The sequence below is a fragment of the Kineosporiaceae bacterium genome (assembly GCA_016713225.1).
Classification (GTDB): Bacteria; Actinomycetota; Actinomycetes; order Actinomycetales; family Kineosporiaceae; genus JADJPO01.
The window spans coordinates 173,015-228,883 of record JADJPO010000001.1 but is presented as its reverse complement, the minus strand read 5'-3'; the positions used below and the strand labels follow the sequence as shown (position 1 = coordinate 228,883).

Genomic DNA, 55,869 nt, shown 5'->3' with positions numbered 1-55,869 from the left:
CTCGGCGCGCAGCCGGGCGCGTTCGGCCGGGTCGGGGCGCCGCATGAAGTCCGAGGTCGGCGGACGGGCGACCAGGACGCCGGCCAGCTCGGCCAGCAACCCCCGCTCCCCCAGCGACCGCAGGATCCAGCCGACCTCCCGAGCCGGGATCAGGTCCTCGGAGGTCTCGACCAGCAGGACGGCGCCGGCCAGGTCGCTCGGCGGCCCGGTGAAGCGGCCGGCCGTGAGGATCCACTGCAGCACCTCGATGCAGCCGCCCCAGGTGGCTCCCGTGACCACGCGCGCCGGACCGTGCCAGGTCCACGGCTCGGTCGGTTCCCGCTCGCCGAACGTGGTCAGCGCCAACGGGTCGTCCCAGTCCAGACCGATGTCCTCCGACTCCCCCGGGTCGGTGAGCTCGAGCCGCTCGCCGGTCAGCAGCGCCGCCCGCAGCGAGGCGACATGGACGTCGTCCACGTGCGGCCCGGGCCCGAGGTGCACCTGGGTCGAGCCGCCGTAGAAGCTCGCGATGCCGTGGTGCCACAACCAGTGGGTCAGGTTGGTGTTGTCGCTGTAGCCGACGAACGGCTTGGGGTCGGCACGGGCCGCCTCGGCGTTCAGGTGTGGAACGACGGTGATCTGGTCCTCACCGCCGATGGTGGCCACGATCGCGCGCACCGACGGGTCGGCGAAGGCGGCGTCGAGGTCGGCCGCGCGGTCACGGGCGCTGGCGTCGAGCCGTCGGGTGGTGGGGTACTCGACCGGCACCAGACCGGTGACCTCGGCCAGGCGTCGCATCGCCTGCTCGTGCACCGTGGGTGCCACGGCCGGCGCGGCGAAGGACGGCGACAGCACCGCGACCCGCTCGCCCGGGCGGGCCTTGGGCGGGGCGGTGAGCTGCCGGGTCATGGGCCGACCTCACCCCACCCGCGCCAGGAAGGCCAGGGTCCGCCGGGTGAGCAACGCGGTGGCGTCCGGGTCGAAGTCGGCGAAGCCCTGCTCGGCGAACAGGTGCTCGCGGCCCGGGTAGAGGAACAACTCGGCGTCGTCCGGGGCCGCGGCGACCAGGGCGCGGGCGGCGTCCAGGTCACCTTCGTCGGCGAAGAACGGGTCGGCGTCCTTGCCATGGATCTGCACCGGGACGCCGTGCGGCCAGGAGGGCGAGAACTCCTGCACGGGCGCGCAGGAGTACAGGAACAGGGCGCCGCGAGCGCCCAGGCGGGTCTGGGCGAGCAACTGTGCCGGCAGCACTCCGAGCGAGAACCCGGCGTAGACCAGGTCGGTGGGCAGGGAATCGGCGGCATGCGCTCCGGCCCCGATCACGGCGCCGAAGCCGATCGACTGCACGTGCTCGATGCCGTCGCCGATCGAGGCAAAGGTTCGCCCGTCGAACAGATCCGGCGTGTGCACGGTGTGCCCGGCCTCGCGCAAGGTCTCGGCGAAGGCCTGGACGCCGGGTGTCAAGCCCAGCACGTGATGGAACAGCAGCACCTCGGTCATCCCGGCACCCTAGTGCGGGCTGACGCAGCACGCGGGTTACGGTCAGGTCGTGACTAGCCCGCACCGGCAGGTCGTGGCGACCGTCTCGGCGTGGATGCCGCGCGACGACCTCGGCGTCCGGCACCGCGAGCAGGCGCTGACGTGGCTGGCGGCGACCGAGGACATCTACCGTCGGATCAAACCCGACACCCCGCCGCAGCACCTGGTGGCCTACTTCCTGCTGGTCGACCGGGCCGCCGGCCGGGTGCTGCTGTGTGATCATCGGCTGGCCGGGCTGTGGTTGCCCACCGGCGGCCACGTCGAGCCGGGTGAGGACCCGACCGACACCGTGCGGCGTGAGGTGGTCGAGGAGCTCGGCGTCGAGGCCGAGTTCGACCCGGCGCTCGGTGAGGCGCCGTTCCTGCTCACCGTGACCCGGACGACCGCGCATTCCGGCCCGCGGCACGTCGACGTGAGCTTGTGGTTCGCGCTACGCGGCCGGGTCGGCGATGACCTCACCCCCGATGCCGGCGAGTTCGCAGGCGTGCGCTGGTGGTCTCGCTCCGAGATCGAGGCCGACGACCCCGGGCATCACGAGCCCCACATCCTGCGCGCCCTGGACGCGCTCGGCCTATCGCTGACCCGGCCGAGCCGACCCACGTCAGAGCTCATCGCCAGCCGACGCCACGTGCCACCAGTCGACCCCGCCGCGCTGCAGGCCGACCTGGACGAGTTCCTGGATGCGCAGCTGTGACCACCGGGCCGTCCCGAGGGGTCTTGGACACCTCGACCGTTCTCGTCCTCCGCCCCACGAAAGAGCCCTGGACCGTGACAGCTTCGTGGAGTTGACCACCGACTTCGGTGGTCAACTCCACGAAGTCCCACCCGGGTGAACCCGAGCGCCTCAGCGGGTGACGGGCTGCTGCAGCTCGGTGACCCAGCCGGACTGGTCGTCCAACGGGAATGCCTTCAGGTAGATCTCGCGGCACGGACCGGTGGGCTTCCAGCCCTGGGCCTCCACCCAGCTGAACAGCGCCTGCCAGGACGCCCCGATGGTGTCCATGGCACCCAGATGCACCGCACACACCGCCTCGATCGCGGGCAACGTGTGCACCTCGAACCCCGGTGCCTCGGCGCCCGCGTAGTCGAAGCCCACCAGCATGTTCACGCCACCCTCGTCGTCCGAGGAATAGGTGGCCAACGCGCTCTCGGGTCGGCCGCCGGCGGCCCCGATCGCCTGCGCCACCTCGCCGAACAACCGCCCCATCACACCGGCGATCTCTTCCGGCGAGCCGACACTCGCCGGTCGGACGGCGACCGTGCGGGCGGGCAGGGACTTCACGACGTACTCGACCTGCGACATCTGCTTCTCCTTCTCGATCAGCCGGAGGCGGTGCTCGACCCCGGCCAGACGCGCCTGCGCCTGAGCGTGCTCGGTGACCAACTCGATCTGCCGCAGTCGCAACATGCCGCGCAACTCCTCGGCCGCCAGGTCGTCGTCCAGCATCCGGTGCACCGCATCGAGGGTGAACCCGAGGTCCTTCAGGGCGACGATCCGGTGCAGCCGGGCGAGTTGGTCGGCGGCGTAGCTGCGGTACCCCGACGCCGGGTCGACCCGGTCAGGGGTCAGCAGGCCGATCTGGTCGTAGTGACGCAGCATGCGCACCGTGACCTGACCGAGGCGAGCGAACTCTCCGATGGACACCATGCGTCGGTTATCCCCCCTGACACGGTGTCAGAGTCAAGTCAGCCCGGGCGCGTCCCGACAGCCGCGCGAGCGGTGGCCTGCAACGTGAACGCTCCGGACGGCGAGCCCACCCGCTCGAAGAGCTCGGCCCGCAGGTCGGCCTGCCGGGTCTCGGGCAGCGCCACGCAGTAGCTTCCGGCCGGGCCGATCCCCGCGAGGAAGCCCCGCCACAGCTCGTCGAAGCCGGCATAGGTCGAGTCGACGGTCAGTTCCTGTTCGACCACGTCGGTGAATCCCGCCCCGGTCAGGAACTCCGCCAGCTCGGCCGCCCGACCGAAACGCATCACCCGCAGCTCGTCGGGCGCGTTGGCATCGAGGGCGAGCGCGGCATCCCAGAACGCCCGCAGCATCTGCATACCTCGCTCGAAATCCCACACGCAGACCGCGACCCGCCCGCCCGGACGCAGCACCCGGATCAGTTCCGCGCCGGCCGCGGAGGGATCGCTCACGAAGTGGAGCACGAGCTGGGCCAGCGCCACCTCGAACGACCCGTCGTCATAGGGCAGCTCCTCGGCGCGCCCCTGGCGCACCGGCACTCCTGGATTGCGTGTCGCGCACACCTGCACGAACGGCGGCGACGGATCACAGCTCGCCACACTCTCGGCACCCAGCCGCCGGACCAGCTCGGCGGTCAACGCCCCCGGGCCACAGCCCACGTCGAGCGCGCGCTCGCCCGCGGTGACCCCGCTGCTCTCGGCGAAATCCGTTGCCAGCGCCACGGAGTAGCGGCCCATGAAGGCGTCGTAGGCATCCCCTGTGGTGAGAAAGGTGCGGGCGCCGTCCGGTGGTTGCATGCTCGCTCCGTACCTCGGCGCCTGGGCGTGCTGGTCCGGCGAGACCATCGCATCAAATCCGGCAACACGCCAGTCGAGATCGCAGCCGCTGCGGGGTCACGCCGCATGGCGAGGCCAGGCCCAGGCGATGCGCGCGATGGCGAGCAGCAACACCACCTCGACAGCGCTGCCCAGCAGGTAGTAGATCCAGCTGTCGCCGATCATGTTGACGATCACCGATGCGGCGTACAGCGCACTCACGGCGAGGTTGGCCACCCGGTTGGCGCGTGCCGGGGCGATCAGGCACACCGCCACCATCAGGCTCGGGATCAGCGTGTACAGCGTGGTGAACACCAGGAACCTCTGATCGACCGTGAACCCCGTGATCGGGACCTCGCGGGCCAACGCGCCCTGGATCACATCGGCCCGCCAGAAGCCGAAGATGTCGACGTAGGCGAACACGAACAGCATGGTGATCCACAGGCCGCTGAGCACGATCTTGGTGTCGATCCGACTGTCGTGCAGGGTCGGGGTGCGGTGGGGTGTCGATGTCTGCTGAGTGGTCATCGAAATCTCCTCGGGTCGGGGCGAACTGTGCCTCGGTGCGCTCCCTCCAGCCTGCGGTCGCCGGCCCACGGGCCACATCCGTCCCGGGGCCACACTCGATCTGGCCGATCGGCCAGGTCGGGCACGGTCACACCCGGTCGATCGGCTGGCCCGCTCGGAGCCTGCTGCTGCCTACGCTGAGAACGTGAGGCGTGCAGCGGTGGCGTGGTGGCGCGAGCCCGCCGTGGCCAACCCGCCCCCACGCACCCGGTGTGATGTCCTGCTGGCTGCCGCGGTGCTGATCGTGACCGCGATCGAGGTCCTGGTGCGTCACGACCTGGCCTGGCCCCCGGCGGCCGCGACGCTCGGCGTCCTGCTGGCCACCGCGGTCGTGATCCGGCGCTCTCACCGCCTGGCCGCAATCGCCCTGGCCTTCGGCGGGTTCGCCATCGTGGACGCCGCGGCGCTGCTCGCCGCCGCCCCACCGGTGGTGCTCTACAGCGGCGCCGTGGTGCTCGTGCCGCTGTACGCACTGTGGCGGTGGGGTTCGGGCCGCGAGATCATGCTCGGCCTCGGCGTCATCGGGCTGGGGGTCGGGGCGAGCATCGCCAGTGACGGCACCGGAGTCACCGACGCCCTCGGCGGGGTGGCCGTGGTGGCGTGCACGGCGGCGGCCGGGGTCACGGCGCGGTTCCGCAGCGCCGCCCGGGAGCACCTGGTCGAGCAGGCCCGGCTGCACGAACGGGAGGAGTTGGCGCGCGAGCTGCACGACACGGTGGCCCATCACGTCTCCGCGATCGCGATCCAGGCGCAGGCCGGGCTCTTCCTGGCGCGCTCCGGCGCCCTGGCCGACGCCACGCAGGCGTTGGAGGTGATCGACCGCGAGGCGGCCCGTACCCTCACCGAGATGCGTGATCTGGTCGGTGCCCTGCGCGATCACCACACCCAGCCGAGCCTGGCCCCACCACGCGGCGTGGCCGACCTCGCGCGGCTGGCCACCGACGGGTCCACCGACGGGGTGACGTCACAGCCGCCGCGGCTCGTCGTCCGGCTCGACGGTGACCTCACCGACCTCACGCCGAGAGTGGATGCTGCGCTGTACCGGATCGCCCAGGAGTCCATCACCAACGCCCGGCGCCACGCCCGCCAGGCCACCCGCATCGAGGTGACGGTGACCGGCGGGCCGACCCGGATCGAGCTGACGATCGAGGACGACGGCACCCGGGTGGCCGCCCCGGGCTCGGGGTTGACCGCGACGGGTTTCGGTCTGGTCGGCATGGCCGAGCGAGCCCGGCTGCTCGGCGGCACCCTGAGCGCAGGGCCGAAACCGGACGGCGGCTGGCGCGTACAGGCGGTCATCGCCCGCAGCGGGAGCCCGGCATGACGATCCGGATACTCATCGCCGACGACCAGAGCATCGTGCGGGCCGGGCTCGCCACGATCCTGGGCAGCCAGGACGACATCGAGGTGGTCGGACAGGCCGCCGACGGCCGCGAGGCCGTCGCGCTCGCGCGGCGACTGCGCCCCGACGTGTGTCTGCTGGACATCCGGATGCCGCTGCTCGACGGCATCGAAGCCACCCGACGGATCGCCGGCCCGGAGGCCGACGACCCCATCCCCGTGGTGGTGATCACCACGTTCGACACCGACGAGTACATCCACGCGGCCCTGCGAGCGGGGGCACACGGCTTTCTGCTCAAGGGCGCCCCACCCGAGCAACTGATCCAGGCCGTCCACGCGGCGGCGCGGGGTGATGCGCTGATCGACCCCGCGGTCACGGCTCGCCTACTCGCCGACTTCGTCGCCCAGCATCCGACCACCGTTGTGGCGCAACCCCTCGAGCCGCTCACCGGTCGGGAGGAGGACGTGTTGCTCGCCGTGGCACGTGGACAGACGAACGCCGAGATCGCCCAGGTGCTGCACATCAGCCTGGGCACGGTGAAGTTCCACATCGCCGCCCTGATGACCAAGCTCGCGGCCCGCAACCGGGTCGAACTCGCCCGTTGGGCGTATGAGACCCGCCGCGTGAGGTGATCCGGCCGACGCCGTCGCACCAGATTCGTCACCACCGGTTTCTCGAGCCGGTTCTCGGTCGCTGCACAGCAGTTCTGACGAATCTGGTGCGATGATCGCGCGGATGGCAGGCGTGGACTGGGTCGATGAGGTGCGCGAGCGGGTGGTGCCCGTCGCGGCCGGCGGGCATGCCGCGGGTTCGGACGGGGTCGCGCTGGACGGCGTGGCGCTGGCCGTGGTGGTCACGGTCGCGGCGGCGCTGGTGTTCGTGCCGGGGCTGTGGCGCCTGGCGCGGGTGGCGGTGACGTTGGTACACGAGCTCGGGCACGCCATGGTGGGCCTCGCCGTGGGCCGCCGGTTCACCGGGTTCGTGGTCCGCGGCGACATGTCCGGCCATGCGGTGACCTCCGGGCGGCCGCGCGGCCCCGGACTGGTGGCGACCACCTGGGCGGGTTACCCCGCCCCGGCGCTGGTCGGGGCCGGCGTGGTGTGGACGGCCGTGCGAGGGTGGTCGGCGCCGGTGATCACCGTGGGGCTGGTGATCGTGCTCGTCGCCGTGATCCGGATCCGCTCGGCCTTCACGGGGATCGTGATGCTCGCCGCGGTGGCCGGGCTTGCCTCGCTGTGGTGGTGGCGCACGGACCAGGTGCAGCAGCAGGTGCTCATCGGGGCCGGGCTGGTGCTGATCGTCGGCGCCTGGCGGCACGTGCTCGCGGTGATGCGAACCGGCTCGCGCGGGGACGACCCGGCCGTGCTCGCCCAGCTCACCGCGGTGCCGCGCGTGATCTGGAACCTGAGCTTCCTGGTGGTGGCCGCCGGCTCGAGCTGGCTGGTGGTGCGGCAGGTCGTCGCCGCCTGACACCTCACCCGCCCCGGATCAGCGGTCATGAGGAGATGATCGCCGACCCGATCGCCACCGTGACGGCCACGGCCAGAGCGGCCTGGATCGCCTCCAGGGCCTCGCGGACGGCGGTTCCGGCCAGGTTGCTCCCACTGACCTGCTTGCCGCGGTGCCGCACCGCCTTCTTGTTCTGGTCCGGGAAGAGCTTCGGCAACGCATCGACCGCGCTGAGCAGCGAGACCAGCGCCGCGGTCCGGGCATCCGGTTCCTGCTCGGCCACGACGACCTCGCGCACCCGGGCCACGAGCGCGTCCTCGACATCGCGCCGATGACCTTGCGGCCAACTGGTGGTGGGGATGAAGCCGAGGACCGTGCCCTTCTCCTCGGTGAGCAACCACTTCTGCACGAGGTCCTGCAGCAGGCTCTGACGCAGGCCCGTCGTCGGCGCCGGATGCCACCCCGCCGAGATCGCCGCACCGATGGCGTCCTTGGGCTTCTTGCCGTTCATCCGTTCGATGATCGCGGCCAGTCGCGGGTCCTGCGGCGGACGGCCGGTCGCCACCAGGCGACCCGGCTTCACCTCGGGCTCATCGGGTCCGGTGAGCCGCAGCGCACCGTCGAGGGTCAACTCGACCAACGCCGCGCCGGCCAGCGCGGCGTTCAGGGCGTTGCCGTCGACCAGGGGCTTGCCGCGGACATCGTGCAACAGCAGCAACAGGACCTCTTCGGGCAACGAGAGCAGCATGCGGTCGACCGTACGTCGATCAGCGGATCTGGTCCACGGGGCCAGGTGCGGGCTCGGGCGGTCGGCCCTACGGTGATCGTCATGTCTGCCCCGATGGGCCGCGAGCGAGCGGATGACGATGCCTGAGTCGGCGGACGCCGAGCCGGCGCCCGTGCCCTATGCCGAGCTGGCGCAGGTCTACGACTGGCTGGTGCGGGACGCCCTGCTCGACCCCCGCGACGCTGCGGCGGCCTACGCCCCGGCAGCGGAACTGATCTCCGAGCGCGGGCGGGTGCTCGACTGCGCTGCCGGCGCCGGTCAGCTCGCCGTGGGCCTGGCGTTGGGCGGCTTCGACGTCACGGCCACCGATGCCAGCCCGGCCATGATCGTCCGCACCCGCGAGCTCGCCGCCGATCATGCGGTGAACCTGACCACCGCGGTGTGCACCTGGGACGACCTGCCCGCACTGGCCGTGCCCGGTCCGTTCGACGCAGTGTTCTGCGTCGGCAACTCGATCTCACACGCCCCCGGTCGCGCGCCGCGACGTGCCGCGCTGGCCGCCATGGCCCACCTGCTCTCGCCCGACGGAGTCCTCGCGGTCGCCGCCCGCGACTGGGAGTACGTCCGGGCAGCGGGCTACCGGGTCGACGTCCAGGATCGACTGCTGCACCGACACGGCCGATCGGGGATCGTCGTCCGGGCCTGGACCATGGGCGAGACCTGGGACGACGCGCACCACCTCGAGGTGGCGATCGCGCTACTGGGGGACGACGAATCGGTCACCACCCATCGGGAACGGTTGACGCTGTGGGCGTTCCGCCGCGACGAGCTGCTCGAGGATCTGGCTGCGGTAGGCCTCGACACGGTGTTCGTCACGACCTTCCTCGGCGACGGTGAGTACCTCGTCGTGGCCCGGCCGTCGTGGCCCGGCCGGCGCGGCCAGACTCGATGACATCGAAGGGATCGCGCCCATGAGCGAGCGATCGACCCGGTGGGGTGGCGAGCTGTGGGCCGCCGCCGACCTGGTGACGCCCATGGCGATCCGGGACCGGTGTGCCGGCCTTCCCGCAGCGGTTCGGGGCCGGTTTCTGGGACGACCTGGCGGCGGACGCTCACCGCTCGGCCGACTTCGATGCCCTGATGGGCGGCCGGCTGGCGGCCTATGCGCCGGTGGTGGCCACGGCTTTCGACTGGGGCACAACGGAACACGTCGTCGATGTCGGCGGGGGCGACGGCACCTTGCTGATCGCGATCCTGCGGGCGCACGCGGGCCTGCGCGGAACCGTGGTCGATCTGACCGGTCCGATCGCGCGGGCCACCGCGGCCATCGAGAGCGCGGGCCTGCGTGATCGGGCCGTCGCGCGCGAGGGCAGCTTCTTCGATGCCCTGCCCGCCGGAGCAGGGGGCTACCTGCTGTCGGGCGTGCTGCACGACTGGGACGACGCGCACGCCCGGCGCATCCTGCAGCGCTGCGCCGAGGCCGCCACGATCACCGACCCGACGTCCCGGACCGGATCGGGTGCGGTGTTCGTGATCGACCACATCGACCACATCGACCACGTCGACACCGATGACGCCGTGACCACCGCCACCGACACCGAGGGCGACCTACGGATGCTCTGCTACCTCAACGGCCGCGAACGCACGCTGGCCCAACTCGGCGAGCTGGCGGAGTCCGCGGGGTTACAGGTGGGCTCGGTGACCCCGGCCGGGTCACGTTCGATCATCGAGCTGCGTCCAGCGCCCGGATTCCGCCCCTGAGCAGCAGAGACGGCATCCACCAGGCCTTCTCACCCAGCAGTTCGAGCACGGCGGGGGCGAGGAACAGCCGCACGACCGTGACGTCCACCAGCACGGCGGTGGCCAGACCGAGGCCGATCATCCTCACCTCGGTCTCGGTGGTGAACGTGAAGCCGAGAAAGACCAGGGTCATGATCGCGCCGGCCACCGAGATCAGGCTCGCGGTCCGCCCGACACCGCGTGGCACCGCGGCACGGGCGTCGTGACCGGCGGCCCGTTGCTCTCGGACGGCGGAGAGCAGAAAGACGTTGTAGTCCATGCTGAGCCCGAACAGGATGGCGAACATCAGCATCGGCACGAACGAGACGATCGGCTGCTCGGCCACTCCGAGCACGCCGGCGCCGAGCCTGGTCTGGAATGCCAGCGTCACCACGCCGTACGCCGCCGCGATCGACAGCAGGTTGAGCAGCGCGCTCACCACCGGCAGCACCAGCGAGCCGAACGCGAACGCCAGCAGGACCAGTGAGAGCGCCACCACCACACCGATCAGCAGGCCGAGGCTGTCCGCCACCTTGCTCGCCAAGTCGTCGAAGGTGGCGGTCTGACCACCCACGTGACCCCTGCCGCCCGTCCCCGAGAGGGCCGCGGGCAGGACGTCACCGCGGATCCGGTCGACCAGGTCCGAGGTGGCCGCATCCTGCGGCGCCGTCTGCGGCACCACGGCCAGTACGGCGGCGTCCCGGGCCGGGTTGAGCTGCGCCGGGGCCACGGACGCGACGCCCGGAGCCACCGCGAGTCGGTCGGCCACGCGAGCGGCCACGGCCGGGGCGTCGTCGACACCACGCAGATCGAGCGCGATCACCAGCGGCCCGTTGGTCCCCGCACCGAAGCCGTCCGCGAGCCGCTCGTAGGCGGTGCGCATGGTGTCGCCGAGCGGCCGGTTCGAGTCGTCCGGCTGGCCGAGCCGCAGGTCGAGTGCCGGCGCCGCGAGCGCGAGCAACAGCACGGTGGAGCCGACCGCCCACCGCAGCGGGCGCCGGGCCACCCGCTCCGCCAGCCGCCGGGCCCGCCGACCCTCGCGCCCCTCCTCGACGGACGCACCGGCACGCTCGGCGCGCGGCAGCACACGGTGGCCCGCGAGCCGGAGCAGCGCCGGAACCAGGGTCACCGTGGTCAGCGCTGCCACGGCGACCACGATCGCCGCCGCCAGCCCCATCCGGCCGATGACGGTGATCCCGGTGACGTACAGCCCGCAGATCGAGACCACGACGATCGCACCGGCGGTGACCACCGCAGAACCGGTGGTGCCGGTCGCGCGAGAAGCGGCGGACGTCGGGTCGTCACCGGCCCGAAGCCGCTCTCGGAACCGGGCCGTCAGGAAGAGCGCGTAGTCCACCCCGGCGCCGAGACCGAGCATGATCGCGATGGTGGGCGCCACGGTGGGCACGTCGACGAACCCGGAGACCAGCGCCAGGACGGTGTTGCCCAGGGCGAGGCCCAGCAGGGCGGCACCCACCGTGACCAGGGTGGCGACCACCGAGCGGAACAGCCACGTGACCAGCACGATCGCCGCCAGCAGGCCGATCACCTCACCGGTCGGGGTGGGTCGATCCCGCCAACGGTCGACCACCGGGCCACGCATGCTGGCCTCCACCCCGGCCGCCGACAACGGGTCGACGCCCTGCTCCAGCCTCAGCAGGTGCCCCTCGTCGAGATCGGCTGCCGTCCGGGTGAAGAGCACCTCGACGAAGCCGGTGGTGCCGTCCGGCGAGACCTGCAGCGGCGTCACGGTGGCGACGTCCGGCTGCCCGGCCACCGTCGCCAGGCACCGGCGGATGGCCGAGTTCGGCTCGGCCCCCTCGACCCCGCCCGCTGCGCCGGTGTGGAAGACCAGCGTTGCGGTGTCGCCGGCCACCGCCGGGAACCGATCCGCGAGCAGGTCTGCCGCGCGCTGCGAGTCGGTGTCGCCCAGCCTGACCTCGTCGGTGAACCCGGCCCCGACCGCTCCGGTCAACCCGCCGAGCAGCAGCAATGACAGCACGAACGTCACGACCGTCCACCAGGGACGGCGCGCCGTCAGTGCACCGATCCGGCCGAGCCAGCGAGACATCGGGGACTCCCTCGTCAGATTCAGTCGATTCAATCAATTGATTGAATCAGTTGATTGAATCAGTTGATTGAATCCAAAGGCAAACCTGACACAATGACGCTGTGGCTGACACCGTGAGCCGGCTGCGCGAGGCGGCCGAGGACCTGCTCCTGATCCAAGGTCAGGCCGGTACGACGCTGCGCGACATCACCGAGCGGGCCGGCGCGAACGTGGCCTCGGTCAGCTATCACTTCGGCTCCAAGGACGCGCTGCTCGCCGAGGTGTTCGGGGCTCTCCTGCAGGAGGCCACCACCATCCAGCAGCGCCGACTGGACGCGCTGCCTGATGAGGCCTCGCTGGAGGACGTGGTGCGGGTCTGGCTGACCCCCGCCCTCCCGGCACAGGGCCGCGACCCCCGCGAGGCACGGCTGTGGACGATCATCCATCGCGGCATGACGGAACGGGCGCCGGGGCTGCTGGCCCAGGCGGACGCCGTCCGGCCGCTGGTGGAGCAGCACCTGATCGAGCGGCTGGCCGCGCGACTACCGCATCTGAGTCGCGAGGAGCTGATGGTCCGGCACGCGGCCACCCTCGCGGCGACCGCCGCCCTGGGCAGCCAGGGGGTGGAGGTGTTCCTGTCGAGTGACCCCGGCACCCACCTGGCCGACCGACTCGTCACCTGGATCGTCGGCGGTCTTCGAGCGCCGGCCACCCCCTGACGAGCGGCTCGAGCGGCCTCAGCCGGCCAGGAACCGGGTGAGCTGATCCACCACGAAGGCGTGATCCTCGACCTGGGGCAGGCCGGAGACGGTGACCGCGCCGACCACTCCGACGCCACGGACGGTGATCGGGAACGAGCCGCCGTGGGCCGCATAGTCGGCCGGCGGCAAGCCGGTCCGCTCCTCGAAGGTCGATCCGGCCAGCCGGGCCTGGGTGCCGACGTACAACGAGCTGTGGCCGAACCGCAGGACGACGCGGACCTTGCGCTCGACCCAGGAGTCGTTGTCCGGCACGGTGCCGGGCAACGCCGCGTGGAACAGCCGCTGGCCACCGCTCGAGATGGAGACCACCACCGGCAGCGCAGCCGCCCGGGCGGCCTGCACCAGGTGGGTTCCGAGCGCCCACGCGGTGTCGTGGTCGAATCCGGGGAAGACCAGACGCTCCTCCTGCGCGGCGAGCTCGGCCAGGTCCTGCGCCGTGCAGGGCAGCGTCATGGGTCCTCCTCGGGGACTGGGGATGGCGGACCCGACGGTAGTCCCCCGGTCGGCCGACCGAGGTGATGTGACGTGTCCCCCCTCGATGCCGAGGTGCCGATCATCGGCGTCCGACGTACTGTCGATCTGCGGCAGTGATGGTTTCGAGACGTGAGGGTGGCCATGAGCTTCCTGGACAAGGCCAAGCAGAAGGCCGAGGAGTACGACCTGCAGACCAAGGCCCAGCACCTGGCCGAGGCAGCCGAGAAGGCCGCCAAGGACGCGGTCCACAAGGCCGGCGATCTGGCCCACGACAAGCGCGACACCGTGCTGTCCCGGCTGGACACGGTGGCGGCGAAGGTCGACGCCAAGACCGACGGCAAGTACGCGGACAAGGTCGCCAAGGCCAAGGAACAGCTGGTCAAGGGCGTCGACAAGCTCGCCGAGCAGCGGCACACCAGCGCGCCGCCGACGGCCGAGACGCCCGCCGAACCGCCGGCGCCGTCCTCACCGCCCCCACCGCCACCGAGCGAGCCCCCGCTGTTCGAGCCGCCCGCACGCTGAGTCGAGGCCGATCAGCGTCGAGAGGGCCGATCAGCGCAACCAGTCGACGGCCGCTCGCGAGCGCCGATTCTGCGCCTCATAGCCGCTCTGCCACACCCGGACATACCCCGGTCGGCCCTGTTCGGCGCGGGTGCGCATCGAGACCAGGGCACGGTCGAGGAAGGCCACCACGTGGTCGAGCACCCGGGCCCGGGCCGCGTCGTCCAGCTCGTGCACGGCGCAGTAGGTCCCGAACCGGGACCGCAGGTCCAGCCCCCGCCACGCCTCGGGGAGATCGGCCGGGTCGCGCACCGGAACCCAGTGGCGGACGGCGATGGCGACGTCCAGCAACGGGTCCGACGGTGCGGCGAAGTCGAAGTCGATCACCCCGACCGCACGGCCGTCCCGGACCACCACGTTCTCGACGCACAGGTCGTTGTGACAGATCAGCGACTCAGGCCCGGCCGGCGGCAGGTTGGCACGCTGCCACGCGGCGTCCGGTGGCGGCGTGAAACCTCGTGCGGCCGTGTGCATCCGGCGTTGCAGCTCGGCCACCGACATCAAGAGGTCGGGTTCGGCGGCCCAGGCCGGGAACGGTGGGTGGGCCACCTCGCCGGGCAGATAGGTCAGGATCTCGCGGCCCTGGTCATCGTGACCGAGCGGACGAGGAGCAGCATCGAACCCGTTCTCGTGCAGGTGGTGCAGGAACGCCCGGACGGCGGGACTGAAGTCTCGCTCCGGACGGCGCACCGTCCGGCCCACCCGGACCACGAGCCCGTCGGAGCCCAGTCCACCGGGGAGCAGCCACTCGCGCTCGCCGGACGCATCGGGGGCCGCCGGCGGTCGATCGTCCATCCGACGACGGTAACCACCCGGTCGGACGTGACCATTCAGACACCCCCGATCGGGTGGGGATCCCGGTGAACGCCCCCTGCCGCAGGGCCGGGATCGTTACGGTTCGGCCGTGATTCGCCTGGCATGGAAGTCGGCAATGGCTGCGCTCCTGGTGGTACCCCTCGTCCTGGGGTGGCTGAGCGTCGGTCTGGATCGCCACCGCGGGCCGCTGATCGCGCTGGCGTTGATCACGGGACTGCTCGCCGCGTCCTTCCTGGTGGCGGCCATCGTGATGTCCTCCCGGTTGCGGTCCTTGTCGAAGACCTTCGGTACCGAGGCGGTGCTGCAGTTCCATCGGTTGGTGGGCCTGCTCACCGCGACCCTGGCCGTGGCTCATGTGGTCCTCGTGATGTGGGCGTTGCACTGGCCACTGCACCTGCTGTGGCCGCCGACGGCCCCACCGAAGTTCCAGCTGGCGACGTTCTCCCTGGTCTCGATCCTGATCACCACGGCACTGACCCTGACCCGGCGGCGACTGAAGGTGCGCTACGGCGCGTGGCGCGCACTGCACGGAGTACTGGCGGTGGTGGCGGTGGGGGGCCTGGCCCTGCACGTCTACTGGCTGCATCACCTGCTGAAGTCCGTGAGTTTCCGGTACGCGGCCGGGCTGCTCCTGCTGCTGATCGCGGGGGTCCTGCTCACCCGCTGGGTGATCCGCCCGCTGCGGACCCAGCGCCACAGCTACCTGGTCGAGCAGGTGAGCCAGGTGGCTCCCGGCGTGAGCACCATCGAGCTGATGCCCACCCACCCTCGCCACCCGGGCATGCGCTTCCGGCCCGGCCAGTTCGCCTGGCTGCGGCTGACCGGCCCCCTGGGTGTGTTCCGGGACCACCCCTTCTCGATGGCCTCCTCGGCGACCGATCGACGCCGGCTGTCGTTCACGATCCGCCACCTCGGCGACTTCACCGAGCGGGTGGCGAGGCTGGCGCCCGGGCAGCGGGTCTATCTCGACGGGCCCTACGGGGCCTTCGACGGTGGTGGCCCGGAGGCGAACGGCCTGCTCATGATCGCGTGGGGCGTCGGCATCACGCCGATGATGAGCATCCTGCGCACCCATGCCGCACGACACAACGCCCGCCCGCACATCCTGGTGATGGGTGCGCGCACCGAGGCCGAGCTGCTCTTCCGGGACGAGATCGCCGCCATGACCGAACGCCTGCAGCTGCAGGTGATCGAGGTGGTGTCCCACCCCGGCGAGGACTGGACCGGACGCCGGGGATTCATCGATGTCCCGCTGCTGCGCGACGTCCTGGCCGAGTACCCCGATGTGCGCAACACCCACGCCTTCGTCTGCGGCCCGCCCCGCATGATGGACGACGTCCATGCGGCACTGCTGGCCCTGGGCGTTCAGGAACGCCAGGTCTCGACCGAGGGCTTCGAGCTGGTCTGACGGCATGCTCAGCGGGTGTGGACCGCCCGACCCCCGACGTAGGTGGCCTCGACGCCGGTGAGCCCGATCTCGTCGGCAGGGCCGGCGAACGGGTCGCGGTCGAGCAGGACGACGTCCGCCAGCTTGCCGACCTCGAGCGTCCCGGCGTCGTCGCGACGGTTCACCCAGGCCGAGCCGGCCGTGTAGGCGCTCAGTGCCGACCCCAGGTCGAGGCGCTGCTCGGGCAGGAACGCCTCGTAGTCCCCCTCCTCGAACCCCGGCGCCGCTCGACGGTTGACCGCCACGTGGATCGCCGCCATCGGGTTGGGCGTGCTGACCGACCAGTCCGAACCCGACACCAGGGTGGCGCCGGACCGCTGCAGGTCGCCCCACGGATACTGCCAGGCATCACGCGGCGGGCCGAGGAAGGGCAGGGTCAGATCGACCATCTGTGGTTCCAGCGCGGCCCACAACGACTGCATGTTCGCGGCCACGCCGAGCGCCCGGAACCGCGGCACGTCCTCGGGATGCACCACCTGTAGGTGAGCGATGTGGTGACGACTGTCGCGCCGTCCGTTGGCGACCACGGCGGCCTGGATGGCGTCCAGCGCCTCGCGCACCGCACGGTCACCGATGGCGTGGAAGTGCACCTGGAATCCCGCGGCGTCCAACCGCGGTACCGCCTCGGCGAGTACCTCCGGCGGGACGAACGAGATCCCGGAGTTGTCGGTGCGGTGACCGTGGCAGTCCAGGTAGGGCTCGAGCATGGCCGCGGTGTAGTTCTCCGCCACCCCGTCCTGCATGATCTTGACGCTGGTGGCCTGGAACCCGTTGCCACTCAACTGTTCCCGGCGATCCAGCAGGTCGGGGATCTGCTCGACGCCGCGGGAACGGTCCCACCAGAGCGCCCCGACCACCCGGCCGGTGAGCAGACCTTCGGCGGCGGCCCTGGCATAGAACGGGCCGGGGTCGTCGGCATCGCCGTACGACCCGACGATCGCGTCCTGCCAGCCGACCACCCCGAACGAGTGCAGGTAGGCCTGGCCCAGCCGCAACGCCTGCATCATCTCCTGCGGTGAGACCGGCGGCTGCAGGCGGCTGACCAGGGCCATGGCGCCCTCGTGCAGGCAGCCGGTGGGCGTGCCGTCGGGGTCGCGCTCGATCCGCCCATCGGCCGGATCGGGGGTGTCACGATCGATGCCCGCCCGCGCCAGTGCCGCCGAGTTGACCCAGGCCCCGTGCCCGTCCCGATTGGGCAGGAACGCCGGCCGGCCCCCCGTCACCCGATCCAGGTCCTCCGCCCGCGGCGTCCCCCCGGGGAAGGCCGACATCTGCCAACCCCCGCCACGAATCCACTCCTGATCGGGCCGGTCGGCCACGAAGCGCGCCACGGCGTCCAGGTAATCGCCCGCCGTGGCACCCCCGGACAGATCGCAGTGCAGCATGTCGAGTCCGCCCCACACCGGGTGCACGTGGGCGTCGGTGAACCCGGGCACCAGCATCCGCCCCTGCAGGTCGATCACCTCGGTGCCCGGGCCGCGCAGGTCGAGGACGTCGCCGTGCCCGACCGCGACGATCCGTCCGTCCCGGACGGCGAGGGCCGTCGCCTGGGTGCGGGCGGCGTCCGCGGTGAACACCGGCCCCCCGGCGAAGATCAGATCGGCGTGGGTCATCGTGGCTCCAGGGGTCAGGTGCCCGACATGGTGCGGGCGATGTCGGTGGCCGAATCCCCGGCGCGACGCAAGATGAGCGCCGCGAGGGACAACGTGATCAGGGTGAAGATCATCATCACTGTCGACACCGCCGCAATCTCGGGCCGCAACCCCGATCGCAGCGCGCTGAGCACGAACACCGGCCAGGGCGTGGCGCCCGAGACCTGCACGAACGCCGAGATGACGGTGTTGTCCAGGCTGAGGGTGAACGAGAGCAGCGCACCGGCCAGCACGGCCGGCATCACCAGCGGCAAGGTGATCTTGCGGAAGGTTCGCCAGGGCGGCGCGTACAGGTCGGCCGAGGCCTCCTCCAGGTGGGCCTCCACCCCGGTCAACCGGGCCCGCACCAGGAAGGTCACCACTGCGGTGGCGAACAGCGAGTGCCCGATCACCAACCGCACGATGCCGTCGTCCAGGGGGGACAACCCGACGTCCTGGCCCAGGAACACCATCCACGGCAGCAGCGCCACGGCGTCCACGATCTCGGGGGTGACCGACAGCACGATCAGCAAGAGCACGAACGGAGGCGACCACCGGCCGCCGAACCGGGCCAGGGCGATGCCGGCCAGGGTGCCGAGCACCGTCGAGACCACGGCGGCGATCAGCCCGGACCGCACGCTCACCCACACCGCCGCCGGGATCGCCGGCTTGTCGAGCATGGCGTGATAGGCGTCGAACCCGAAGCCCGACCACTGCGCCATCAACCGGCCGGTGTTGAACGAGTGCGCCACCACGACGGCGATCGGCGCGAACAGGAACACGAACACGGCCACGCCCCAGACCCGCAGCAGCCGATCGCCGAGCGAGGGTCGCCGGCTCATGTGATCACCTGCGCCGGTGGGGGCAACACGACCCGGTGGCGATATCGCGACGGCAGGCCGATCAGCCACACCACCGCGGCAGCCACCACGGCGCTGGCCAGAATGGTGGCCATCAGGACGACGGCCATCGCCGAACCCAGCGCCCAGTTCTGCGCGGTCTGGAACTGCGCCGCCACCAACTGGCCGGCCATGTTGCCCTTGGCCCCACCGAGGACCGTGGCGGTGATGTAGTCGCCCATCAAGGGGATGAACACGAGCAGCGAGCCGGCCACGATGCCGGGGCGGGCCAACGGCAGGGTCACCTGCGTGAAGGTGCGCACCGGGCTCGCGCCGAGGTCCTGGCTGGCCTCCCGCAGCCCCTCGCCGACCCGGTCGAAGGCGACGAACAGCGGCAGGATCATGAGCGGCAGGTAGTTGTAGACCACGCCGATCAAGACCGCCGTGCGGGTGTAGAGGATCTCGAGCGGCCCATCGGTGAGCCCGATGGCGCCCAGCCCCCGCGAGAGCCATCCCTCGGGGGCGAGGATGACCTGCCAGCCCAGGGTGCGGACCAGGAAGTTCGTCCAGAACGGGATCATGACGGCGGCGAGCAGCCAGCCACGATGTTCGGGCCGGGCCTTCACCGCCATCCAGTAGGCCGCGGGCAACGCCACCGCCAGGCAGATCAGGGTGCCGAACACCCCCACCCACAGCGTGTTGCGAAAGGTGGCGAAGAACGTCGGCGACAGCGCCTCGCGGTACCGGTCGAGCGAGAGGACGTCGTTGGAGTGCGTGCCGAACAGCCCCGGCTTGCGACCGAAGCTGTACCAGACCACGAGCGCCACCGGCGCCACGAAGAAGGCGAGCAACCAGATCCCGGCCGGCCAGGCCAGGAACTGGCCGGCCAGGCGCACCGGTCGCCGACGGGCTCCCGGGGCCGGTCTAGCCACCGGAGGCCGCCTTGGCCTTCACCTTGTTCCAGATGTCCACGCGGCGCTGCTGCCCCTCGTTGAGTGCGCCGTTCTTCATGGTGGCCAACTGCTCGGGGGTGAAGAACACCATGTCCAGACGCTTCAGCCCGGCCTTGGTCGCGGCGTCCTGAATGCCTGCGGCACCGGTGTGATAGCCGATGTAGTCCAGCTGCTTCAGCTGGTTGGCCGGGTCCATCGTGTAGTTGATCCACGCGTGAGCCGCCTCGGGGTGAGGGGCACCGGCCACGATGGTCCAGTTGTCCATCCAGAGCTCGGTGGTCGGCGCACCGAGCACCCATTTCCAGCGCTCCGGGGTCTTGCTCTCGGCCAGGCCGATGCGAGCGTCACCGTTCCAGGCGTGCATCAGCACGTGCGTGCCCTGCGGGATCGCCCCACCGCCCGGGTAGGAGTCGAAAGCCGCGATGTGGGGGGCGAGCTTGTCGACCATGAAGGCCTCGGCGGCGTCCAGGTGGGCAGCGTCGGTGGTGGTCCAGTCGATGCCGTTGGCCCAGAAGTAGGGCGAGGCGACCTCGGACGGGTCGTCCAGTAGCGAGGTCTTGCCGCTGGCCTCCTTCTGCGCGCAGTCGAGGAAGTCGGCCCAGGTCTTCAGCTCACGCTTGACCACGGTCGTGTCGTACACGAAACCCGAAGTGCCCCAGGCCTTGCAGATCGAGTACTCATTGGTGGGGTCCCACGCCTGGCCCAGGAACTGCTTGTCCATGTACTGCAGGTTCGGCAGCAGGTCGCGATTGATCTTCTGGAGCAGACCGTTCTCCACCATCTGGGGCAGGTAGGTCCCGGTGGGCACCACGATGTCATAACCGCCGGTGCCCTTGGCCGCCACGAGTTTGGAGATCATCTCCTCGTTGGAGCTGTACGAGTCGAGGGTGATCTTGGGGCCCTTGTCGGTGGTGAACGCCTTGATCACGTCCGGGGAGTCGTACTCACCCCAGGTGTAGATGCTCAGGGCATCCTCCAGGGCGCCACCACCGGCTGCCGGGCTGGCGGAGGTGGCGGACGAGGCGGACGACGAGCCGCCGCCCCCGGAACAGCCCGCGAGTGCCCCCACCGCCCCGGCCGCGGCCAGCGCGAAGAAGTTGCGGCGGTTCAGTTCTCGGGCAATGGCCCGGGCGCCCGAGGTGCTGGCCAGGATGCGGGTGGTCTCGGTCATGATCACTCCGTGGTGGTCGGGTCATCGGCGAAGAGCAGGACACGTTCAGCGGGCCAGAAGGCGCGGACCCGTTGTCCGGTGGTCAGATGCGGCGCCTGCGGGGTGGGGCGACGCGCCAGGACGGCGAGCTGGGGGTCGACCTGGACGACGAACTGGATCGTCTCGCCCAGGTGGGAGATGCCGATCAGGGTTCCGGTGACGCTGTTCTCGGCGGCGTCCTCGGCGGAGCCGGCCAGGTCGATCTCGACCGACTCGGGTCGTACGGCCGCCGTCACCGCCGCACCCGCGGCCACCGGGGGGGCATGGCGCGCCGAGCGCATCCGGCCCCAGGCGGTGTCGACCTGCCCGGATTCGCCGGAGGCCTTGCCGCGCAAGAAGTTCTGTTGTCCGACGAAGCCGGCCACGTAGGCCGTCGCCGGGGTCTCGTAGATCGTCGTGGCGTCGGCGAGCTGCTCGATCCGGCCGTGTCGCATGATCGCGATGCGGTCACTCATCGCCAGCGCCTCGCTCTGGTCGTGGGTGACGAAGATGAAGGTGACCCCCAGCCGCGACTGCAGCAGCTTGAGTTCGAGCTGCATCTGCTCGCGCAACTGCCGGTCCAGGGCGCCCAGCGGCTCGTCCAGCAGCAGCACCGATGGTCGGTTCACCAGGGCTCGGGCCAGGGCGATGCGCTGTTGCTGACCACCGCTGAGTTGGTTGGGGCGGCGCTCGGCGTAGGCACGCATCTGCACCATGTCGAGCACCTCGGCGACGCGTTGCCCCACCTCCGCGCGAGGAACCCGCTTCTGCTGCAGGCCATAGGCCACGTTCTGCGCCACGGACAGGTGCGGAAACAGTGAGTAGGACTGGAAGACGGTGTTGACCGGACGCTTGTGGGCGGGCACCCCGGCCAGGTCGCGACCCGAGATCTGGATCCGGCCGGCGTCCGGGTGCTCGAAGCCCGCGAGCATGCGCAGCGTGGTGGTCTTGCCACACCCCGACGGACCGAGCAGGGAGAGGAACTCCCCCGCCTGCACCTCGACCGAGAGCTCGTCCACGGCCACGACCGAGCCATACCGCTTGGTCACGGCGTCCAGGACCACTGCTCCCTCGACGGCCTGCGCGGGATCGCCCACGATCGCTCCTTTTGCTCCCGAACAATCGGGTTACTGAATCACGTGGATCCGAACCACACCAGGGTTGCCATGGACCTTCATTCGATCCGTGCACAAATGGTCACGGGCAGCAACGCATCGCCACGACGTCGAACCGGTCTGGTCGGGGCCGCGCCTCGGGCAGGATGTCGGCGTGAGTGATCGCCAAGGACCCCCTGCCGACGACGGGATCGAGAGCGTCGTGCGCGAGATCGACGACTGGCTGCTCGCGCATGCCCCGGTGCTGCACGCCACGATGACGCCCGGTGCGAGCGAGGCCGAACTGGCCGGCGTCGAGGCGGCGGTGGGTCGACGGCTGCCCGCGGCCTTCCACGCGCTCTACCGCCGACACGAGCACTGGCAGTGGGCGTTCGGCGCCCTGCACCTGAGCGTGAACAGCGACCACTACAGCCTGGACGTCGCCGCGGTGATGATGACCAACTCGACGCAGGCCCCCCATTTCGACTACCGCGAGGCGGGGATGTCGTCGGTGCCGGACGACGCCGTGAACACCGAGTTCATCGATGTCGGCCGACTGCCCCTGATCACCGACGGCGGCGGCAACTACGTCGGGCTGGACTTCCTGCCCGGACCGGCCGGCGTCGAGGGGCAGGTGCTGGCCTGGGGACGTGACGATCATGCCTGGACCGTGCTGGCGGACTCCCTCGACGGCTTTCTGCGGGAGGTGGCGACGCGTCTGCGCCAGGGCCGCGTGACGGTGATGCACCCCGAGGGCGATCCGCACGAGCAGCAGGTGCTGTTGACCGACGACGCCGGGGTGGCCGCGGTGGCAGGACATCGCCAGATGGTCGACTTCTTCCCCGGGTTCGGTGCCGCCCCCACCCGCCTGCCGGCGATCCTCGGCCGCAGCTGACCGAGGGCGAGCCAGCAGCGTCACGGCCGGGGGACCCACTGACCGGCCCCCCCCCCCCCCCCCACCCCCCCCCCCGCCCCCCCCCCCCCCCCCCCCCCCCCCCCCCCCCCCCCCCCCCCCCCCCCCCCCCCCCCCCCCCCCCCCCCCCCCCGGAAAGGCCCCCCCCCCCCCCCCCCCCCCCCCCCCCCCCCCCGGCCGGGCCCCCCCCCCGCCCCCCCCCGGCCAAGCCCCGACCCCGAGGGGCGGGTCGACGTAGAGCAGGTGATCCGCGGGCAAATCGGTCACGGTCGTGCGGGGGGGTCCTTGTGCTCGCGCCGGCCCGCGCCCGCCCCGCCCCCCCCCCCCCCCCCCCCCACCCCCCCCCCCCCCCGCCCCCCCCCCCCCCCCCCCCCCCCCCCCCCCCCCCCCCCCCCCCGCCCCCGCCCCCCCCCCCCCCCCCCCCCGCCCCCCGGGGGGCGGGCGGCGCCCCCCCCCCCCGCGGCCCCCCGTGTGCCCCCCCCCCCCCCGCCGGCCCCCCCCCCGCGGGCGCGGGGGGGGGGGCCCCCGCCGCCCCCGCCCAACAAGATGCCACCCTCGACGCCATGGGCTCTCTTGTCTACTTCGCCATCGCCTCGCTCGACGGGTATGTCGAGGACGCCGCGGGCGACTTCGGCTGGGCCGCGCCGGACGAGGAGGTGCACGCGTTCGTCAACGACCTCGAACGTGACGTGACGACCTACCTCTACGGACGGCGGATGTACCAGACGATGGCCGCCTGGGAGGACCTCGGCACCGGCCCGGACGCCTCGCCGATCGAACGTGACTTCGGCCAGATCTGGCGCGCCGCGGACAAGATCGTGTTCTCGCGCACCCTGACCACGACCTCGACCGCCCGGACCCGGCTCGAACCCGAGTTCAGCCGCGAGGTCGTGGCGGCTCTGAAGCTGACCATCGAGAGCGACCTGGGTATCGGCGGTGCCGAGCTGGCGGCACAGGCACTGCAGCTCGACCTGGTCGACGAGGTGATCCTGCTGCTGCAACCGGTCACGGTCGGTGCCGGCAAACCCGCTCTGCCCCCGGGGGTTCGACTGCGCCTGCTCGACCAGCGCCGGTTCACCGGTGGCGCCGTCCTGCTGCACTACGCGGTGCGCCGGTGAGCCGAGCCGTGGCCTGGGGTGCCGAGCTGCGCGCCGCTTCTGGACGGCCCTGGACGGTCACCACCGCGGCGAGGATGTCACCAAGTCGAACACGTTGTCGGAGAAGGGAAGTGACTCGGTAACGCCACCGATGGCGCGAAAACCACCGAGGACGCGGGTGATGTCGCGCTCGAGACCCGTCACGTCGTGGCCCTCGGTAGTGGCCCAAGCGGCGAACGTGCCATCGCCGCACCCCACGTCGAGGATGCGGCGATGGCCGAGCTGGCGCCGACGCCGATGTTCACAGGCACACAGGCTGTTCAGGCGCGTGCCGGCGCGACGTCCGTGTGGCCGAAGTCGTCGCCGACCCACAACAACGGCTCTCGACAGGCTTTCGCTGCGGCGTAGCTGAAGCAATCACCCAGGTTGAGGCCTGCCGGGTGACCACTGCCCCGGCCGAAGTCCCGGTAGGCAGCCCTGGCGATGGCGGCCTGGTCGGCATCGAAGGGCACCAACTCGACGCCCATGCTGTCGAGCAACTCGTCCAGCCGACGCGACAGAACCGGGTTGTGACGTCGCTCGACGACCGCTGCGAGCTCGACGTAGCTCGCAGCCGACATGCGGACGCCGCCGGCCTGCGCCACGGCTGCGATCAACTCCGGGCGCTGCGGTTCGTCGAGCATGATGGCCAGGACGGCCGAGGGGTCGATGATCATGCGGGCAGACCCTCGTCGTCGTACAGTCGCCGCGCCCCCTCACGCAGCGCGGCACGATCATCGTCGGAGAGTTCCACGTCCACCTGGGCCAGCACACCGTGGATCAGGTCGAGCCTGCTCTGATCCAGGCGGGCCGGTGCTGCCTGCAACATCCGGATCAACGCCTCCTCGATGACGCTGGTCTGGCTCATGCCGAAGCGCTCGGCGGCCGTTCGCGCCAGCTCGTGGACCCGTGGGTTCTTGATGTTGAGTCCCATGGAACCATGGTAGAACGGATGTCTACCATGGTCTACCCGCCTGGACACGTCACTGGACGGCCGCCGCCATCGCGACATCGACGGTAGCTGCTCAAGGGAGGCTTGGATTCATGCTCGAGGTAGTCCAGCAGGCGCCCAAGCATCAGCTCGCCGATCCGGCACTGGCAGCTCGACTGCTGGGGCTGTCTGCCACGACCCTGGCCACCCCCCCGCGGCGCGGCGATGGCCGGGCCGTTGTTCGAGTCCTTGGCCACGCTGACCGTGAGAGTGGCAGCCCAGGCGGCGCAGGCCAGGGTCGGTGTGGTTGCGCGGATTGCTCGGTGAGGCGCTGGTCGATGCTGTCGTGATCACCACGGGTACCCGCGCCTACCGCCGACCAGACGGGATCGCGGTCGTCCCGCTGGCCCTGCTCGGCGCCTGACACCCTTCAGCGGTGGCCCGAGGCACACGGCACGCACTGCGTCGCGTGCGGCCGCGCCAGGAGCCGTTCGCGCGGAATCGGTTCGCCACAGCCCTGACAGATGCCGTAGCCACCTGGGCCGGAGCCGATCTCGTCGTCGTCCAGCCGGGCCAGGGCGGCGTCGATCTCGGCGAGATGGCGGCGGGCCTGATCGATCACCGCCACGATCTGGGCGCGCTCGACGGCCAGGCCGGCGCCGTCCGGGTCGTGCTCGTCGTCGGTCGAGACCGACTCCGCTGCCTCGACGATGCGCCTGAAGTCCTGCTCCGCCGTGCTCAGCCGGGCGGCGACCTCGGCGCGCTGATCCAGCAGGACGGCGCGCGCCTCGCGCCTCGGGAGGGTCACGGCGACTCGGTCACAGGTTGTCGGTCACGTCGTCGTAGGTCGCGGCGTTCGGTAGGTCGGCAGGAGCGTAGATCGCGCGGATCACCCCGGTCGGGAAGACCTCCGAACGCACCAGGCGCAGCGGCTGGATGTCAGCTGACTCACCGAACAGCCGCTCGCCGTGCCGCGCCGCAACCGGGTGGATCAACAGCCGCAACTCGTCGAGCAGTCCCGCGGCCAGCAGCTGGCGAACGACCGAGATCGATCCTGCGACAAGGACTTTGCCCAGGTCCTGCTCGCGCAGGCCGGACACCGTGGCGACCACATCGTCGGTGCCTTCGGCGTTGCGCCAGCCCAGATCCTGCTCGCCCCGGGTGGCCACGATCTTGCGCAGATCGCCGAGGATCTCGGCGAACGGAGCGTCCTCACCTCCGGCGGCCTCCCGGACCGGCCAGGCGCCGGCGAAGCTGTCGTAGGTCACGCGCCCGAGCAGCAGGACGTCGACGTCCGCGTAGTCCTCGGTGACGGCGGCGCCCATGTTCTCGTCGAAGTACGGGAAGTGCCATGCCGGATCGATCTCGGCCACGCCGTCGAGCGAGATGAACAGGGTCGAGACGATCGTCGTCATGGGTCCTCCATCGTGAACCGAGCCGGTGAACGTGCACCGTGCCCGGCGCCGAGGCATCGTAAACCTCCGCCGGACGCCGCCCCGACCGCGCCGCCCTACTCCCCTACTCCCCTACTCCCCTACTCCCAGGTGTGCACCACGACCTTGCCGAGAGTGCGACCGCTCTCGACCAGGTCATGGGCCTGACGCAGCGTGGCCGCGGTCAGGGGCGTCAGCGTGCGCGTGGCCGTGGGCCGGATCCGGCCGGCGTCCACGAGTTGGGCGACCCGATCGAGCAACCGGTGCTGCTCGACCAGGTCCGGGGTCTGGAACAGCGAGCGGGTGAACATCAGCTCCCAGTGCCAGGTGATGCTCTTGGCCTTCAGGGGTGCGACATCCCGGGGGCCATCGTCGATCGCCACGATCCGACCGAACGGGCGCACGATGCGGGCGTAGGTCTCGAGCTGTCCCTCGGAGTGAGCCGTGAACAGCCAGTCGATGCCCTCCGGGGCGATGGCCGACACCTGACCGGCCAGGTCCTCGCGGTGGTTCACGACATGGTGGGCGCCGAGCTCACGTACCCAGGCCGCGCGCTCGGCGTCCGAAGCCGTGGCGATGAGGGTGACGCCCGGCAGCAGCGCCCGGGCCAGCTGCAGCATGATCGACCCGACGCCACCGGAGGCGCCGATGATCAGCAGCGTGCCGGTGCTGTCGGCGGTCAGGGCGAGCCGGTCGAACAGGGTCTCCCAGGCGGTGATCGTCGTCAGCGGCAGCGACGCGGCGTCGGCGAACGAAAGGCTGCGCGGCGCGCGCCCGACGATGCGCTCGTCGACCAGGTGCAGCCGCTGATTGGTGCCGGGACGGTTGATCGCCCCGGCGTAGAACACCTCGTCGCCCACGGCGAACAGGCTCACCTGCGACCCGACCGCCCGGACGACGCCCGCGGCGTCGAAGCCCAGCACCCGCAGGCCCTCGGTCGGGGATCCGGCGCGCAGCTTGACGTCGACGGGGTTGACCGACACCGCCTCGACCTCGACCAGCAGGTCGTGCCCGCCCAAGGGAGGCACCTCGACCTGCTCGGTGATCAGGCTCGCAGGGTCGGCGATGGGCAGGTTGGCGCGGTAACCGATGGCGGTGGTCGTCGTCATGGCTTCACGGTTGCCCATCAGCCGTGGTCACCGTCAAGGGCACACAGTGAGGGGGTCAGCCCGAAGGTGGTAGCAGCATCCGTGGCGGCACAGATCAACGGCGGGATTCCGTGCGCCCTGACGACACCGAATCCCGCCATTCCCGCCAAGCGCCGGTCGACCACAGCGCCCAGGCCACCAGCACGGGTTGGAAGAGCAGCCGGACGGCGCGGGCGGCGTCCGAGTCGAGCCCGAAGGCGGCCCGGCCCTCGGCCCACTGGGCCAGGTTGCCCGGGAAGATCGCGACGAAGAACGCCGCCACCACCCAGCCCACGCGCGGTTGCCACCGTCGCGGCGCCACCAGCAGCGCCAGCCCGAGGACGAGCTCGACGACACCCGAGACCAGGACGACGAGGTCGGCGTCCAACGGGATCCACGACGGCACCTGGGCCTGGAACTCGGCGCGCGCGAAGGTGAGATGCCCGGTGCCGGTGAAGACCAGGAACGCACCGAGCAACCGGCGGGCGAGGGTCCGAAGGGTGTCCACAGACCCACCGTAGGCTGCTTGCGTGAGTGATCCGGACCTCGCCCGCGTGCTGGCCGCACAACATGGCGACGGGTCCTGGGGTGCGCAGGCCACGCTGACCGGCCGGATCATCACCACGATCTTCACGGCGCGCTCGCTGCAGGAGGCCGGGGTGGCGGCGCCCGGGGGCGCGGCACAGGCGGCGCTGGACCGCGCGCTCGACGTCCTGGCGGCCACCGCGATCGTCGAGGGCGCGGCCTCGATCACCGGCGCGGGGGACGGGGTGCTGTCGTGCTACTCCGGCATGCTGGCGCGGCTGATGGTGAACGCCGGCCGGGCCGAGCAGGCGCAGCCGCTGCTCGACTGGATCGTGCGCTACCAGCCGGTGGTGTTCGGCGGCATCGGCTACCACCAGCCCCCCGAGCCGATGTGGGGTGAGTACCTGCGACACCGGTACGGCGGGTGCATGGCGAGCACCACCTGCCTGCTCGGTCTGGTGCCGACGCTGTCGGCCCTGGTGATCGCCGAGCGGGCGGGACTGCCGGTGGCGGCGCGGCCGCAGCTGACCGCGATGCGCCGGCTGCTGATCGACCGGCGCGTGCTGTTCGCCCGGTCCGGCACCGTGCTGCCGCTGGCCGGGCGGACCAAGGCCGACCCCACCGGCACGCGCTGGCTCGCGCCGGCCTTCCCCCGCGACTACGTGATCGACCTGATCGAGCTGGTGCAGCTCGCGGTCGACCTCGACGTGCCGGACGACGCCCTGACCGAGGCGGTCGAGCTGATCGCGTCGTGGCGACTGCCGGACGGCGGGTGGCCGATGTCGGGCACCCGCCGCCTCCCGCTGGCCTACCGACCAGAGAAGGTCGACCGGCGCCGCTCCAGCCCGATCATCACCGCGCGGGTCGCGGCGCTGGGCCTGTTGCCGGCGTCGCCCCAACGCGAGGGCGGCGTGGGTTAGGTTCCCCCCGTGAACCAGAACGTGCCGACACCGTCGGGCGGGCACGGCGTGCGGGGGCGGACGGCTGCGGCGTGGGCGGTGGCGGCTGTCGGCGGGTTGCTGGCCGTGATTCCCCTGGACCAACGGCTGCGCACCGGCGCCGACCCGCGCGGCATCGTCGGTTACGAAGTGGCCGGCACGGCCGAGCGGGCCGGCGCGATCCTCGAGCAGTGGGCGAGCAGCGCCGTCACCGACACCGCCCGGCTCATGATGGCGATCGACCTGGCCTACCCGCTGGTGTACGGCTACGCGTTGCTGCTCGGGTTGCACTGGGCGGCCGCCCGCTCCGGCCGGACGACCTGGCTGCCTCGACTGCGCTGGCTCGCGCTGGGCGCACCCGCTGCCGACTACGTCGAGAATGTCTGCCTGATCTGGCAGCTGTGGGCCATGCGGGCGAGCGCCCTGTCGGCCGGGCTCGCCGCCGGTGCGGCCTACCTCAAGTTCGCCCTGATCGTCGCCGCCCTGGTGGCCATCGCTCGGCTGTCCCGGCGGCGCGGAGCTCGCGATGGGTCGTGACGGGTTTGCCCTCGATGTCGAGGGCAAACCCGGCACAACCCCGGGCCGACCCGGTGGGAGCGGGCGTCAGGGGCGTTCATTGCGGGCGGCTGCGGCGACGATGGTGGCGATGCGTCGGGCCTTGGTGTCGGGGCGTTTGGCGAACGCGAGCTGGGACAGGGCGAACTTGCGGGCGCTGGGCGGGAACGCGTCCCAATGGGCGCGGGCGATCGGGTCGGCGTCCAGGGCGGCGGCCAGGTCCGGTGACTCGATGAGGGCTTCGGCGTCGTCCAGCACGGTCCACAGCCCGCGGGCCTTGGCGTCCTCGATCACGGCGTGACCGGCGGGCTGCATCCGTCCCTGCGCGATCAGCTCGGCGACCCGGGCCTTGTTGGACGCCGCCCAGGCACTGGTGCGTCCGCGGCGGGTGAACCACAGCACCCGCCGGTCGGCGTCCAGCACCTTGATGGTGCCGTCGACCCAGCCCCAGCACAGGGCCTCCCGTACCACCTCGTCGTAGTCGAGCGGTTCGCGGCCGGACTCCTTGCGCCAGAACACCACCCACACCCCGCCGGACGTCGCGTGGTGCTCGGCGAGCCAGTCGTGCCACGCGGCGAGATCGACCGGGTGCAGCAGGGGCAGGTCGGCGTCCGGCATGGTGGCAGGGTAGAGGTCGCAGAACCGCACGTCGGCAGAGAAGTGATCTCGAGGTGGCCTTACGGCAGGTTTGAGGCGCGAGCAATGGTCTGACCGGACCCTGATCGGGTGACCATGCGACGGCTGGCCGGACTGGCCGGACTGATTCTGCTGACCGGCTGTGGGGCGAGTGAGCCCTCGGCACTCCAGGCGCCGGTCGGCGCGGCGGCATCGATCGGTGCACCGGGCCGCGATCCCGGCTCCGCCTCCTCCGTCGCACCAGGGGTGACGGTGATGACCACCGGTGGGACGCCGTCCAGCCCGTCGGCGGCTCAGCCGACGCCGGTCGTGAAGCCCGCGACGGTGCGGCCGGGCACCGGACGGATCGCCAAGCTCGCGACGATCAGCGCGCCACGGCGCTCGCCGTACGACGGGGGTGGCAACTACGGCGGCTCGGACGATCTCTACCTGCTGCCCGTCGGCGCGACGGCGGCCCAGGTGGTCAGCCACAACGCCGGCGCGCACACGCTGTCGGTCGACAGCTACGACACCCGCACCTGGAAGCAGTCGGGAGCCCGCCGCACGATCTCGCTCGCGGGCTGGGACCGATGGGGCGGCGTCTACGCCGCGCCCAAGGGCGACATCTTCGTCCTGGTCGGCCGCGCGAACCCGACCGAGAACGACAGCCTCGACGTCGTCGCGGTGCGCCGCTACAGCGCGCAGTGGAAGCTGCTCGGCACCGCCTACGTCAAGGGCGGGGTCACCCAGACCTTCAAGGGGATCTACGAACCGTTCGCCGCCGCCGGCGCGCGGATGCTCATGGTCGGCAGCCAGTTGGTGGTCGACATGGGACGCACCATGTACGCCGGCGGGGACGGCGTGCACCACCAGTCCGACCTGATGTTCACCGTGTCCGTTCCGGGCATGAAGGCCACGGTCGTCTCCGGCAAGACCCCGTTCTCCAGCCACTCCTTCCGGCAGGTGCTCGCCACCTCGTCGGCCGGGCTGATCGTCGTCCAACACGGCGATGCCTACCCGCGCGCCATCCAACTGGGGTTGATGCGCTCGTTCCCCAAGGGCGCGCTCTCGGCCCACCAGATCCTGAAGATCAAGGGGACCGTCGGGGACAACCGCACCGGCACCACGTTGGACGGCGTGGCGAGCGGGCCGGGTGGGGTGGTGGTACTCGGGACGTCGAGCAACCCGGCACAGGCCCCGCAGGGACCCGAGCGGGCACGCAACGTGTTCGCGATCGCGGCCAACCCCGCCACCGGCAAGAGCACCGTGCGCTGGTTGTCGAAGCAGCCCTGGACCGGGACCTCCTCGGTCGGTGAGTCGCGCGTCGTCCAGGTCGGCACGGACCGGTTCGTCGTCCTGTTCGCGCTGACCGGGACGACGTCGCGGCTGGAGTACCGGCTGATCGACTCACGCGGCGTCGTCAAGGCCTCGGGAAGCTTCGCCGGTAAGACCTTCTTCCCTGGGGCGCAACCGATTCTGATCGGCACGCAGATCGTCTGGGTCGATGTCGACCAGAAGAGCCGCAGCGCGCAGCGTCAGGCCTGGCTGCACGGCCTGGACATCAGCACACCCACCAAACCCGTTCCGGTGGGACGTCTTTGAGCACACGCCAGGACCAACAGGGGCCCCCGCCCCCCCCCGCGGCCGCCCCCCCCCCCCCCCCCCCCCCCTCGGGGGGGGGCCGGGGGGGGGCCGGGGCGGGCCCGGGGGGCGGCGGCCCGGGGGGGCCCCCGCGCCCCCCCCCCCGGGCCCCCCGCGCGGGGGCCCCCGGCACCCCCCCCCCCCCCCGGCCGCCCCCCCCCCCCCCGCCCCCCCGGCCGGCCGGCCGCCGCCCCCCCCGCCCCCCGCCCCCGCCCCCCCCCGCCCGGCGCGGGCGGGCGCCGCCCCCCCCCCGCGCCGCCGCCGGCGCCCGGGGCGGCCCCGGGGCCCCCCCCCGGCCCCCCCGCGCCCCCCCCCCCCCGCCGCCGGCGCCCGCCCCCCCCGCCCCCCCCCCCCCCCCCCCCCCCCCCCCCCCCCCCCCCCCCCCCCCGGGCCGCGCCGCCGCGGCGCGGGGGGCCCCGGCGGCGCCGCCCCCCCCGGGCCCCGCCCCCCCCCCCCCCCGCCCCCCCCCCCCGCCCCCCCCGCCGCCCGGCGGCGGGCGGGGGGGCGCCCCCCGCGGCCCCCCCCCCCGCCCGCCGCCCCCGGCCCCCCCGCCCCCGCCGGGGGCCCCCCGGGGGGGGGGGGCCGGGGGCGGCGGGGGGGGCCGGCGGGCCGGCCCCCCCCCCCCGGGGCGCCCGGCCCGCCCCCGCCCCCCCCCCCCCCCCCCCCCCCGCGCCCCCCCCGCCCCCCCCCCCCCCCCCCCCCCCGCCGGCGCCCCCCCGGGGGGGCCCCCCCCCCCTTCCCCCCCCCCCGGCCCCCCCCGCTCCCCCCCCCCCCCCCGCCGGCCCCCCCGCCCCCCCCGCCGCCGGCCCCCCCCCCCCCCCCCCGGCCCCGCCGCCCCCCCCCCCCCCGCGGGCCCCGCCCCCCCCCCCCCCCCGCGGCCGCCCCCGCCCCCCCCCCCCCCCCCCCCCCCCCCCCCCCCCCCCCCCCCCCGGGGCGGCGGGGCGGCCCCCCCCCCGGGGCCCCCCCCGCGCCCCCCCCCGGCGCGGCCGGGCCCCGGGCCCCCGCGCGGGGGGGGCGGGCGGGCCGGGGGGGGGGCCGCGGCGGCCCCCCCCGGCGCCGCCGCCCGGCCCCGCCCGCCCCGGCCCCGGCCCGCGGCCCGCCCCCCCCCCCCCCCCCCCCCCCCGCGGGGCCGCCCCGGCCCGCCCCCCCCCCTCCCCCGCCCCCCCCCCCCCCCCCGCCCCGGGGGGGCCGCCGGGGGGGCCGCCCCCGGGGCCCCCCGGGCCCCCCCCCCCCCCCCCGCCCCCCCGCCGGCCCGCGGGGGGGCGGCCGCGCCCGCGGGGGGGGGGGGGGGCCCCCCCCCCCCGCCCCCCCCCCCCCCCCCGCCCCCCCCCCGCCCCCCCGCCCGCCCGGGGCCGGCCCCGCCCCCGGGCGCCCCCGGCGCCCCCCCCCCCCCCGCCCCCCGCCGGGGGGGGCCGGCGCGCGGGGGGGGGGCGGGGGGGGGGGGGGGCCCGGGGCGGGGCGGGCCCGCGGGGGCCGGGGGGGGAGCCGGGCCGGGCGCCCCCCCTCGGGGGCCGCCCCCCCCCCCCCCCCCCCCCCCCGGGGGGCGGCCCCCCCCCGCTCCCGGCCCCCCCCCCCGGGGGCCCCGGGGGGGGCGGGCCCCGGGGGGCCCGCCGGGGGCCCCCCCGGCCCCGCCGGCCCCCCCCCCCCCGCCCCCCCCGGCGGGCGGGGGCCCGCCCGGCCGCCCCCCCCCCCCCCCCCCCCCCGCCCCGGGGGGCGCCGGGGGGGGGCGGCCGGCGGCGGCCCGGGCGGGGGGGGCGGCCCCCGTCCCCCGGGGCCCCCCCCCGCCGCCCCCGGCCCCCGGCCCCGGGGCGGGGGCCGGCGCCCGGCCGGGGGGGGGCCGGGCGGCGCGGCCCCCCCCCCCCCCGGCCCCCCCGCCGTCCCGGGGGGGGGCCCGGCGCCCCCCCCCCCCCCGGCCCGCCCCCCCGCCGCCGGGGGGGGGGCGGGGGCCGGGGGGGGCCCGGGCCCCCCCCCCCCGCCGGGCCCCGGCGCGGTCGCCGGGTTCGTGCGGTACGGCGATGCGTCAGCGTTGGTCGAGCGGCACGTAGGAGCGTTCCGGTTCGCCGACGTAGATCTGACGCGGACGCCCGATCTTGACCTCCGGGTCGTTGATCATCTCGCGCCACTGCGCCAACCACCCGGGCAGCCGGCCGAGGGCGAACAGCACCGTGAACATGTTGATCGGGAAGCCCATCGCCTCGTAGATCAGGCCGGTGTAGAAGTCGACGTTCGGGTAGAGCTTGCGCTCGCTGAAGTACGGGTCGTGCAGCGCGACGTCCTCGAGCTGGATCGCGATGTCGAGCAACTCGTTCTGGGTGTGGTCACCCCGCAGGATGTCGTCGGCGTGCCGCTTGATGATGGCCGCGCGCGGGTCGTAGTTGCGATAGATCCGGTGGCCGAAGCCCATCAGCCGGGCGCCACCCTTGCGGTCCTTGACGTTGCGGACGAACGTCGCGACGTCCCCGCCGTCGTCCCGAATGCGCTGCAACATCTCGACGACCTGTTGGTTCGCGCCGCCGTGCAGCGGGCCGGACAGGGCGTTGATGCCCGAGGCGACGGAGGCGTACACGTCCGCCCGGGCCGACCCGACCATGCGCACCGTTGCGGTCGAGCAGTTCTGTTCGTGGTCGGCGTGCAGGATCAGCAGCACGTCGAGGGCTCGCACGTAGCGGGGGTCGATCTCGTAGGGCTCGGTGGGGTAGCCGAACGACATCCGCAGGAAGTTCTCGACGTAGCTCAGGGAGTTGTCGGGGAACAGGAACGGGTGGCCGGTGGAGCTCTTGTAGCCGTAGGCGGCCAGCGTGGGCAGCTTGGCGATCAGCCGTATCGTGGCGAGGTCGACCTGTTCGGGGTCGCTGACGCTGGTGTCGTTGCTGAACGTCGACAGCGCCGTGACCGCGGCCGACAGCACCGGCATCGGGTGGCTGCGACGAGGGAAGGCGCGGAAGAGCTCGCGCAACCGCTCGTCGATCAGGGTGTGCCGGCGCACCTGGTTCTCGAAGCCCTCGAGCTGGGCGGACGTCGGCAGCTCGCCGTACAGCACCAGATAGGCGGTCTCCAGGAAGGTCGACTGCGCCGCGAGCTGCTCGATCGGGTAGCCGCGGTATCGCAGGATGCCCTGGTCACCGTCGATGAACGTGATGGCCGAACGGCAGGCGGCGGTATTGGCGAAGCCGACGTCATAGGTGGTGTTCCCGGTCTGCTTCAGCAAGCCTGAAATGTCGTATCCATGGTTCCCCGTGGTCGCGGGAATCAGGGGCAGGGGCAGCGAGGTACCAGCGGCAGTGATCGCGGCGTCGTCCGTGGTCGTCATGGGAGGCCTCCGTCCTGGGGTGCCGTTCCGGGCACGCTAGCCGCGCACCTCACCGGGCGATAGACCGTGGGTAGCTGTCCTGCGGGCGGCGGTCGACGATCGGCGCTGACCGTCGTGGGTGAACGACCGAGGTCACCACGACGAAGCGCGCGAGAAGCGTGCGTAGCGGCCGTGGTGAGGGCGGCAGCAGGCAGGTGTCAGCGGGATGAGTCACCATGGAGCCGTGACCTCCGACCCCCAGGCCACGGCCATCGCCGACTTCTCCGGCGGCGAGCCGGAGGCCATGTCTCCCGCCGCTCTGCCGCGCCGCGTGATCGTGCTGCTGATCTCGATCCTGTCGCTGATCTCGCTGCTGATGTTCGGCACGGGCGCCTACGCGCTGGCACCCGGTGCGGCCCAGTGGCCGGACGCCGCCGCCTGGACGGTGCGGGTCGTGTCGCTCGCCTGCGCGGTGATCATGGTGGTGACGGCGGTACTGGCCCACCGGCACGGCGGCACGGATACTCAGATCCGCCTGGCCCACGTGCTGCTCGGCATCGGCTGGATCCTGTTCAGCCAGGCTCTGATCGCGCTGGCGCTGCGCGTGATCCTCTGGATCGCCGGACTCGACGATCCACTGCGCTCACGGCTCGTCGCCGTCGTGCTCGCCCTCGACGTGGTCGCGGTGTGCCTCTGGTCGTTTCGGCAGGCCATGCAGGTCCCGGCGGTGCGTCGGACGTCGATCCCGGTCACAGGGCTGGCCGCTCCGGTCACCGTGGCCGTCCTGGCCGACACCCACTTCGACCCGTGGACCACCCCGCGGTGGTCGCGCGAGGTGGTGGCGCGGGTCAACGCGCTCGGCGCGGACGTCGTCGTGCACGCCGGCGATCTCGCCGACGGCCAGGTGGCCCAGCGCGAGGCCCAGACCCGGCCGTTGGGCGAGGTGAGCGCGCGGCACCGGTTCTACATCCTGGGCAATCACGAGTACTACTCCGGGGCGGCGGCCTGGCACGACCACATGCGATCGCTGGGCTGGACGGTGCTGGTCAACCGGCACGAGGTGATCACCGATGGGCAGGGTGCCCCGCTCGTCGTGGCCGGTGTCGACGACCCGGACGCCGCCCGCGCGCCGGTGTCGTCGAGTCACCCGAGCCCGCGCGGGCCCGACGTGGACGCCGCCCTGGCGCAGGCGCCGTCCGGGGTGCCGGTGCTCTTGCTCGCCCACCAACCGCATCTGATCGCCGATGCCCGCGACCGGGTCGACGTCCAGATCAGCGGGCACACCCACGGCGGGCAGATCTGGCCGTTCCACTACCTGGTGCGGCTGCGCGAGCCGGTGGTCGCCGGGCTCTCGCAGCACGGCAGCCGCACCCGGCTCTACGTGTCGCGGGGTGCCGGATTCTGGGGGCCACCGTTCCGGCTGGGCGCACCGAGTGAGATCTCGCTGATCACCCTGGTTCCCCGATGAACTCGACGCGCTCGTCCGCGTCGGCGAGGGGCTTGTCGAGCGTGGCCAGCACCCCATCGTGGGCGCGGGCCAGGGCGGCCAGGTAGGTGTCGGTCACCTGCTTGTGCCCCCGGACCCGACGCAGTGACACCGCGGCGTAGCTGACTTCGTCCGGCCAGAACTGGACCTTGTCCAGCGCGTGCATCGCCGTGAGGACATCGGTGGCGGTCGCCGCCCTGGCTCCCAGCCGCACGATCGTGCGGACCAGCGCTCCCTCGACGATCGGGCACAGGGCAACGCTGTCGGCGCGCGCGAACCACTGGTTGGCCACGTCGTGGAACACATGGTCCTCGGTCAGCAGCGCGATCAAGACGTTGGCGTCCACCAGGTAGGTGGTCACTGCTCGTCCGCCAGCTCATCCTCCTCGAGGAGCCGCGCGACGTCCTCGGTGGAGATCGGGCGTCCGAGCCGGATCACCGGCAATCCCGAGACGGGATGGGTGCCCAGTTCGTCGGGCTCGTCCTCGAGGTCCAGGCCGCGGATCGCCATCTCGGCGATCACCGAGGACAAGGACTGATTGCGGCGCTGCGCGATGATCTTCGCCCGTCGATATGCCGCGTCGGGCAGGGTGACGGAGGTGCGCATCTCAGCAGAGTAACCCCGAACCAGCGGAGCGCACCAGATGGTGCATCACCAGGTGATTCAGCATCTGATGCAGATCAGATCACCCGAGCGTCCGCTGTGCCACTCCGCGCGGTCAGGTCATTGCAGCGCGCGACATTCGGCACCATCCTGTCGTGGGTGGAAGGGGTGCGCGGCGAGCGTCTGAAGGTCACCCGCCCGGTGGTCGCCGGACTGTCGTCCGCCGTGCCCCGTCGTGCGCTGTTCGGGCTGGCCGGCAGCAGCATCCTCGCCGCCTGCACCCGCGGACCGGCGCCGTCCGAGGTGGGGTCGGGTTCGTCGTCCGGCGCGGCGCCCGGCGCGGGCCGGGGGCGCTCGGCGCTGGTCGTCGGGGCCGGGGCCGCAGGACTGACTGCCGCCCGAGAGCTCGTGGCCGCCGGGTGGCAGGTCACGGTGCTCGAGGCACGTGACCGTCTGGGCGGGCGGATCCACACCGTCGACACCTGGCCCGGCGTCCCGATCGACCTCGGGGCGTCGTGGATCCACGGGACGCAGGGCAATCCCGTCACGCCGCTGGCCCGGGCAGCCGGGGCCCGCCTGCTGGAGACGAGCTACGACTCGGCCGACCTGCACGTCGCGCCCCGGCTGGTCGAGCAGGGTCTGACCGACACCGACACCGACCGCTGGGACGCCGTGGTGCAGGACGCCCTGCGCCGGGCGGGCCGCCGCGACACCGACGTCTCGCTGGCCGAAGCCCTGGCGGCCACCCCACCGTGGTCACGGCTCGACGCGCTGGAGCGCGCCGATCTCGCCTTCTACCTGTCGGCCACGTACGAGACCGAGTGGGGCCTGGACGTTGCGGACCTGTCCGCGTGGACGGCAGACGGCGAGAAGTCCTCCTTCGACGGCCCCGACGCCCTGCTGCCCGGTGGGTACGCGCAGGTGATCGACCACCTGGCCCAGGGGCTGACCATCCGGCGGCAGGCGCCGGTGACCGCCGTCCGGCTCACCGGATCGGGAGTGAGCGTGACGGCCGGTGGCGCCGAGCTGTCGGCCGACGCCGTGGTGGTGACCGTTCCCGCGGCGGTGCTGGGCGCCGGGGTGATCAGGTTCGAGCCGGACCTGCCGGGGCCGATGCGGCAAGCACTGCACCGGCTCGGGACCGGGGTACTCAGCAAGACGTTCCTGCGGTTCGACCGTCCCTTCTGGCCGACCGAGGTCGACTGGCACGAGTACCTGGGGCCCCAGGGCGGGTCGTGGACGCAGTGGGTGAGTCTGGCCCGGGCCGGTGCCCCGGTGCTGCTCGGGTTCAACGCCGGCAGCCACGGACGACGGATCGAGGCGGCCCAGCCCGCGGAGGTCACTGATCAGGCCCTGACCGTGCTCCGGGACATGTTCGGAGCGCGGGTCCCCGCCCCGTCGGCCGTCCTCACCAGCGGCTGGTCGAGGGACCCGTGGGCTCGGGGCAGCTACTCGGCCAACGCCGTGGGCAGCACCCGGCAGGATCGTCTCGCCCTGGCCGCCCCGCTCGAAGGGCGGGTCTTCTGGGCCGGGGAGGCTACCGAGCCCGATCACCACAGCACGGTGCACGGCGCCGTCCTGTCCGGACGTCGCGCCGCCACGCAGCTGAGGCAGCTGAGGCCCTGAGGTACGGCTTCAGAGTATGGAGAGAACGTTTTCTCGTTGTCCTGCTGGGCGGTCACTACGTTGAACCGAGCGGCGTTGGTTGGGTGAGCTTCATCGAGCCGGGAGATTCTGGTGAGTGGATCGTCAAACGTGGTTGAGTCCATGAAAGAGCTACACGACTCCGAACTCTCGGCGTTGACCGTGACGTACACCGGCGGACCAGGGGCACGCTCCGTGCTCTGTCTGGCTCTGGTCATGGACTTCAGTAACGACAGGACGGGCTACTACGACCTCGGTGGTTATGGATTCATCTGTCGTTCAGCCCACGACCCCGACTTGGCTCAGGCTAGTGTCGTCCGGTTGAGTTGATCTTGGTGATGATGTCGCGGATCTCGTGCGGTAGGGGGTCTTCGGCGGTGATGGTGTGGGCGCCGGCCTGGATGGTGATGGTGCGGTAGCGCCGCAGGGTCCGCACGAACTTCTTGATCGACCAGTCGGTGGTGGTCTCGATCCAGTGGGAGATGGCCAGGCGGCGAACACGATGGTCAGGTGGGCTTCGATCGATTCCTTCTTGTGGTGGTAGATCGGTCGGGCTGCCAGGTCGTGCTTGGACATGCGGAAGGCCTTTCTCGATCAGGTAGAGCCGGTGGTAGGCGCCGATCACGAAGTCGGCGGTGATCGCGGTGCCGTCGGGGCAGGCGGCCAGGTTGGTGACGTAGCCCTTGATCCCGGCCAGGGACCGGGCCTTGGTTTCAGGGCGCGGTTGACGCTCTTGTCGGCGCCGGTAGTTGACGAACCGGTTCCGTTTGATGGCGGTCTTGCCGGCGACGGCCTTCTCGGCCTTGGCGACCTGTTCGTCGATGCCGCGTAGCGTGCGCCGGCCACGATCAGCGCGGTACTGGTAGTAGATGACCTGGTCGCGGCGGGTGTCCTGGCGCCGGCGGGCCAGGGTTGGGTGAAGATCTGCCCGTCGGTGAACGGCTCACCGGGGTTCTTGGCCTGCCAGGTCCGCACGCAGTAGGGCAGTTCGGGGATCTTCACGGCGAGGATGAACGACAGGCCCGCTTCCTCGATCGCCTCCTGGTTGGCCGCGGAGATCATCCCGGCGTCGGCGACCACCGTCACGTCTCTGAGTTGGTGAGCGCGCATGAAGGCCTCGATGACCGGGAGCATGGTGGCCTTCTCCGCCTTGTTGCCCTCGAACGCGTTGACCGCCAACGGGAATCCCGATGCGTCGGTGAGCAGGCCGATCGTGATCTGTGGTTCCAGGCGGCGTTCCTGGAGAATCCGCTCTCCCGGAACCCGTCTCCTGATCGGTCTCGAAATACAGGGTGGACACGTCGAACAGGACCAGGCTGGCCGGACCCAGCCCGGCATGGGCGGCGCATGCCGCGGACAGCTTCTGCTGCCAGGACGCCTTGGCATACACCGGAAGTCGCCGCTTCAACGTCGCATACGACGCGGTCGGCACACCGCCTCCTCCAACACCCGGGCCGCGTCGAGCTTGCTGGTCGGCTCGATGATCCGGGCCAGCACCAGATCCCGGAACACCCCGTCCCCACCGGCCGCGGCATCGAACCCCAGGACCTGGTAGGCACGACTCAACGCCTCCCACAGATACCCCATCCGCGAGGCCGTGATCGGCAACGGAGCACCCCGACCAGCAGACCCACCCTCCAGGCCGAGGTCGAGCTCACCCTGCCCGGCCGCCACCTGCTGCCACGCCGCGGCCTTCAACACCTCCCACTCGGCATCGGTGTGCGCCGACCCGACATGAGTGATCTCCCGCGACCCCCGCCGCGACGAGTGCACGATCTGCACCGCCCGCGCACCCGAAGACGTCCGCACCGTCCAACGTAAGGAGACACCCACCGAGCCGACGACCCACACCCCCCGGCGAGGGCACACCAAACCCATGATCAATCAACGTCGCCGCAGGTCACAGCCCCGCAACACACCAAGATCACCAAACGTGAGCCAAGTCGGGTTATGGATTCATCTGTCGTTCAGCCCACGACACGTACGGCAGCCTGGAGTACGTGTTGCCCCTCCAGCGAGCGGTCGCGCAGGGGCACTCGAGCGGGCCGCTGGAGGTTCTCCGGCCAGAACAAGGCTGGGTGGACGTAGGGCTGACCATGGACCGGAGCGTCCCACCCCCTGCACCGCTTCTCTTTGATGTCTCGGCGGTCCCGTCCGGGATCTGGTGGATCCACACCATGTCGGCTGCCACCAGGGTCGAGATTTGGCGTGCAGGAGAAGATCGAGACGCAGCGAACCCCTGAGGAGCACGTCCACACTCCCCTGCACCGAGCACCGAGGTACCCGCGGGGCGGCGCCGATCCCTACGTGGCCATGTCGACGAAGCGGGAGTAGTGGCCCTGGAAGGCGACGGTGATGGTGTCGGTGGGGCCGTTGCGGTGCTTGGCCACGATGAAGTCGGCCTCGCCGGCGCGGGGGGACTCCTTCTCGTACATGTCCTCGCGGTGCAGCAGGATCACCATGTCGGCGTCCTGCTCGATCGAGTTGTGCACCGCGATGCCGTTGGCCACGAAGTTGTGGGTGCCGAGCACGGTGGCGTCGTAGACCTGCTCGACGCCGTCGGGCTCGATGGCCACGATCTCGTCCCACACCACGTCGTTGACCGCCAGCACGTCGAGGTCGACGCGCTGCAACAGGGCGGCCACCCGGCCCAGGCGTTGCCGTGGCACGGCGACCCGCTCGCCGTGCTCGCCACCGCCCAAGGTCTCGACCAGGGCGGGTTCGGTCACCGCACTGACGTGCACCGGGTCGGTGAGCACGCTGCGCACCTGCTGCCACACGTCGTCCTCGGTCGCACCGGGGCGCACCCCGGCGGCAGGGACGTCCCAGCTGGGACGCGCGCTGCGCGCCGTACGCGCCCGCACGGCGGCGAGCAGCCGGGTGGCGGCCAACGCGTCACGCCCGTCGACCCCGATCTCGCCGAGGAAGCGGCGCTGATCGTCCACGCCCTCGATCAGCACCGCGGCGCCCTCGATCAGGCGGGCCGAGATGCCGAACCGCAGCAGCAGCCGAGCGACGCCGTCCGCCGTGGCACGGCTGGGGGCGGTCAGGCGCACCAGGGCCGGTTCGGCCCGGACCCAACCCGCCCGGTTCCAGACCTCCCGCAGCAACAACGCGATCTGCCGCTTGGGCAGCGCGAACGCCTGCGGCGCAAGGGCTTCGGTGCCGGCGGCGACCCGCCCCGCCAGGGCCAGCACCTCGGCGTCCGAGAACACCTCGACCTGCTCGGGGGCCGGCACGTGGCGCGGCACCGCGACCTGGGCGCCGGGGCGCAGGTCACCGATCGGCGTCCAGCCGTCGTAGGTCAGGAACGGGTGGTTCGCGGTGGCGCGCACGCACTTACCCGAGGCCAGCCGCACCCGGAACACCTCGCGCTCACCGGTGGCGAACACGTGGGTCAGGTGCCGGCGGACGTAGCGCAGCGAGTCGTCCAGCGACCACACCGGGACGTCGCGGGCGCCCGAGGCGAACAACTCCCCCATGGTGGTCTCGGCCCCGGTGTCGGCCCGCAGGATCGCGGTGTCGGCGGTGAGGCACCCGGATTCACGCAGGTCGCTGACCATCGGCTTCTTGTCGGTGCGCTGCTCCGGACCACGGTTCAGCTGGCTGATCGCGATCACCGGTACCTCGAGCTCCTTGGCGAGCAGCTTCAGCGCCCGCGAGAACTCGCTGACCTCCTGCTGGCGGGACTCGACCTTCTTGCCCGAGGTCATCAGCTGCAGGTAGTCGACCACGACCAACTTGAGCCCGTGCCGCTGCTTGAGCCGACGGCACTTGGCCCGGATCTCCATCAACGTCATGTTGGGCGAGTCGTCAATGAACAGCGGCGCCGAGTTGATCTCACCCATGGTGCGGGCCAGGCGGGTCCAGTCCTCTTCGCGCATGGTGCCCTTGCGCATGTTCTGCAACGGGATCCGCGCCTCGGCCGAGAGCATGCGCATGGTGATCTCGGTACGGCTCATCTCCAGACTGAAGATCACCGCCGGCATGTTGTGGTGGATCGCCGCACTGCGGCACACGTCCAGTCCCATGGTCGAGTTGTGGGTCGGGATCATGGATCGGCCGGCGAGGTACAGATGATCCTCGTTGTCGACCTGGAGGCACCGCACCGGCACACTGCGGACCGGTCGAACGTCCGTGATGAACCGTGAATTGCGCCGCGTGAATCGGCGAGCGCCCCGTTCCTTGCGCCAACCGCTTGCGCGCCAACCCGAAGACCACGTCGTCAGTACTGAAGGTCAGCGTCCAGGCGACCGAGGACTCAGCCGTTCGACCCGGAACCCGCTTACCACTGAGGCCCGAGCGATAGCCGAGGCTGGTCACGAGCTCCTGCACATCCCGAGCGAGTCGCTCATTGGTCACGGTGAACTGCACGGTCCCGCTCGGCGCGACGGTGCCGTCGGTATCGAGCAACCCTGCCAAGAGGTCGCGGCGCTGCGGCTCGGACGCGCGCAGGTACGCCAGCGGGATGTGCTTGTTGTTCAGCACGCCGATGGTGCGCAGGCGCGCGGTGACCGTCGGCGCGGTGGCCCCGCCCTCTGCCTCGATCCGCATCGCGATCTCGGGATCGGCGCTGGTGATGTGCGCCGCAGCGCTCGTGCCATCACCCAGCCACGCCCCAAGGTGTCGGGGGATGAGCAGCGAGGCATCCGGCAGGTCGAGCGGCTTTGCCGTGACCACGCTGTGATTCAGCCGCCCGTCAGCGGTTGTGCAGCGCAGGCTGGCGGCGATCTGGGTGGTGGTTCGCACCTCGGCGAAGGTGCGTTGAGTGCGGTGGCCGTTGTACCCGGTGGCCGCCTGCTGCGCCGAACGCCGCGAGGATCGGGTCTCGGTCAGCCACAGGTGCTCGGCGTCCGCGACGATCACCTCGCCGTCCGAGAAGTGGACCTCGTAGCACGGCCGGCCCACCATGACACCCGTGGCCGCGGTCACGGTGGTCGGACGTCCATCGGCGCCCAGTACCTGATCGCCGACGTGCAGCCGACCCATCGTCGTCCAGCCGCCGGGGGTGGGAATCGGGGTGTCGAGTGCCAGCGCCTTGCCAACCGCCGGACGCGCCGCGATCACAATCATCTGCCCGCCGTGCAGGCCGTTGGTGAGCCGGTCGAGGTCGGCGAACCCGGTGGGTACCCCGACCATGCCGTCGCCCCGCGCCGAGGACGCCTCGATCTCGTCGATCGTGGCCTCGATGACGTCACCGATGGCGTGGTAGTCCTCCGACTGGCGCTTCTCGGTGACCGCGTACACCTCGGCCTGCGCCGCATTCACCAGCTCGTCGACGTCCCCGCCGTCGGTGGCATACCCGAGCTGCACGATCTTCGTTCCGGCCTGCACCAATCGGCGCAACACCGCCCGCTCGTGGACGATCCGCGCGTAGTACCCGGCGTTCGCCGCGGTCGGCACCGACGACAGCAACGTGTGCAGGTAGGCCGGACCGCCGATGCGGCCCAGCTCGCCCCGCTTGGTCAGCTCGGCCGAGACCGTGACGGCGTCCGCCGGCTCACCGCGCCCGTAGAGGTCGAGCACCGCCTCGAAGACCAGCTCGTGGGCCGGGCGGTAGAAGTCGGTGCCGCGCAGCACCTCGACCACGTCGGCGATGGCGTCCTTGGACAGCAACATGCCACCCAGCACGCTCTGCTCCGCCGCGACGTCCTGCGGCGGGGTACGGCCGAAGTCCTCGCTCGGAACCTCACTGGTGAACTCGAGGTCCGCGACAGACACCGGCGTAGCCTCCTCGAGTCGTCCTGCTGGCCTGGGAACTGGTCGGTGACCGGGCATGAGTCAGTGGTATCGCCTACCACCGACAAGTACCGACACGTCTCGGTGAACCCGTCCGGCACCGGCACCTGGCGGGTCCGGCCGACGCGAACCTAGGGGCGTGAGGAGGCCGGGGCAAACGCGGCCTGTGGGCGCCGGGCCCTAGTCTGTGGACAACAGGTGGACGACCGTGGGGTGTCGCCCACAGGCTGTGGATAAACCTGGGGACAAGCGATGTGATTCACGCAGTCACATGCTGCTGACCTGCACAAACAGCATCCACCGAGTGTGGAGGAGAGAAAGTCGGCGTGTCTGTTGGAGCGTGTCGGAGTCCCGATCCGGGGGATTCCAGAGTGTTGGGTGTGACACCTGTGTCCACTGATGGTGGATGGACTGTGGATAACTGCGGGGGCGTGGGGGCTGATGCGTCGCTCGGATACCGCCGCTCGAGAGGTGCTGGCGCTCGCCGTCCCGGCCCTGGGCGCGCTGATCGCCGAACCCCTGTTCCTGCTCGCCGACTCGGCCATCGTGGGGCGCCTGGGCACCGTGCCGCTGGCCGCGCTCGGGCTGGCCGGGGCGATCCTCGGCGGGGCGATCTACCTGTTCGTCTTCCTCGCCTACGGCACCACCGCCTCGGTCGCCCGCCGGCTCGGGGCCGGTGACCTGCGTGCCGCGCTCACCCAGGGCGTGGACGGCATGTGGCTGGCCCTCGCGCTCGGTCTGCCCGCCGCCCTGGCCACCTTCGCCGCAGCACCGTGGCTGGTCGACCTGTTCGGCCCCACCCCGGACGTCGCCGCGCAAGCCGTCACCTACCTGCGCTACTCACTGCCCGGCTTGCCCGCGATGCTCGTGCTGCTGGCCGCCACCGGCGTCCTGCGCGGATTGCAGGACACCCGCACGCCGCTGGTGGTCTACGCCGCCGGAGCGGCGGTGAACGCGATCCTCAACGTGCTGCTGGTGCACGGCCTGGGTCCGGCGCCACGGCTGGGGATCGCCGGCTCCGGGCTGGGCACGGCGCTGACCCAGCTCGGCATGGCCGCAGCCGTCACCGTGGTCGTGGTCCGCGGCGCCCGGCGCCACCACGCCTCGCTGCGCCCCGACCGCGCAGGCATCCTCGCCTCGGGGCGCAGCGGCGTCCCGTTGTTGGTGCGCACCCTGGCGCTGCGCACGGCGCTGCTGATCGCCACCTGGGTGGTGACCGACAAGGGCGAGGTGGCCCTGGCCGCCCACCAGGTGGTCACCACGCTGTGGACCCTGCTGGCGCTGTCGCTGGACGCCATCGCGATCGCCGCACAGTCCCTGACCGGGCGGTCGCTGGGCGCCTCAGATGTGCCCGGCACCCGCGCCACGACGGCCCTGATGATCCGCTGGGGGGTGTGGGGCGGCGTCGTCCTCGGGGTGGTGCTGCTGCTGGTACGTACCTGGCTGGGACCGCTGTTCGTCGACGACCCGGCGGTCTGGCGGGCCATGTCGGCGGCGCTCGTCGTCGCGGCGATCGCCCAACCGGTCTCGGGTTTCGTCTTCGTGCTGGACGGCGTGCTGATCGGGGCCGGGGACGGCCGCTACCTGGCGGTGGCCGGGGTGATCCAGGTGCTCATCTATGCCCCGATCGCGGTGGCCGTGGCGGTGTGGGCGCCGTCCGGGACCGCGGGGCTGGTGTGGGCGTGGGTGAGCTGGACGGCGGGCTACATGCTCGCGCGGGCGGTGTTCCTCGGCGTCCGGGCTCGTGGGTCGGCCTGGATGGTGACCGGGGCCGTCCGGTGAGCGAGGCTGTTCAGCCGCTCACCTGCTCGGGCTCCGGCTGAACGCGTTCGGCGGCCAGCACGATGGTCAGGATGACCACATCGAGGACGACGTGCAGCGTCCAGGCCCAGGCCAGACCGCCGGTCTGCAGCGTCGCCGTGCAGGCCAGCCAGCCGAGGAATCCGGCCAGCGCCACCCCGACCGGGCCTCCCGGGTGGCCGCCGTAGTGGGGTAGGCCGAACAGCAAGCCCGAGACGAGGGCCAACGAGCCGACGCCGAGCACCGCCGGCGAGACACCTTGCAGCAGAGCGGCGCGGAAGATCAGCTCCTCGCTGGTGGCATTGAGCAAGGACAGCGCCACCGCGGCGGGGAGGACGGCGATCAGGCTGCGCCCGGCCAGGCCGGCGCGGCGTCCCACCTGCAGCCACAGCGTCACCCCGGTCACCGCGACGATGATCGAGCCGGTGGTGAGCAACAAGGTGCCCCAGCTGTCGCCGTCCGAGACTCCCATCCACCCCAGGCCGTGCACCGGGGCGGCGAGGTCACCCAGCAACGCCACCGGTCGGCCCGGCCCGGGCATCAGACGCGCCAATGCCCACACCACCACCGCGAGTGCCAGTGCCAGTGCCTGGTAGGTGGCGCGGCGTCGTCCGGTGCGGCGGGCGAGCACGAGCAACGCCGGACCGCTCGCGCCGACCAGCAGGACCGTGAGCAGGGTGGCCAGGCGGCCGCTCATGCGGTCCCCTCACGACGGCGGGCCGCCCAGAGCAGGAGGATCTGCACCAGGGCGAACGGTGTCCAGATCGCCCGCTCGACCGGCGACGGTGAGGCGGCATTCATCACGGCCGCGAGCACCATGACTGCTGTGAGGACGGTGAGCAGCCTGCGGCGCCCACGGTGGCCACGGCGCCCACGGTGGCCTTGGTGGCCTTGGTGTTCGGGCCGGGTGAGCCGCGGCGCGGCGAGCTCGACCGCGATGGCCGCCCAGACCACGGCGGACGCCGCACTCGCCAGGCGAAACCCCGTGGGCAGGTGCCCCGGGTGCGCCCCACCCCAGGCAGCCACCCCCCACGGAAGCCCCGCGGCCAGGCCCACCTGGAACACGGCGAGCCCGCCGAACAGCGCGGCTGAGGCCCGAGCCGCCGGGCTCACGATGGCCGGGCCGACCGGGCACACGGGGACCGCCGGCTCGTCCGCCGAGACGTCGACCATGAGGACCTCCAGGTATCTGGTAGATAGCTGACCATAGAGATATCTCCCAGATATAGTCAAGGCATGGCCCGTTCCTCACAGACCCAGCTGGCCGTGCTCGGCGCCCTCTCGGTCGAGCCGATGACGGGCTACGCCCTGCGTCAGGCCATCACCGAGACCCTCGGCCACTTCTGGCGTGAGAGTTTCGGCCAGATCTACCCGGCCCTGGCCACGCTCGAGGCCGAGGGTGCGGTGCGGCGAACCGAACCCGGCCGGACGTCGGGCAGCCGGTTCGAGCTCACCGAGGCCGGCAGCGCGCGGTTGCGTGAGCTGCTCGCCGAGCCCTTCGAACCTGCTCCCCGCCGCGACGGGCTGCTGCTGCGGCTGTTCTTCGGCCGCCAGCTCGGGGTGCCGGCGTGCCGAGACCTGCTCGAAGGGGCTCGGGACGACGCCGAGGCAGCAGTGCAGCACTACGCGAGGCTGCGAGCCGAGGTCGAGGCCGAGATCGCCACCGACGAGGCCGTGTCGGTGCCGGACGCACCGTTCTGGCTGCTCACGATCGCTGCCGGACAGCACACCGCCGCGGCCCAGCTGGCCTGGGCCACCGAGGCACTGGCGATGCTCGACCAGGTGTGAACGAGAGGTTCTCCACGGCAGGTGGACCTGCCGGCGCGCCTCCCCCGCGGGGTAGCCGCTCCCAACCCGCTCATGCTCCGCAGACGACGGCTCATACTCCCTGGCAGACGAGCTGACATCGATGTCAGATGGTCATGATCAGTCACCAGCGGAGCATGAGCCGGTTGGGGCCGGGCGGAGCCGGTTTGGGCAGCCGGGTGGGAAGCCGGGGTGGTTAGGGTGGGCGGATCGACACCCGGCAGCACGAGGAGAGCGCAATGGGATTCCTGGACAAGGCCAAGGATCTGGCCGAGCAGCACGCGGACAAGGTCGAGGCAGCGGTCGAGAAGGCCGGGGACCTGGTCGACGAGAAGACCGACGGCAAGTTCGCCGACAAGGTCGATCAGGCGCAGAGCTTCGTCAAGGACAAGCTCCAGGAGAGCTGAACCGGCACCTGCTGGTCAGTCAAGGGGGGTTCGGGCCAGGTGCCCGGACCCCCCTTCTGGTTCGGTTCGACCACCTCGGCCACACCTCGCTTCCTCCGACTCGTCCGGGCCGCGCGAATGGTCCCCGACGACGTTGGGGACGATTCCGTGCATCCGAACATGCCCCTGGCTCCGAATACCCCGGCAACAGCTCGTGACCCCCACCCCGACCAAGGAGCGCGTCATGAAATACGTTCGCCGGATCGTCACCGGACTGGTTGCCGCAGGAGTGGGCCTGACCGGTCTGGCAGCGCCCGCCCAGGCCGCCGCGCCGTCCGCAGCTCCCGCAGCATCGCACGGCACCCGCAGTCTGGCCGCCGTCCTGACCTCGGACGGCAACCAGTTCGACCACAACTGGCGTGACTACGACATCGTGACCGAGGCGGCGCTCGCCGTCCTGAAGGCCAAGCCGAACAGCCCGGTCAAGGTGATCACCCAGGGCGGGACGGCGATCACGGTCTTCGCGCCCAACGACCGCGCCTTCCAGCGACTGGCCAGCGACCTCTTCCACAAGCGCTACCACTCCGAGAAAGCGGTCTTCACCGACCTGGCCACCAAGGTCGGGGTGGACACCATCGAGAAGGTGCTGCTCTACCACGTGGTCCCGGGTGCGACCATCACCGCGAAGCAGGCTCTCGCCCTACCCCGGAACGCCCAGGTGTCGACCGCTCTGCCGGGCGCCTCGTTCCGGGTACTCGTCCGCGACCGCCACCCGGTCACGGTCGAACTGAAGGACAACGACCGCACCGACGCCAACCCGTACCTGCTGCGCAGCCAGCTCGACCTGAACAAGGGCAACAAGCAGATCGCCCACGGCATCAACCGGGTGCTGCGTCCGCTCGACCTGTGACGCGCTCGGCGCCCGCATAGGGCGAGGTCACGACGAAGGGGGCGGTGTCGGAGCCCGAGGCCCGACACCGCCCCCTTCGCGGCGTTCTGTGGAACTGCGCTGATCAGGCGCCGGCGACAACCTTGACGGCGACCTTGGCGGCCACCTCGGGGTGCAGCCGCACGCTGACCGTGTAGTCACCGGTCGACTTGATCGGCTGGGTCAGCTCGACCTTGCGGCGGTCGACCTGCGGGCCACCGACAGCGGCCACGGCCGCTGCGACGTCCGCGGTGGTGACCGCACCGAACAGCCGGCCGTTGGTGCCGGCCCGCACGGTCAGGGTGACCGGCTTGCCCTCGAGGGTGGCGCGAATGCTCTGCGCCTCCTCGAGCGAGGCGACCTCACGCGCCGAGCGCGCGGCCTGGATCGAGGCGACCTGCTTCTCGCCGCCCTTGGTCCAGGCCACGGCCAGACCACGGGGCAGCAGGTAGTTGCGGCCGTACCCGTCCTTGACGTCGACGACGTCACCGGGGGTACCGAGGCCGGTGACCTCCTGGGTCAGGATGAGCTTCATCGGTTCTCCTCCTCCTGACTCAGCGAGCCGAGCTCGAGTACGGCAGCAGCGCCATCTCGCGGGCGTTCTTGACCGCCTTGGCGATCTCACGCTGCTGCTGCACGGTCACGCCGGTGACCCGGCGGGCCCGGATCTTGCCGCGGTCGGAGATGAACTTACGCAGGACGGTGACGTCCTTGTAGTCCACCCGCTCGACCCCGGCGGACTTCAGCGGGTTGGACTTCTTCTTGGGCTTGCGGACAGGTGGCTTGGCCATCGTGGTGCTCTCCTCCTCGAAGAGCCCGGGCCGGCTCGAGGCGAGCCCGGGATGGTCGTGGTTCGACAGTGATCGGAACAGTGATCGGAACAGTGGTCAGAGCAGGTCGGTCATGGTGCAGATCAGAACGGGGGCTCCTCGTGCGAACCGCCGTAGCCGCCACCGGACGACGCGCCGCCGCCGGAGGGGCCGGTGGCCCAGGGGTCGTCGGCCGGACCGTGAGAGGCGTTGCCGCCACCACCCCCGCCGGAGTAACCCCCACCGCCGCCGCTCCCGCCGCCGGAGTAGCCGCCCCCACCGCCGCCGAAGCCTCCGCCGCCGCCACCCCCACCACGCTGGGTGCGGTTGACCTTGGCGGTGGCGTAGCGCAGCGAGGGGCCGACCTCGTCGACGTCCAGCTCGACCACCGTGCGCTTCTCGCCCTCCTTGGTCTCGTACGACCGGCTCTTGAGCCGGCCGCTGACCAGGACGCGAGTGCCACGCTGCAGCGACTCGGCAGCGTTCTCGGCTGCCTCCCGCCACACCGAGCAGCGCATGAAGAGGGTCTCGCCGTCCTTCCACTCGTTCGACTGGCGGTCGAACGTGCGAGGGGTGGACGCGACAGTGAAGTTGGCCACCGCGGCCCCGGACGGCGTGAAGCGCAGTTCGGGGTCGTTGGTCAGGTTGCCGATGATGGTGACGACGGTTTCGCCGGCCATGGCACTCCAGCTTTCCTCGGGTTCGGGCGAACGCTGCGGGTCGAGCGATCGGGTCGATTCACCCCGGTCGGGGGCGATGCGACAGATCTACCTCGAGGGTCCGACAGTCAGCGGGCGCCGGGGCGGACGAGCTTGGTGCGCAGCACGGCCTCGTTGAGGTTGAGCTGGCGGTCGAGCTCCTTGGCCACGGCCGGCTCGGTGGTCATGTCGACCACCGCGTAGATGCCCTCGGTCTTCTTCTTGATCTCATAGGCCAGCTTGCGCCGGCCCCAGATGTTGACGTTCTCGACGGTGCCGTCGGCCTTGCGGACGACGTTCAGGAACTTGTCGAGTGACGGGGCAACGGTGCGCTCCTCGAGATCGGGGTCGAGGATCACCATCAGTTCGTAGTGACGCATGCTGAGAACCCACCTCCTCTGGTCTAAGGCGGTCACGGTCCATCCGTGACAGGAGGGTCGTTGCGTCGGGCATTCGTGACGAGGTCGTCCCCACTGCAGGGACGCCACGTCCCGGTCCGCGGAGCACAGTACCTGCCGGGGTGGGCCAGTCCGAAATCGTGTCCCCCGGGGCGGGGTGGAGGGAGGCCGCGACCAACCTGCCCATGCTCCCCAGGTGACGGATCGGCGTCCGGATTGTCCGGTAAATCCCCGCACCCAGGGAGCGCGAGCGGTCCCCTGCGGAGCATGACCGGGTTTGTTTCGGGGTCAGTGGGTCAGCGCGTTCGAGGTCAGCGGGCGAGGAGGGCGTCGGGGCGGGAGGCGATCGGGCCGGCGGCGGGGTCGTCGGCGTCCGGGGGCGGTTCGAACTCGTCGACAGGGACGCGGACGGGGTCGAGCACCGGGTCGCGTGCGGCCCGGACGGCTTGGACGGCGAGCCATCCGATCGCGCTGCAGCGCACCAGGATCAGCACCAGGTAGAACCCCGCGGGCAGACCACGGTTGGCGGCATCGGCCGCCGCGATGTACAGCCAGACGCCCACGAAGTAGGCCAGTTCGGCCGTCGCCCAGATCAGGTGGTCACGCCAGCGCAGCCCGGCCAGGGCGATCAGTGGCAGCAGCAACAACCCCAGCTGCGGCGGCAGCGACTTGATCACGAGCAGTCCGGTGGCCAGGGCGAACAGGGCCAGGTGCGCCACCCGTGGGCGATACGGGGTGAGCAGCGCCACCGCCACGGTGGCCACCCCGACGACCAACAGCCCCAACAGAGTGATCATGGTGGAGGTGGGTCCACCGATGCCCTCGCCGGTGTACCACCACGACGCCGAGGTGGGCTGGCTCTGCGAGAACAGCGACGGGATCAACCAGAGCGAGCCGTATCCCGGTCCTGATTCCTTCCAGCCCTGCCAGGTGTCACTCAGGGCCTGCACCGGATGGGGGAACAGGATCACCCGGACGCCGACCCAGGCCGCAAGGCCCGCGCCGGCCGACACCAGCCAGACCCGCAACGCCCCGGCCCGTAGACACAGGCCCAACAAGGCGAATCCCACCACGGCCACCACCGGACGCGCCGTCGCCGCCAACCCCAGCAGCACTCCGGCCGCCACCGGCCGCGACCGTGACCAGGCCCAGAAGGTGCCTGCCACCAGGGCCACGGCCAGCAGGTCGTACGAGATCAGCGCCGTGCCCAACAGCACCGGCGAGACGGCGAGATGCGCGGCGTCCCACCGCCGGCGCCGTCCGGCCGCCAGAGCCACCGCGATCACGGCAGCGATCAACACCGCGGTGAGCACCCCGGCCGAGACGTCGAAGAACCGCCGCGACTCCACCGCCACCTCGTAGCGGCCGCGGACCCCGCTGGTGGCATCGACGACGCCCGAGACCAGCCACATCGCGGTGCCGGCCAACGGCGGCTGCCCCAGCCCCTGCGGCCCCAGGGCGTCCATCAGCGACGGCCGCGCGCTGGTGCCCAGGCTCTCGGACACGTACAGCACCGGGATGTCGCTGTAGCACGCGTGCCAGAAGTGATCGGGGGTCGACCAGCCCTCGGCGCGGCAGTGTTGCTTGGTCAGCACAGCGCCGATCATGGTCAGACTCGCCATCAGCACCAGCACCGGCAACGCCCGCCAGAACCCTGCCGCCGCCAGCCGCCGTCCGGCCGGGCCGCCCACGATGGCACTGGCCATCCGCGCGACCGGGTCACTGCGGGACGGCGCGCTGACGCTCATCCGAGACCGCCGGCCTGGTCGGCCGGCAACGGGGTGGCCCCGCCGTCCCCGGTCGGCGTGGGGAACGGCAGCGTCGGGGTGGGCGGCAACGGATCGGTGGGCATCGGCGAGGGGGGCATCGGCGACGGGCTGGTCGCATTCGGGTCCGGAGTCGGCAGCGTCGAACCGGAGGGCGTCGGGGTCGGCGTCGCCCTGGGCGCCGGGTTGACCAGTTCTCCCCCCCAGACCGGATCGGGGAACTGCTTCTTCTCGGCGCCGTCGAGGGCGTCCTTCATGAACGTCGTCCACAACCGCACCGGGAAGGTGCCGCCGACGATCTCCTGGCCCTGGTAGCGGCCCCATCCCTTCAGCTCGCCCTCGATCGACTTGCCACTCTTGTCGGTCAGCGGCCGGTACAGCGCCACCGCGGTGGACAGCTGCGGGGTGAAGCCGACGAACCAGGCCGACTTGTTGGACGAGGAGGTCCCGGTCTTGCCGGCCACCGGCCGGCCCAGGTTCTGGGCGTAACTGCCGCTACCCCGTTGCACCACCTGGCGCATGGCATGGGTGGCGTCGGCCATGACACCCGGCTCGAAGACCTGCTCGGCCTTGACGGCGTGCTGGTAGAAGGTCTTCTTCTTGTCGACGCTGAGGATCTCGGTGACCAGGTAGGGGGTGGCCCGCTTGCCCTCGGCCGCGATGGTCGCGTACGCGCCCGCCATGTCGATCACGTGCGGGGACGCCGAGCCGAGGATGTTGAGCAGGTTGCTCTTCAGACCGGCCGTCTTGTCCGGCAGGCCGGCACGCACCGCCACGGACCGGGTGAACGCCGGCGTCACCCGTTCGTTCAGCTGGGCGTACACCGTGTTGACGGAATTGGCCGTGGCGGTGAGCAGGTCGATCTGGCCGTACTGAGCACCGTTGCCCCGGCCGAAGTTCTTGGCCTCCTGAGCGCCCCCGTCATCGGCCTGCTTCAGCTTGTACGGGCTGCGACCGTTGAACCGGCTGCGCAGGTTCAACGGCTCGGCACCCTCCTGCTCGGGGTTGCCCTCCAGGGCAGCGATCAGGCCGAACACCTTGAACGTCGAGCCGGCCTGGATCTGGGCCTGGGTCGCGGCGTTGTACTGGGTGTCGTCGTCCCCGGCGTACACGGCCAGCACCGCGCCGTCCCCGGGTTTGACCGTCACCAGACCGACCTGGGTGCCCTCGGGCCACTTCGAGCGCGGACCGAGCACCTCGTCGACATCGGCCACCGCCTTGGCCGTGAGCTTCTTGTCGATCGTCGTCTTGATCAGGTAGCCGCCGGTGTTCAACTTGTCGCGGTCGATCCCCAGCTCGGGGTTGCCGGTGATCTCGGCGGCGATCATGTTCAGCAGGTGACCGCGCTGGCCACTGAGGTCGGGCCGTGGTGCCGACTTGTTCACCTTGGGCAGTCCGGCGCTCTCGATGGCCGCCTTCTCGGTCGGACTGAGCCAGGTCTCCTCGACCATGGCGGCCAGTACGCCCTGCCAGCGAATGGTGGCTCGCTGACGCGATTCGGGGCCGTCGATCGGGTCGTACAGCTCGGGCCCGTTGATGATGCCCGCGAGGTAGGCGCCCTCGGTCACGGTCAACTGACCGACGCTCTTGCCGAAGTAGGCCCGCGAGGCGGCCTGGATGCCGTACGCGTTGCGGCCGAAGTAGATCTTGTTCAGGTAGTCCTGCAGGATCTGCTCCTTGGGCACGTCCCGAGCCACCTTGAGCGAGATCACGAACTCACGCGCCTTGCGGGAGACGCTGCGGTCGGACTGCAGGAAGAAGTTCTTCACGTACTGCTGGGTGATGGTCGAGCCACCCTGCAGCGAGCCGCCGCGGGCGTTGTTCCAGGCCGCCCGGACGATGCCGCGCGGTGAGATACCGGCGTTGCTGTAGAAGGTGCGGTCCTCCGAGGCCAGGACGGCGCGCTGGACGGACAGCGGCACCTGCTTCAGGTCGACGTTGACGCGCTCGGTGGCCTTGAACTGCCCGATCGGGGTCCCGTCGGAGTAGACCGCGGTCGAGACCTGGGGCAGGTCCTTGGCCTGCACCGAGGGAATCGGGGTCATGACGTAGAACACGACGATCGCGGTGATCAGGGCCACCAGGCCGGTGAGACCGGAGCCGAACACGAGCTTCCAGGACGGGATCCAGCGCAGCACGCCGCGGCGTCCGGAGCGGGGGTAGTTGATCAGCCGGCGACGACCGCCGCCCGTGCCGGAACCGCCGCCACCACGGCGTGAACCACCGCCCGAACCGCCACCGAACCCGCCGCCCGAACCGCCACCGGCCAGCGCCGCGGCCTGCTCCGCCGGGGAGAAGAAGGCCTCGGGAGTGGTGGTCGGCACGTGGGCCGGGGCCGCTCCGTAGCCGCCGCCGTACCCGTCACCGTCATAGCCACTCTCATAGCCACCGGGCGTCGCCGCGAAGGGATGGCCCGGCTGCTGGGTCGGGTAGGCCGCCTGGCGATACCCATAGGGCGCCGGGTCGGCCGACGGTCCCCCGCCGGCACCGGCGCCCGGGTGTGGTCCCGCCACGGCGTCCCACCACGCCGGGGAGTTGTGCTCGCCGGGATTCGGCTGCGTCCTGCCTGCCACGTGTTGTCGTCCTCGGATTCGCTCGGGGACCGATCTCGGCTGTCGGCCCCACGATGCCCGATGTGGGCGCTTTCGTCGGGCCAGTATGCGCATCCCACCTGTGTGGGCCGGAAATCCCACTCAGGCGAGCGGGGCCAGGCTACGCCGACGCGGGGCGCAACGCCGACCTGACGGCCTGTCGCGCCGGGCGTCCATCCGTGGTGTGGCACACCCCCGTGGACGGCAAGGGGTTGCGTCCGGACATCCCCTCACCTAACGTTCGGATGTATCGGAGCGATACATCTACGGGATGCATCAGGAGGACCCATGGCACGCACAGGACGGCGCACCGACGTCCTCGAGCTCGCCGTCCTCGGCGTTCTGCACGAGGCCCCGATGCACGGCTACCAGGTGCGCAAGCTGCTCAACGGCCGCCTCGGCACGTTCCGGGCGTT

55 protein-coding genes and 2 pseudogenes (2 of these 57 only partly in view) are annotated in these 55,869 nt (G+C 71.7%); 22 read left to right on the top strand and 35 right to left on the bottom strand.

Features of this window, described 5'->3' with window-relative positions:
- Together IPK24_00975 and IPK24_00970 are read right to left on the bottom strand one after the other, a co-directional pair.
- A protein-coding gene (locus IPK24_00975; protein ID MBK8074145.1) for an LD-carboxypeptidase crosses the window boundary here: on the bottom strand, positions 1–888 show its 5' portion. 162 nt of this gene lie to the left of the window's left edge; 888 of the gene's 1,050 nt are visible here — the first part of the coding sequence; the start codon lies at positions 886–888; its stop codon lies off the left edge, out of view.
- A gap of 9 nt (positions 889–897) precedes the next feature.
- Positions 898–1,479, bottom strand: coding sequence for a dienelactone hydrolase family protein (locus IPK24_00970; protein ID MBK8074144.1), 582 nt, complete (start codon positions 1,477–1,479; stop codon positions 898–900).
- 94 nt (positions 1,480–1,573) lie between these two features.
- Here IPK24_00970 and IPK24_00965 point away from each other — a divergent pair, with 94 nt between their 5' ends.
- Positions 1,574–2,212 carry an NUDIX domain-containing protein gene (locus IPK24_00965; protein MBK8074143.1) on the top strand — a complete coding sequence of 213 codons (639 nt, stop codon included), beginning with the start codon at positions 1,574–1,576 and terminating at the stop codon, positions 2,210–2,212.
- A 150-nt stretch (positions 2,213–2,362) separates the two neighbouring features.
- On the opposite strand, the gene IPK24_00960 is transcribed toward IPK24_00965, so the two are convergent.
- The 3 genes from IPK24_00960 to IPK24_00950 form a co-directional block, all read right to left on the bottom strand.
- Complete coding sequence (locus tag IPK24_00960) at positions 2,363–3,166, bottom strand: MerR family transcriptional regulator (GenBank protein MBK8074142.1); 804 nt, start codon at positions 3,164–3,166, stop codon at positions 2,363–2,365.
- A gap of 38 nt (positions 3,167–3,204) precedes the next feature.
- Positions 3,205–3,999: a methyltransferase domain-containing protein gene (locus IPK24_00955; GenBank protein ID MBK8074141.1), complete on the bottom strand. Its 795-nt coding sequence runs from the start codon at positions 3,997–3,999 to the stop codon at positions 3,205–3,207.
- Between the two features lie 96 nt (positions 4,000–4,095).
- Positions 4,096–4,545: a hypothetical protein gene (locus IPK24_00950; protein ID MBK8074140.1), complete on the bottom strand. Its 450-nt coding sequence runs from the start codon at positions 4,543–4,545 to the stop codon at positions 4,096–4,098.
- Between the two features lie 184 nt (positions 4,546–4,729).
- On the opposite strand from IPK24_00950, the gene IPK24_00945 reads away from it, so the two are divergent.
- From IPK24_00945 to IPK24_00935, 3 genes are all read left to right on the top strand, one after another.
- The gene (locus IPK24_00945) at positions 4,730–5,908 is read left to right on the top strand and encodes a sensor histidine kinase (GenBank protein ID MBK8074139.1); all 1,179 of its coding nucleotides are present in this window, start codon (positions 4,730–4,732) and stop codon (positions 5,906–5,908) included.
- A complete protein-coding gene (locus IPK24_00940) occupies positions 5,905–6,558 on the top strand; it encodes a response regulator transcription factor (protein MBK8074138.1) in 654 nt (217 codons plus the stop codon). The genes IPK24_00945 and IPK24_00940 overlap by 4 nt, the downstream gene beginning before the upstream one ends.
- 103 nt (positions 6,559–6,661) lie before the next feature.
- The gene (locus IPK24_00935) at positions 6,662–7,396 is read left to right on the top strand and encodes a M50 family metallopeptidase (GenBank protein ID MBK8074137.1); all 735 of its coding nucleotides are present in this window, start codon (positions 6,662–6,664) and stop codon (positions 7,394–7,396) included.
- A 25-nt stretch (positions 7,397–7,421) separates the two neighbouring features.
- Here IPK24_00935 and IPK24_00930 read toward each other — a convergent pair whose 3' ends face one another.
- Complete coding sequence (locus IPK24_00930; protein ID MBK8074136.1) at positions 7,422–8,123, bottom strand: GPP34 family phosphoprotein; 702 nt, start codon at positions 8,121–8,123, stop codon at positions 7,422–7,424.
- 112 nt (positions 8,124–8,235) lie between these two features.
- On the opposite strand from IPK24_00930, the gene IPK24_00925 reads away from it, so the two are divergent.
- Together IPK24_00925 and IPK24_00920 are read left to right on the top strand one after the other, a co-directional pair.
- On the top strand, positions 8,236–9,054 hold the full coding sequence (locus tag IPK24_00925) for a class I SAM-dependent methyltransferase (protein MBK8074135.1): 819 nt from the start codon (positions 8,236–8,238) through the stop codon (positions 9,052–9,054).
- A gap of 101 nt (positions 9,055–9,155) precedes the next feature.
- The gene (locus tag IPK24_00920) at positions 9,156–9,863 is read left to right on the top strand and encodes a hypothetical protein (protein ID MBK8074134.1); all 708 of its coding nucleotides are present in this window, start codon (positions 9,156–9,158) and stop codon (positions 9,861–9,863) included.
- Here IPK24_00920 and IPK24_00915 read toward each other — a convergent pair.
- Positions 9,826–11,952 (bottom strand): MMPL family transporter, encoded by a 2,127-nt coding sequence (locus IPK24_00915; protein ID MBK8074133.1) that lies wholly within the window; start codon positions 11,950–11,952, stop codon positions 9,826–9,828. The genes IPK24_00920 and IPK24_00915 overlap by 38 nt on opposite strands.
- Positions 11,953–12,053: 101 nt before the next feature.
- On the opposite strand from IPK24_00915, the gene IPK24_00910 reads away from it, so the two are divergent.
- A complete protein-coding gene (locus tag IPK24_00910) occupies positions 12,054–12,650 on the top strand; it encodes a TetR/AcrR family transcriptional regulator (protein ID MBK8074132.1) in 597 nt (198 codons plus the stop codon).
- An 18-nt stretch (positions 12,651–12,668) separates the two neighbouring features.
- On the opposite strand, the gene IPK24_00905 is transcribed toward IPK24_00910, so the two are convergent.
- Entirely contained in the window at positions 12,669–13,145 is a 477-nt protein-coding gene (locus tag IPK24_00905; GenBank protein MBK8074131.1) for a heme-degrading domain-containing protein, read from the bottom strand.
- A gap of 162 nt (positions 13,146–13,307) precedes the next feature.
- On the opposite strand from IPK24_00905, the gene IPK24_00900 reads away from it, so the two are divergent.
- Positions 13,308–13,688 carry an antitoxin gene (locus tag IPK24_00900; GenBank protein ID MBK8074130.1) on the top strand — a complete coding sequence of 127 codons (381 nt, stop codon included), beginning with the start codon at positions 13,308–13,310 and terminating at the stop codon, positions 13,686–13,688.
- A gap of 30 nt (positions 13,689–13,718) precedes the next feature.
- Here the strand turns inward: IPK24_00900 and IPK24_00895 are convergent, their stop codons facing one another.
- Positions 13,719–14,522, bottom strand: a complete 804-nt coding sequence (locus IPK24_00895; GenBank protein MBK8074129.1) for a phosphotransferase — start codon at positions 14,520–14,522, stop codon at positions 13,719–13,721.
- Positions 14,523–14,631: 109 nt separating this feature from the next.
- Here IPK24_00895 and IPK24_00890 point away from each other — a divergent pair, with 109 nt between their 5' ends.
- Positions 14,632–15,951 (top strand): ferredoxin reductase family protein, encoded by a 1,320-nt coding sequence (locus tag IPK24_00890; GenBank protein ID MBK8074128.1) that lies wholly within the window; start codon positions 14,632–14,634, stop codon positions 15,949–15,951.
- Between the two features lie 8 nt (positions 15,952–15,959).
- Here the strand turns inward: IPK24_00890 and IPK24_00885 are convergent, their stop codons facing one another.
- Genes IPK24_00885 through IPK24_00865 form a run of 5 tightly spaced genes read right to left on the bottom strand, consistent with a single transcriptional unit; the run spans position 15,960 to position 21,702 of the window.
- Positions 15,960–17,603 (bottom strand): amidohydrolase, encoded by a 1,644-nt coding sequence (locus IPK24_00885; protein ID MBK8074127.1) that lies wholly within the window; start codon positions 17,601–17,603, stop codon positions 15,960–15,962.
- A 14-nt stretch (positions 17,604–17,617) separates the two neighbouring features.
- Positions 17,618–18,463 (bottom strand): ABC transporter permease, encoded by an 846-nt coding sequence (locus tag IPK24_00880; GenBank protein MBK8074126.1) that lies wholly within the window; start codon positions 18,461–18,463, stop codon positions 17,618–17,620.
- Positions 18,460–19,392: an ABC transporter permease gene (locus tag IPK24_00875; protein ID MBK8074125.1), complete on the bottom strand. Its 933-nt coding sequence runs from the start codon at positions 19,390–19,392 to the stop codon at positions 18,460–18,462. The genes IPK24_00880 and IPK24_00875 overlap by 4 nt, the downstream gene beginning before the upstream one ends.
- Complete coding sequence (locus tag IPK24_00870) at positions 19,385–20,584, bottom strand: spermidine/putrescine ABC transporter substrate-binding protein (protein MBK8074124.1); 1,200 nt, start codon at positions 20,582–20,584, stop codon at positions 19,385–19,387. Before IPK24_00870 ends, IPK24_00875 begins: the two co-directional genes overlap by 8 nt.
- Before the next feature lie 2 nt (positions 20,585–20,586).
- Positions 20,587–21,702 carry an ABC transporter ATP-binding protein gene (locus tag IPK24_00865; GenBank protein ID MBK8074123.1) on the bottom strand — a complete coding sequence of 372 codons (1,116 nt, stop codon included), beginning with the start codon at positions 21,700–21,702 and terminating at the stop codon, positions 20,587–20,589.
- 169 nt (positions 21,703–21,871) lie between these two features.
- Between IPK24_00865 and IPK24_00860 the strand changes: the two genes are divergently transcribed.
- Positions 21,872–22,591: an SMI1/KNR4 family protein gene (locus IPK24_00860; protein ID MBK8074122.1), complete on the top strand. Its 720-nt coding sequence runs from the start codon at positions 21,872–21,874 to the stop codon at positions 22,589–22,591.
- A 581-nt stretch (positions 22,592–23,172) separates the two neighbouring features.
- On the top strand, positions 23,173–23,727 hold the full coding sequence (locus IPK24_00855) for a dihydrofolate reductase family protein (GenBank protein ID MBK8074121.1): 555 nt from the start codon (positions 23,173–23,175) through the stop codon (positions 23,725–23,727).
- A gap of 57 nt (positions 23,728–23,784) precedes the next feature.
- On the opposite strand, the gene IPK24_00850 is transcribed toward IPK24_00855, so the two are convergent.
- The 3 genes from IPK24_00850 to IPK24_00840 form a co-directional block, all read right to left on the bottom strand.
- Positions 23,785–23,964, bottom strand: coding sequence for a methyltransferase domain-containing protein (locus IPK24_00850; GenBank protein MBK8074120.1), 180 nt, complete (start codon positions 23,962–23,964; stop codon positions 23,785–23,787).
- Between the two features lie 62 nt (positions 23,965–24,026).
- Positions 24,027–24,422, bottom strand: coding sequence for a type II toxin-antitoxin system VapC family toxin (locus IPK24_00845; protein MBK8074119.1), 396 nt, complete (start codon positions 24,420–24,422; stop codon positions 24,027–24,029).
- Entirely contained in the window at positions 24,419–24,679 is a 261-nt protein-coding gene (locus IPK24_00840; GenBank protein MBK8074118.1) for a type II toxin-antitoxin system VapB family antitoxin, read from the bottom strand. Before IPK24_00840 ends, IPK24_00845 begins: the two co-directional genes overlap by 4 nt.
- Positions 24,680–24,801: 122 nt before the next feature.
- Between IPK24_00840 and IPK24_00835 the strand changes: the two are divergent.
- Positions 24,802–25,100, top strand: a pseudogene (locus IPK24_00835) (AAA family ATPase).
- Positions 25,101–25,106: 6 nt separating this feature from the next.
- Here IPK24_00835 and IPK24_00830 read toward each other — a convergent pair.
- From IPK24_00830 to IPK24_00815, 4 genes are all read right to left on the bottom strand, one after another.
- Complete coding sequence (locus tag IPK24_00830) at positions 25,107–25,448, bottom strand: TraR/DksA C4-type zinc finger protein (protein ID MBK8074117.1); 342 nt, start codon at positions 25,446–25,448, stop codon at positions 25,107–25,109.
- A gap of 46 nt (positions 25,449–25,494) precedes the next feature.
- Positions 25,495–26,091, bottom strand: a complete 597-nt coding sequence (locus tag IPK24_00825) for a dihydrofolate reductase family protein (GenBank protein ID MBK8074116.1) — start codon at positions 26,089–26,091, stop codon at positions 25,495–25,497.
- Between the two features lie 119 nt (positions 26,092–26,210).
- Positions 26,211–27,218, bottom strand: coding sequence for a zinc-binding alcohol dehydrogenase family protein (locus IPK24_00820; GenBank protein MBK8074115.1), 1,008 nt, complete (start codon positions 27,216–27,218; stop codon positions 26,211–26,213).
- A gap of 94 nt (positions 27,219–27,312) precedes the next feature.
- Positions 27,313–27,744, bottom strand: coding sequence for a hypothetical protein (locus tag IPK24_00815; GenBank protein ID MBK8074114.1), 432 nt, complete (start codon positions 27,742–27,744; stop codon positions 27,313–27,315).
- Between the two features lie 22 nt (positions 27,745–27,766).
- On the opposite strand from IPK24_00815, the gene IPK24_00810 reads away from it, so the two are divergent.
- Both IPK24_00810 and IPK24_00805 read left to right on the top strand, forming a co-directional pair.
- On the top strand, positions 27,767–28,681 hold the full coding sequence (locus IPK24_00810; GenBank protein ID MBK8074113.1) for a hypothetical protein: 915 nt from the start codon (positions 27,767–27,769) through the stop codon (positions 28,679–28,681).
- Positions 28,682–28,690: 9 nt separating this feature from the next.
- Entirely contained in the window at positions 28,691–29,236 is a 546-nt protein-coding gene (locus tag IPK24_00805; protein MBK8074112.1) for a hypothetical protein, read from the top strand.
- Between the two features lie 66 nt (positions 29,237–29,302).
- On the opposite strand, the gene IPK24_00800 is transcribed toward IPK24_00805, so the two are convergent.
- A complete protein-coding gene (locus IPK24_00800; protein ID MBK8074111.1) occupies positions 29,303–29,872 on the bottom strand; it encodes a YdeI/OmpD-associated family protein in 570 nt (189 codons plus the stop codon).
- A 108-nt stretch (positions 29,873–29,980) separates the two neighbouring features.
- On the opposite strand from IPK24_00800, the gene IPK24_00795 reads away from it, so the two are divergent.
- Entirely contained in the window at positions 29,981–31,471 is a 1,491-nt protein-coding gene (locus IPK24_00795; GenBank protein ID MBK8074110.1) for a hypothetical protein, read from the top strand.
- A gap of 2,059 nt (positions 31,472–33,530) precedes the next feature.
- Here the strand turns inward: IPK24_00795 and IPK24_00790 are convergent.
- On the bottom strand, positions 33,531–34,820 hold the full coding sequence (locus IPK24_00790) for a citrate synthase (protein ID MBK8074109.1): 1,290 nt from the start codon (positions 34,818–34,820) through the stop codon (positions 33,531–33,533).
- 283 nt (positions 34,821–35,103) lie between these two features.
- On the opposite strand from IPK24_00790, the gene IPK24_00785 reads away from it, so the two are divergent.
- Positions 35,104–36,267 carry a metallophosphoesterase gene (locus IPK24_00785; protein ID MBK8074108.1) on the top strand — a complete coding sequence of 388 codons (1,164 nt, stop codon included), beginning with the start codon at positions 35,104–35,106 and terminating at the stop codon, positions 36,265–36,267.
- Here IPK24_00785 and IPK24_00780 read toward each other — a convergent pair.
- Positions 36,248–36,646, bottom strand: a complete 399-nt coding sequence (locus IPK24_00780; GenBank protein ID MBK8074107.1) for a PIN domain-containing protein — start codon at positions 36,644–36,646, stop codon at positions 36,248–36,250. The two genes, IPK24_00785 and IPK24_00780, sit on opposite strands and share 20 nt — an antisense overlap.
- Positions 36,643–36,891: a toxin-antitoxin system, antitoxin component gene (locus tag IPK24_00775; protein ID MBK8074106.1), complete on the bottom strand. Its 249-nt coding sequence runs from the start codon at positions 36,889–36,891 to the stop codon at positions 36,643–36,645. Before IPK24_00775 ends, IPK24_00780 begins: the two co-directional genes overlap by 4 nt.
- A gap of 165 nt (positions 36,892–37,056) precedes the next feature.
- Here IPK24_00775 and IPK24_00770 point away from each other — a divergent pair, with 165 nt between their 5' ends.
- On the top strand, positions 37,057–38,514 hold the full coding sequence (locus IPK24_00770; protein ID MBK8074105.1) for an FAD-dependent oxidoreductase: 1,458 nt from the start codon (positions 37,057–37,059) through the stop codon (positions 38,512–38,514).
- Positions 38,515–38,839: 325 nt separating this feature from the next.
- On the opposite strand, the pseudogene IPK24_00765 reads toward IPK24_00770, so the two are convergent.
- A pseudogene (locus IPK24_00765) lies at positions 38,840–40,314 on the bottom strand (IS1634 family transposase).
- A 2,058-nt stretch (positions 40,315–42,372) separates the two neighbouring features.
- On the bottom strand, positions 42,373–44,310 hold the full coding sequence (locus tag IPK24_00760; GenBank protein ID MBK8074104.1) for a hypothetical protein: 1,938 nt from the start codon (positions 44,308–44,310) through the stop codon (positions 42,373–42,375).
- 402 nt (positions 44,311–44,712) lie between these two features.
- Between IPK24_00760 and IPK24_00755 the strand changes: the two genes are divergently transcribed.
- Positions 44,713–46,053 carry an MATE family efflux transporter gene (locus tag IPK24_00755; GenBank protein ID MBK8074103.1) on the top strand — a complete coding sequence of 447 codons (1,341 nt, stop codon included), beginning with the start codon at positions 44,713–44,715 and terminating at the stop codon, positions 46,051–46,053.
- Positions 46,054–46,063: 10 nt separating this feature from the next.
- Here the strand turns inward: IPK24_00755 and IPK24_00750 are convergent, their stop codons facing one another.
- Together IPK24_00750 and IPK24_00745 are read right to left on the bottom strand one after the other, a co-directional pair.
- Positions 46,064–46,768 carry a CPBP family intramembrane metalloprotease gene (locus tag IPK24_00750; protein ID MBK8074102.1) on the bottom strand — a complete coding sequence of 235 codons (705 nt, stop codon included), beginning with the start codon at positions 46,766–46,768 and terminating at the stop codon, positions 46,064–46,066.
- The gene (locus IPK24_00745) at positions 46,765–47,187 is read right to left on the bottom strand and encodes a hypothetical protein (GenBank protein ID MBK8074101.1); all 423 of its coding nucleotides are present in this window, start codon (positions 47,185–47,187) and stop codon (positions 46,765–46,767) included. The genes IPK24_00750 and IPK24_00745 overlap by 4 nt, the downstream gene beginning before the upstream one ends.
- Before the next feature lie 120 nt (positions 47,188–47,307).
- On the opposite strand from IPK24_00745, the gene IPK24_00740 reads away from it, so the two are divergent.
- From IPK24_00740 to IPK24_00730, 3 genes are all read left to right on the top strand, one after another.
- Positions 47,308–47,859 (top strand): PadR family transcriptional regulator, encoded by a 552-nt coding sequence (locus tag IPK24_00740; GenBank protein MBK8074100.1) that lies wholly within the window; start codon positions 47,308–47,310, stop codon positions 47,857–47,859.
- 257 nt (positions 47,860–48,116) lie between these two features.
- Positions 48,117–48,284 (top strand): antitoxin, encoded by a 168-nt coding sequence (locus IPK24_00735; GenBank protein MBK8074099.1) that lies wholly within the window; start codon positions 48,117–48,119, stop codon positions 48,282–48,284.
- A 223-nt stretch (positions 48,285–48,507) separates the two neighbouring features.
- On the top strand, positions 48,508–49,173 hold the full coding sequence (locus IPK24_00730) for a fasciclin domain-containing protein (protein ID MBK8074098.1): 666 nt from the start codon (positions 48,508–48,510) through the stop codon (positions 49,171–49,173).
- A gap of 103 nt (positions 49,174–49,276) precedes the next feature.
- On the opposite strand, the gene rplI is transcribed toward IPK24_00730, so the two are convergent.
- From rplI to IPK24_00700, 6 genes are all read right to left on the bottom strand, one after another.
- On the bottom strand, positions 49,277–49,726 hold the full coding sequence (rplI, locus tag IPK24_00725) for a 50S ribosomal protein L9 (protein MBK8074097.1): 450 nt from the start codon (positions 49,724–49,726) through the stop codon (positions 49,277–49,279).
- Positions 49,727–49,745: 19 nt separating this feature from the next.
- Positions 49,746–49,982, bottom strand: coding sequence for a 30S ribosomal protein S18 (locus tag IPK24_00720; protein ID MBK8074096.1), 237 nt, complete (start codon positions 49,980–49,982; stop codon positions 49,746–49,748).
- 122 nt (positions 49,983–50,104) lie between these two features.
- Positions 50,105–50,680, bottom strand: a complete 576-nt coding sequence (locus IPK24_00715) for a single-stranded DNA-binding protein (protein MBK8074095.1) — start codon at positions 50,678–50,680, stop codon at positions 50,105–50,107.
- Positions 50,681–50,787: 107 nt separating this feature from the next.
- On the bottom strand, positions 50,788–51,078 hold the full coding sequence (gene rpsF / locus IPK24_00710; protein ID MBK8074094.1) for a 30S ribosomal protein S6: 291 nt from the start codon (positions 51,076–51,078) through the stop codon (positions 50,788–50,790).
- A gap of 329 nt (positions 51,079–51,407) precedes the next feature.
- A complete protein-coding gene (locus tag IPK24_00705) occupies positions 51,408–52,844 on the bottom strand; it encodes a DUF2029 domain-containing protein (protein ID MBK8074093.1) in 1,437 nt (478 codons plus the stop codon).
- On the bottom strand, positions 52,841–55,435 hold the full coding sequence (locus IPK24_00700; protein ID MBK8074092.1) for a penicillin-binding protein: 2,595 nt from the start codon (positions 55,433–55,435) through the stop codon (positions 52,841–52,843). Before IPK24_00700 ends, IPK24_00705 begins: the two co-directional genes overlap by 4 nt.
- A gap of 306 nt (positions 55,436–55,741) precedes the next feature.
- Here IPK24_00700 and IPK24_00695 point away from each other — a divergent pair, with 306 nt between their 5' ends.
- Positions 55,742–55,869, top strand: partial view of a PadR family transcriptional regulator gene (locus tag IPK24_00695; protein ID MBK8074091.1) — the beginning only. Its footprint extends 493 nt past the window's final position; the window shows 128 of its 621 coding nt (coding positions 1–128); it begins with the start codon at positions 55,742–55,744; the stop codon falls past the right edge of the window.

Excerpts from the sequence above, each read along its gene's own strand:
- IPK24_00895 (MBK8074129.1), bottom strand. The coding sequence starts at position 14,522 with ATGGACGATCGACCGCCGGCGGCCCCCGATGCGTCCGGCGAGCGCGAG.
- IPK24_00775 (MBK8074106.1), bottom strand. The coding sequence starts at position 36,891 with ATGCGCACCTCCGTCACCCTGCCCGACGCGGCATATCGACGGGCGAAG.
- IPK24_00705 (MBK8074093.1), bottom strand. The coding sequence starts at position 52,844 with ATGAGCGTCAGCGCGCCGTCCCGCAGTGACCCGGTCGCGCGGATGGCC.
- IPK24_00935 (MBK8074137.1), top strand. The coding sequence starts at position 6,662 with ATGGCAGGCGTGGACTGGGTCGATGAGGTGCGCGAGCGGGTGGTGCCC.
- IPK24_00885 (MBK8074127.1), bottom strand. The coding sequence starts at position 17,603 with ATGACCCACGCCGATCTGATCTTCGCCGGGGGGCCGGTGTTCACCGCG.
- IPK24_00730 (MBK8074098.1), top strand. The coding sequence starts at position 48,508 with ATGAAATACGTTCGCCGGATCGTCACCGGACTGGTTGCCGCAGGAGTG.
- IPK24_00735 (MBK8074099.1), top strand. The coding sequence starts at position 48,117 with ATGGGATTCCTGGACAAGGCCAAGGATCTGGCCGAGCAGCACGCGGAC.
- IPK24_00880 (MBK8074126.1), bottom strand. The coding sequence starts at position 18,463 with ATGAGCCGGCGACCCTCGCTCGGCGATCGGCTGCTGCGGGTCTGGGGC.
- IPK24_00955 (MBK8074141.1), bottom strand. The coding sequence starts at position 3,999 with ATGCAACCACCGGACGGCGCCCGCACCTTTCTCACCACAGGGGATGCC.
- rplI (MBK8074097.1), bottom strand. The coding sequence starts at position 49,726 with ATGAAGCTCATCCTGACCCAGGAGGTCACCGGCCTCGGTACCCCCGGT.
- IPK24_00800 (MBK8074111.1), bottom strand. The coding sequence starts at position 29,872 with ATGCCGGACGCCGACCTGCCCCTGCTGCACCCGGTCGATCTCGCCGCG.
- IPK24_00755 (MBK8074103.1), top strand. The coding sequence starts at position 44,713 with ATGCGTCGCTCGGATACCGCCGCTCGAGAGGTGCTGGCGCTCGCCGTC.
- IPK24_00845 (MBK8074119.1), bottom strand. The coding sequence starts at position 24,422 with ATGATCATCGACCCCTCGGCCGTCCTGGCCATCATGCTCGACGAACCG.
- IPK24_00740 (MBK8074100.1), top strand. The coding sequence starts at position 47,308 with ATGGCCCGTTCCTCACAGACCCAGCTGGCCGTGCTCGGCGCCCTCTCG.
- IPK24_00820 (MBK8074115.1), bottom strand. The coding sequence starts at position 27,218 with ATGACGACGACCACCGCCATCGGTTACCGCGCCAACCTGCCCATCGCC.
- IPK24_00965 (MBK8074143.1), top strand. The coding sequence starts at position 1,574 with ATGCCGCGCGACGACCTCGGCGTCCGGCACCGCGAGCAGGCGCTGACG.
- IPK24_00970 (MBK8074144.1), bottom strand. The coding sequence starts at position 1,479 with ATGACCGAGGTGCTGCTGTTCCATCACGTGCTGGGCTTGACACCCGGC.
- IPK24_00750 (MBK8074102.1), bottom strand. The coding sequence starts at position 46,768 with ATGAGCGGCCGCCTGGCCACCCTGCTCACGGTCCTGCTGGTCGGCGCG.
- IPK24_00715 (MBK8074095.1), bottom strand. The coding sequence starts at position 50,680 with ATGGCCGGCGAAACCGTCGTCACCATCATCGGCAACCTGACCAACGAC.
- IPK24_00960 (MBK8074142.1), bottom strand. The coding sequence starts at position 3,166 with ATGGTGTCCATCGGAGAGTTCGCTCGCCTCGGTCAGGTCACGGTGCGC.
- IPK24_00855 (MBK8074121.1), top strand. The coding sequence starts at position 23,173 with ATGGGCTCTCTTGTCTACTTCGCCATCGCCTCGCTCGACGGGTATGTC.
- IPK24_00790 (MBK8074109.1), bottom strand. The coding sequence starts at position 34,820 with ATGACGACCACGGACGACGCCGCGATCACTGCCGCTGGTACCTCGCTG.
- IPK24_00760 (MBK8074104.1), bottom strand. The coding sequence starts at position 44,310 with ATGCCCGGTCACCGACCAGTTCCCAGGCCAGCAGGACGACTCGAGGAG.
- rpsF (MBK8074094.1), bottom strand. The coding sequence starts at position 51,078 with ATGCGTCACTACGAACTGATGGTGATCCTCGACCCCGATCTCGAGGAG.
- IPK24_00925 (MBK8074135.1), top strand. The coding sequence starts at position 8,236 with ATGACGATGCCTGAGTCGGCGGACGCCGAGCCGGCGCCCGTGCCCTAT.
- IPK24_00720 (MBK8074096.1), bottom strand. The coding sequence starts at position 49,982 with ATGGCCAAGCCACCTGTCCGCAAGCCCAAGAAGAAGTCCAACCCGCTG.
- IPK24_00930 (MBK8074136.1), bottom strand. The coding sequence starts at position 8,123 with ATGCTGCTCTCGTTGCCCGAAGAGGTCCTGTTGCTGCTGTTGCACGAT.
- IPK24_00950 (MBK8074140.1), bottom strand. The coding sequence starts at position 4,545 with ATGACCACTCAGCAGACATCGACACCCCACCGCACCCCGACCCTGCAC.
- IPK24_00940 (MBK8074138.1), top strand. The coding sequence starts at position 5,905 with ATGACGATCCGGATACTCATCGCCGACGACCAGAGCATCGTGCGGGCC.
- IPK24_00825 (MBK8074116.1), bottom strand. The coding sequence starts at position 26,091 with ATGACGACGATCGTCTCGACCCTGTTCATCTCGCTCGACGGCGTGGCC.
- IPK24_00870 (MBK8074124.1), bottom strand. The coding sequence starts at position 20,584 with ATGACCGAGACCACCCGCATCCTGGCCAGCACCTCGGGCGCCCGGGCC.
- IPK24_00785 (MBK8074108.1), top strand. The coding sequence starts at position 35,104 with ATGTCTCCCGCCGCTCTGCCGCGCCGCGTGATCGTGCTGCTGATCTCG.
- IPK24_00915 (MBK8074133.1), bottom strand. The coding sequence starts at position 11,952 with ATGTCTCGCTGGCTCGGCCGGATCGGTGCACTGACGGCGCGCCGTCCC.
- IPK24_00840 (MBK8074118.1), bottom strand. The coding sequence starts at position 24,679 with ATGGGACTCAACATCAAGAACCCACGGGTCCACGAGCTGGCGCGAACG.
- IPK24_00900 (MBK8074130.1), top strand. The coding sequence starts at position 13,308 with ATGAGCTTCCTGGACAAGGCCAAGCAGAAGGCCGAGGAGTACGACCTG.
- IPK24_00905 (MBK8074131.1), bottom strand. The coding sequence starts at position 13,145 with ATGACGCTGCCCTGCACGGCGCAGGACCTGGCCGAGCTCGCCGCGCAG.